Annotated in this window: 57 protein-coding genes, 2 pseudogenes and 2 riboswitches (2 of these 61 running past the window's edge); of the genes and pseudogenes, 24 read left to right on the top strand and 35 right to left on the bottom strand. The window is 65.8% G+C overall.

From position 1 onward, the window contains the following. Together A5651_RS22845 and A5651_RS22840 are read right to left on the bottom strand one after the other, a co-directional pair. A protein-coding gene (locus A5651_RS22845; protein ID WP_066986446.1) for an amidohydrolase family protein crosses the window boundary here: on the bottom strand, positions 1-1057 show its 5' portion. The gene continues 200 nt to the left of window position 1, outside the view; the window shows 1057 of its 1257 coding nt (coding positions 1-1057); it begins with the start codon at positions 1055-1057; its stop codon lies off the left edge, out of view. Further along, a complete protein-coding gene (locus A5651_RS22840; RefSeq protein ID WP_066986443.1) occupies positions 1054-2523 on the bottom strand; it encodes an aldehyde dehydrogenase family protein in 1470 nt (489 codons plus the stop codon). The genes A5651_RS22845 and A5651_RS22840 overlap by 4 nt, the downstream gene beginning before the upstream one ends. A gap of 164 nt (positions 2524-2687) precedes the next feature. Here A5651_RS22840 and A5651_RS22835 point away from each other — a divergent pair, with 164 nt between their 5' ends. The 6 genes from A5651_RS22835 to A5651_RS22810 are packed head-to-tail and all read left to right on the top strand — an operon-like array spanning position 2688 to position 10016. After that, positions 2688-3944, top strand: coding sequence for an MCE family protein (locus A5651_RS22835; protein ID WP_082943924.1), 1257 nt, complete (start codon positions 2688-2690; stop codon positions 3942-3944). Positions 3945-3955: 11 nt separating this feature from the next. Next, the gene (locus A5651_RS22830) at positions 3956-4969 is read left to right on the top strand and encodes an MCE family protein (RefSeq protein WP_369803989.1); all 1014 of its coding nucleotides are present in this window, start codon (positions 3956-3958) and stop codon (positions 4967-4969) included. Beyond that, positions 4962-6026 carry an MCE family protein gene (locus A5651_RS22825; protein WP_066986437.1) on the top strand — a complete coding sequence of 355 codons (1065 nt, stop codon included), beginning with the start codon at positions 4962-4964 and terminating at the stop codon, positions 6024-6026. Before A5651_RS22830 ends, A5651_RS22825 begins: the two co-directional genes overlap by 8 nt. 8 nt (positions 6027-6034) lie before the next feature. Beyond that, the gene (locus A5651_RS22820) at positions 6035-7363 is read left to right on the top strand and encodes an MCE family protein (protein ID WP_066986434.1); all 1329 of its coding nucleotides are present in this window, start codon (positions 6035-6037) and stop codon (positions 7361-7363) included. Beyond that, a complete protein-coding gene (locus A5651_RS22815; protein ID WP_369803988.1) occupies positions 7360-8580 on the top strand; it encodes an MCE family protein in 1221 nt (406 codons plus the stop codon). Before A5651_RS22820 ends, A5651_RS22815 begins: the two co-directional genes overlap by 4 nt. Beyond that, on the top strand, positions 8580-10016 hold the full coding sequence (locus A5651_RS22810) for an MCE family protein (protein ID WP_066986428.1): 1437 nt from the start codon (positions 8580-8582) through the stop codon (positions 10014-10016). Before A5651_RS22815 ends, A5651_RS22810 begins: the two co-directional genes overlap by 1 nt. 2 nt (positions 10017-10018) lie before the next feature. On the opposite strand, the gene A5651_RS22805 is transcribed toward A5651_RS22810, so the two are convergent. Genes A5651_RS22805 through A5651_RS22785 form a run of 5 tightly spaced genes read right to left on the bottom strand, consistent with a single transcriptional unit; the run spans position 10019 to position 15222 of the window. Next, a complete protein-coding gene (locus tag A5651_RS22805) occupies positions 10019-11200 on the bottom strand; it encodes a thiolase family protein (protein WP_231988796.1) in 1182 nt (393 codons plus the stop codon). After that, positions 11197-11613, bottom strand: a complete 417-nt coding sequence (locus A5651_RS22800; protein WP_066986422.1) for a Zn-ribbon domain-containing OB-fold protein — start codon at positions 11611-11613, stop codon at positions 11197-11199. The genes A5651_RS22805 and A5651_RS22800 overlap by 4 nt, the downstream gene beginning before the upstream one ends. Continuing rightward, positions 11610-12818 carry a CaiB/BaiF CoA-transferase family protein gene (locus A5651_RS22795; RefSeq protein ID WP_066986419.1) on the bottom strand — a complete coding sequence of 403 codons (1209 nt, stop codon included), beginning with the start codon at positions 12816-12818 and terminating at the stop codon, positions 11610-11612. The genes A5651_RS22800 and A5651_RS22795 overlap by 4 nt, the downstream gene beginning before the upstream one ends. Continuing rightward, positions 12815-13651 (bottom strand): mycofactocin-coupled SDR family oxidoreductase, encoded by an 837-nt coding sequence (locus A5651_RS22790; protein WP_066986416.1) that lies wholly within the window; start codon positions 13649-13651, stop codon positions 12815-12817. Before A5651_RS22790 ends, A5651_RS22795 begins: the two co-directional genes overlap by 4 nt. Positions 13652-13662: 11 nt before the next feature. Next, complete coding sequence (locus tag A5651_RS22785; protein ID WP_066986657.1) at positions 13663-15222, bottom strand: AMP-binding protein; 1560 nt, start codon at positions 15220-15222, stop codon at positions 13663-13665. A gap of 104 nt (positions 15223-15326) precedes the next feature. Between A5651_RS22785 and A5651_RS22780 the strand changes: the two genes are divergently transcribed. Then, on the top strand, positions 15327-16115 hold the full coding sequence (locus A5651_RS22780) for a methylase (protein ID WP_066986413.1): 789 nt from the start codon (positions 15327-15329) through the stop codon (positions 16113-16115). On the opposite strand, the gene A5651_RS22775 is transcribed toward A5651_RS22780, so the two are convergent. Beyond that, positions 16090-17628, bottom strand: coding sequence for a sodium:solute symporter family protein (locus A5651_RS22775; RefSeq protein WP_066986410.1), 1539 nt, complete (start codon positions 17626-17628; stop codon positions 16090-16092). The two genes, A5651_RS22780 and A5651_RS22775, sit on opposite strands and share 26 nt — an antisense overlap. A gap of 25 nt (positions 17629-17653) precedes the next feature. Continuing rightward, positions 17654-17758: riboswitch (guanidine-I (ykkC/yxkD leader) on the bottom strand. A gap of 118 nt (positions 17759-17876) precedes the next feature. Further along, a riboswitch (guanidine-III (ykkC-III) riboswitch) is annotated at positions 17877-17943 on the top strand. Positions 17944-17953: 10 nt separating this feature from the next. On the opposite strand from A5651_RS22775, the gene speB reads away from it, so the two are divergent. The 3 genes from speB to A5651_RS22760 are packed head-to-tail and all read left to right on the top strand — an operon-like array spanning position 17954 to position 20847. Continuing rightward, a complete protein-coding gene (gene speB / locus A5651_RS22770; RefSeq protein WP_066986407.1) occupies positions 17954-19099 on the top strand; it encodes an agmatinase in 1146 nt (381 codons plus the stop codon). Positions 19100-19117: 18 nt separating this feature from the next. Continuing rightward, positions 19118-19945 carry a carbon-nitrogen hydrolase family protein gene (locus tag A5651_RS22765; protein WP_066986404.1) on the top strand — a complete coding sequence of 276 codons (828 nt, stop codon included), beginning with the start codon at positions 19118-19120 and terminating at the stop codon, positions 19943-19945. Beyond that, a complete protein-coding gene (locus tag A5651_RS22760) occupies positions 19942-20847 on the top strand; it encodes a DUF2993 domain-containing protein (RefSeq protein WP_066986402.1) in 906 nt (301 codons plus the stop codon). Before A5651_RS22765 ends, A5651_RS22760 begins: the two co-directional genes overlap by 4 nt. A gap of 39 nt (positions 20848-20886) precedes the next feature. On the opposite strand, the gene deoC is transcribed toward A5651_RS22760, so the two are convergent. The 6 genes from deoC to A5651_RS22730 all read right to left on the bottom strand — a co-directional run bounded on the left by deoC (position 20887) and on the right by A5651_RS22730 (position 24878). Beyond that, the gene (gene deoC, locus A5651_RS22755; RefSeq protein WP_066986399.1) at positions 20887-21567 is read right to left on the bottom strand and encodes a deoxyribose-phosphate aldolase; all 681 of its coding nucleotides are present in this window, start codon (positions 21565-21567) and stop codon (positions 20887-20889) included. After that, positions 21567-21944, bottom strand: a complete 378-nt coding sequence (locus tag A5651_RS22750; protein WP_082943932.1) for a DUF2599 domain-containing protein — start codon at positions 21942-21944, stop codon at positions 21567-21569. Before A5651_RS22750 ends, deoC begins: the two co-directional genes overlap by 1 nt. 36 nt (positions 21945-21980) lie before the next feature. Further along, positions 21981-22265, bottom strand: coding sequence for a DUF2516 family protein (locus A5651_RS22745; RefSeq protein WP_066986394.1), 285 nt, complete (start codon positions 22263-22265; stop codon positions 21981-21983). Between the two features lie 38 nt (positions 22266-22303). Beyond that, on the bottom strand, positions 22304-22930 hold the full coding sequence (locus A5651_RS22740) for a heparin-binding hemagglutinin (RefSeq protein ID WP_066986391.1): 627 nt from the start codon (positions 22928-22930) through the stop codon (positions 22304-22306). Between the two features lie 82 nt (positions 22931-23012). Then, the gene (locus tag A5651_RS22735; RefSeq protein ID WP_066986388.1) at positions 23013-23438 is read right to left on the bottom strand and encodes a helix-turn-helix domain-containing protein; all 426 of its coding nucleotides are present in this window, start codon (positions 23436-23438) and stop codon (positions 23013-23015) included. A gap of 93 nt (positions 23439-23531) precedes the next feature. After that, entirely contained in the window at positions 23532-24878 is a 1347-nt protein-coding gene (locus A5651_RS22730; protein ID WP_082943923.1) for a DUF445 domain-containing protein, read from the bottom strand. 106 nt (positions 24879-24984) lie between these two features. Here A5651_RS22730 and A5651_RS22725 point away from each other — a divergent pair, with 106 nt between their 5' ends. Both A5651_RS22725 and A5651_RS22720 read left to right on the top strand, forming a co-directional pair. Beyond that, a complete protein-coding gene (locus A5651_RS22725) occupies positions 24985-25692 on the top strand; it encodes a TetR/AcrR family transcriptional regulator (RefSeq protein WP_066986385.1) in 708 nt (235 codons plus the stop codon). Continuing rightward, a complete protein-coding gene (locus A5651_RS22720; RefSeq protein ID WP_066986382.1) occupies positions 25689-26561 on the top strand; it encodes a PPK2 family polyphosphate kinase in 873 nt (290 codons plus the stop codon). Before A5651_RS22725 ends, A5651_RS22720 begins: the two co-directional genes overlap by 4 nt. A gap of 25 nt (positions 26562-26586) precedes the next feature. Here the strand turns inward: A5651_RS22720 and A5651_RS22715 are convergent, their stop codons facing one another. From A5651_RS22715 to A5651_RS22700, 4 genes are all read right to left on the bottom strand, one after another. Then, positions 26587-27459, bottom strand: coding sequence for a cyclopropane mycolic acid synthase family methyltransferase (locus A5651_RS22715; protein WP_066986652.1), 873 nt, complete (start codon positions 27457-27459; stop codon positions 26587-26589). 166 nt (positions 27460-27625) lie between these two features. Continuing rightward, the gene (locus A5651_RS22710) at positions 27626-28486 is read right to left on the bottom strand and encodes a 3-hydroxybutyryl-CoA dehydrogenase (protein ID WP_066986379.1); all 861 of its coding nucleotides are present in this window, start codon (positions 28484-28486) and stop codon (positions 27626-27628) included. Positions 28487-28575: 89 nt separating this feature from the next. Then, complete coding sequence (gene aceA, locus A5651_RS22705; RefSeq protein ID WP_066986376.1) at positions 28576-29862, bottom strand: isocitrate lyase; 1287 nt, start codon at positions 29860-29862, stop codon at positions 28576-28578. 271 nt (positions 29863-30133) lie between these two features. Continuing rightward, positions 30134-30907: an acyl-[acyl-carrier-protein] thioesterase gene (locus A5651_RS22700; RefSeq protein WP_082943931.1), complete on the bottom strand. Its 774-nt coding sequence runs from the start codon at positions 30905-30907 to the stop codon at positions 30134-30136. A gap of 145 nt (positions 30908-31052) precedes the next feature. Between A5651_RS22700 and ramB the strand changes: the two genes are divergently transcribed. Beyond that, the gene (ramB, locus tag A5651_RS22695; RefSeq protein ID WP_066986649.1) at positions 31053-32468 is read left to right on the top strand and encodes an acetate metabolism transcriptional regulator RamB; all 1416 of its coding nucleotides are present in this window, start codon (positions 31053-31055) and stop codon (positions 32466-32468) included. Next, a complete protein-coding gene (locus A5651_RS22690) occupies positions 32465-33010 on the top strand; it encodes a carboxymuconolactone decarboxylase family protein (protein WP_066986371.1) in 546 nt (181 codons plus the stop codon). Before ramB ends, A5651_RS22690 begins: the two co-directional genes overlap by 4 nt. A gap of 10 nt (positions 33011-33020) precedes the next feature. Here A5651_RS22690 and A5651_RS22685 read toward each other — a convergent pair whose 3' ends face one another. From A5651_RS22685 to adh, 6 genes are all read right to left on the bottom strand, one after another. Next, a complete protein-coding gene (locus A5651_RS22685; RefSeq protein WP_066986646.1) occupies positions 33021-33242 on the bottom strand; it encodes a hypothetical protein in 222 nt (73 codons plus the stop codon). 71 nt (positions 33243-33313) lie between these two features. Then, positions 33314-34717: a dihydrolipoyl dehydrogenase gene (gene lpdA, locus A5651_RS22680; protein WP_066986368.1), complete on the bottom strand. Its 1404-nt coding sequence runs from the start codon at positions 34715-34717 to the stop codon at positions 33314-33316. 10 nt (positions 34718-34727) lie between these two features. Further along, a complete protein-coding gene (locus tag A5651_RS22675) occupies positions 34728-35258 on the bottom strand; it encodes a hypothetical protein (RefSeq protein WP_231988795.1) in 531 nt (176 codons plus the stop codon). Then, positions 35251-35529 (bottom strand): putative holin, encoded by a 279-nt coding sequence (locus A5651_RS22670; RefSeq protein WP_066986365.1) that lies wholly within the window; start codon positions 35527-35529, stop codon positions 35251-35253. Before A5651_RS22670 ends, A5651_RS22675 begins: the two co-directional genes overlap by 8 nt. Positions 35530-35567: 38 nt before the next feature. Next, the gene (locus tag A5651_RS22665; protein ID WP_066986362.1) at positions 35568-36110 is read right to left on the bottom strand and encodes a DUF779 domain-containing protein; all 543 of its coding nucleotides are present in this window, start codon (positions 36108-36110) and stop codon (positions 35568-35570) included. Continuing rightward, the gene (adh, locus tag A5651_RS22660; protein ID WP_066986359.1) at positions 36110-37642 is read right to left on the bottom strand and encodes an aldehyde dehydrogenase; all 1533 of its coding nucleotides are present in this window, start codon (positions 37640-37642) and stop codon (positions 36110-36112) included. The genes A5651_RS22665 and adh overlap by 1 nt, the downstream gene beginning before the upstream one ends. Positions 37643-37763: 121 nt before the next feature. Between adh and A5651_RS22655 the strand changes: the two genes are divergently transcribed. The 5 genes from A5651_RS22655 to A5651_RS22635 all read left to right on the top strand — a co-directional run bounded on the left by A5651_RS22655 (position 37764) and on the right by A5651_RS22635 (position 42935). Next, a complete protein-coding gene (locus A5651_RS22655) occupies positions 37764-39773 on the top strand; it encodes a prolyl oligopeptidase family protein (protein ID WP_066986356.1) in 2010 nt (669 codons plus the stop codon). A 69-nt stretch (positions 39774-39842) separates the two neighbouring features. Then, entirely contained in the window at positions 39843-40148 is a 306-nt protein-coding gene (locus tag A5651_RS22650; protein ID WP_066986354.1) for a DUF2563 family protein, read from the top strand. After that, positions 40141-41664 (top strand): hypothetical protein, encoded by a 1524-nt coding sequence (locus A5651_RS22645; RefSeq protein ID WP_066986351.1) that lies wholly within the window; start codon positions 40141-40143, stop codon positions 41662-41664. The genes A5651_RS22650 and A5651_RS22645 overlap by 8 nt, the downstream gene beginning before the upstream one ends. Positions 41665-41674: 10 nt before the next feature. Further along, the gene (locus A5651_RS22640) at positions 41675-42022 is read left to right on the top strand and encodes a hypothetical protein (RefSeq protein ID WP_066986348.1); all 348 of its coding nucleotides are present in this window, start codon (positions 41675-41677) and stop codon (positions 42020-42022) included. Between the two features lie 16 nt (positions 42023-42038). Further along, positions 42039-42935, top strand: coding sequence for a crotonase/enoyl-CoA hydratase family protein (locus A5651_RS22635; protein ID WP_156663126.1), 897 nt, complete (start codon positions 42039-42041; stop codon positions 42933-42935). Here A5651_RS22635 and A5651_RS22630 read toward each other — a convergent pair. The 8 genes and pseudogenes from A5651_RS22630 to A5651_RS22600 form a co-directional block, all read right to left on the bottom strand. Further along, positions 42922-43383 (bottom strand): annotated as a pseudogene (locus tag A5651_RS22630) (ABC transporter permease); the annotation flags it as partial. The gene A5651_RS22635 and the pseudogene A5651_RS22630 overlap by 14 nt on opposite strands. Before the next feature lie 172 nt (positions 43384-43555). Continuing rightward, a complete protein-coding gene (locus tag A5651_RS22625; protein ID WP_066986340.1) occupies positions 43556-44545 on the bottom strand; it encodes a DUF2889 domain-containing protein in 990 nt (329 codons plus the stop codon). 9 nt (positions 44546-44554) lie between these two features. Then, positions 44555-45415, bottom strand: a complete 861-nt coding sequence (locus A5651_RS22620; RefSeq protein WP_066986640.1) for a hypothetical protein — start codon at positions 45413-45415, stop codon at positions 44555-44557. Between the two features lie 35 nt (positions 45416-45450). Beyond that, a pseudogene (locus tag A5651_RS26135) lies at positions 45451-45622 on the bottom strand (polyphosphate kinase 2); the annotation flags it as partial. Between the two features lie 66 nt (positions 45623-45688). Further along, the gene (locus tag A5651_RS22615) at positions 45689-47206 is read right to left on the bottom strand and encodes an aldehyde dehydrogenase family protein (RefSeq protein WP_066986337.1); all 1518 of its coding nucleotides are present in this window, start codon (positions 47204-47206) and stop codon (positions 45689-45691) included. A 9-nt stretch (positions 47207-47215) separates the two neighbouring features. Beyond that, positions 47216-47794, bottom strand: a complete 579-nt coding sequence (locus A5651_RS22610) for a PA-phosphatase (protein WP_231988793.1) — start codon at positions 47792-47794, stop codon at positions 47216-47218. 1 nt (position 47795) lies between these two features. Continuing rightward, positions 47796-48314 carry a mycothiol transferase gene (locus A5651_RS22605; protein ID WP_066986335.1) on the bottom strand — a complete coding sequence of 173 codons (519 nt, stop codon included), beginning with the start codon at positions 48312-48314 and terminating at the stop codon, positions 47796-47798. Positions 48315-48358: 44 nt separating this feature from the next. Then, the gene (locus tag A5651_RS22600; protein WP_066986331.1) at positions 48359-48745 is read right to left on the bottom strand and encodes a VOC family protein; all 387 of its coding nucleotides are present in this window, start codon (positions 48743-48745) and stop codon (positions 48359-48361) included. A 46-nt stretch (positions 48746-48791) separates the two neighbouring features. Here A5651_RS22600 and A5651_RS22595 point away from each other — a divergent pair, with 46 nt between their 5' ends. Together A5651_RS22595 and A5651_RS22590 are read left to right on the top strand one after the other, a co-directional pair. Then, positions 48792-50519 carry an amidohydrolase family protein gene (locus A5651_RS22595; protein WP_066986329.1) on the top strand — a complete coding sequence of 576 codons (1728 nt, stop codon included), beginning with the start codon at positions 48792-48794 and terminating at the stop codon, positions 50517-50519. Continuing rightward, on the top strand, positions 50516-51070 hold the full coding sequence (locus A5651_RS22590) for a carboxymuconolactone decarboxylase family protein (RefSeq protein ID WP_066986326.1): 555 nt from the start codon (positions 50516-50518) through the stop codon (positions 51068-51070). The genes A5651_RS22595 and A5651_RS22590 overlap by 4 nt, the downstream gene beginning before the upstream one ends. Before the next feature lie 13 nt (positions 51071-51083). Here A5651_RS22590 and A5651_RS22585 read toward each other — a convergent pair whose 3' ends face one another. Beyond that, the gene (locus A5651_RS22585) at positions 51084-51923 is read right to left on the bottom strand and encodes an SDR family oxidoreductase (RefSeq protein ID WP_066986324.1); all 840 of its coding nucleotides are present in this window, start codon (positions 51921-51923) and stop codon (positions 51084-51086) included. Between the two features lie 42 nt (positions 51924-51965). Between A5651_RS22585 and A5651_RS22580 the strand changes: the two genes are divergently transcribed. After that, on the top strand, positions 51966-52337 hold the full coding sequence (locus A5651_RS22580; protein WP_066986321.1) for a hypothetical protein: 372 nt from the start codon (positions 51966-51968) through the stop codon (positions 52335-52337). Positions 52338-52760: 423 nt separating this feature from the next. Beyond that, entirely contained in the window at positions 52761-53240 is a 480-nt protein-coding gene (locus tag A5651_RS26130) for an endonuclease domain-containing protein (protein WP_231988792.1), read from the top strand. Positions 53241-53368: 128 nt separating this feature from the next. On the opposite strand, the gene groL is transcribed toward A5651_RS26130, so the two are convergent. Both groL and A5651_RS22565 read right to left on the bottom strand, forming a co-directional pair. Beyond that, complete coding sequence (gene groL / locus A5651_RS22570) at positions 53369-54994, bottom strand: chaperonin GroEL (protein ID WP_066986316.1); 1626 nt, start codon at positions 54992-54994, stop codon at positions 53369-53371. 201 nt (positions 54995-55195) lie between these two features. Continuing rightward, a complete protein-coding gene (locus tag A5651_RS22565; protein ID WP_066986311.1) occupies positions 55196-55756 on the bottom strand; it encodes a TetR/AcrR family transcriptional regulator in 561 nt (186 codons plus the stop codon). Between the two features lie 94 nt (positions 55757-55850). On the opposite strand from A5651_RS22565, the gene A5651_RS22560 reads away from it, so the two are divergent. After that, on the top strand, positions 55851-56007 hold the 5' end (the start) of the coding sequence (locus A5651_RS22560; RefSeq protein WP_066986308.1) for an SDR family NAD(P)-dependent oxidoreductase. Its footprint extends 764 nt past the window's final position; 157 of the gene's 921 nt are visible here — the first part of the coding sequence; it begins with the start codon at positions 55851-55853; its stop codon lies beyond the right edge, outside the window.

The following is a 56007-nucleotide window of genomic DNA, read 5'->3' as shown; positions in this document are numbered from 1 at the left end:
CGTCCAGGCTCTTGACCGCGTGCCGATCCTCGATGATGCACCCGTAGATGTGGTTGCGGAACGTCTCCCGGATGTCGAGGGTGTCCAGGTCGATCGCCTGACCCGCCCCGGCGTGCGTGTCGAATTTCGCCCCGCGCATCACCCAGTAGCGCTGCTTGTCCAACACTTGCTCGGCCCGCTCCAGAAAGTAGGGCATCCAGCCGACCTCCCCCTCAGACAGGGCGATTTTGAGCTTCGGGTAGCGCTGGAACATTCCGCTGAACAACCACGACAGCATGGTTCCCGAGGTACGCGACGCCCCCCAGGTGAGGTTGGCCATGAAGGGCGCGTCCTTACAGATCTTCGGCAGCTGTGACGACGACCCCACGTGCATGCTGGCGACCATCTCCAGCTCGTTCGCCGCCGCCATCACCGGTTCCCAGTACCCGTCGGCATCGTGGATAGTGGGCAGCCCCAACGGCTCCGGATTCTCGGAGAACGCGAAGCTTGTCACACCCTTGGCCGCCATCCGCTCCATTTCCTTGGCGGCCAGTTTCGGGTCCCACATCGGGATCAGCATCAGTGGGATGTAGCGTCCCGGGGCGGCGCCGCACCATTCCTCGACGAGCCAGTCGTTGTAGTGCTGAAGGCATTCGAAGCCGAACTTGCGGTCGCTGGCCTCCATGAAGAGCTGGCCGCAGAACCGGGTGATGGTCGGAAAGCACAGGGAGGCAAGCACACCGGAGCGGTCCATGTCCTCGACGCGCGCCTTGGCGTCGTAACACCCCGGCCGCATTTCGGCATACGACAGCGGCTCCGGACTGAACTCCTCCTTGGACTTGCCCACGACCGCGGACAGGCCGGAGTTGGGGTAGCGCTTGCCGTCATACACCCACATATCGACACCGTCGTCGCCCTTCTCCATGTGCGGCGCTTTGTCCCGGTCCTTGCTCGCGACGCGGTCCACCCACAGATTCGGCGGTTCCAGGATGTGGTCATCGACAGAAATCAGCCAGTTCAAATCGATTCCAGCGCTGTCATTCTCGACGGTTTCGCTACGCGCTTCGGTGATGGTCATTGTGAAAGCTCCCCTATCGACATGTGCTTGACTTCCTGAAGTTCGCGGATCCCGTCGGGTCCGCGCTCGCGGCCCAGCCCGCTCTGCTTGTATCCCCCACTGGGGGCGTAAGCGGAGAACACGGTTGTGTTGACGTTGACGGCGCCCGTGCGCAGCCGACGCGCGACCCCGACGGCGGCAGACACGTCCGCGCCGTACACCTGGCCCGACAGGCCATAGATGCTGTCGTTGGCGATTTCGACCGCATGGTCGATGTCCCGGTAGCCGAGCACGGCTAGCACCGGGCCGAAGATCTCCTCTCGCGCCGCGGGATTCGAGTTGTCCGGCACGTCGAGGACAGTCGGTTCGAAGTAGTAGCCGCGATCGAGTCCGGCCGGTCGGCCGCCACCGCACACCACCTTGGCGCCGTTGTCCTCGGCCGCCTCGACCAGCCGCTCGCACTTCTCCCGCTGCGCTGCACTGATCACCGGGCCCATTGCGGCGTCGGCCTGGGTCGGCGGGCCGACCTTGATCGAGCTGTACACACCGCTGACCGCCTCGAGCACCTGCTCCCGCTGCTCCTCGGGCACCAGCATCCTGGTGGCGGCGACGCACGCTTGGCCAGCCGTGCTCATCACCACCATGGCCGCACCCATCGCGGCACGATGGGTGGCGTCGGGCAGATAGATCTGGGCCGACTTGCCACCGAGTTCGAGCGAGACGCGCTTCACCGTCGGTGCGGCCTGGGCGAGGATTCTGCGGCCGGCGACCGTGGAACCGGTGAACGACACCATGTCGACGGCGGGATGGCTGGTGAGCAATTCCGCACTCGCAGTGCCGGATTCGACGACCACGCTCAACACGCCCCGCGGCAGAGCGGCAGCGTCGGCGGCGTGCCCGAAGATCAGCGAAGAGATCGGGGTCAACGGACTCGGCCGCAGAATGACGGAGTTTCCCGCCATCAGGGCGGGTATCAGCTTCTGGAAGCCCATGATCAGCGCCGCGTTGTACGGGGTGATCGCCGCGACGACGCCCACCGGTTCATGGCGGCGGATGCTCAAGGCGACACGGCCGCGGACCAGGTCGTCGACGGGGACGGGGCTTGCCTCCTCGTGTTTCATCGCGAGGTAGAGGTCGAGGGTTTGGCGGGCGAGGGCGACGCCGGCCCTCAACTGCGTCATTTCGGCGAACCGCGTCGACTGGCCCGCCTCGGCGACGAGGGTCGGAATCAAGGTGTCGGCACTGCTCGCGATGTAGTCGATCAGCTCGCCCAGCACGCGTGCCCGGTCGGGGACCGACAGGTCTGCCCACGCACCTGTGTCGAAGCTTCGGCGGGCCTCTCGGATCGCCCTCTCGACCTCGGTGGGCGGAGTGGCCGATACGTCGGCGACATGGCTTTCGTCGGCCGGATTCTCGACGCCGACCATGTCGTCGCCGGTCACCCACTCACCCGCGACGTACGTCCGCTGTTCGGCGAGAATTGCCAACTCCGGCTCCTAACATGCTGATCGCGATAGAACCATATTCTCGTCTAAAGGAGATTGCAACAGCGATATTGCTTGTGTACTCTTCTCGTCGCGACAAATATGAGATTTCTGTCACAGTAGTGGGGAGGCCTGTTGACGGTCGGAGATTGGTCGATTCGCCGCATATGAGGAAGTGGAGTTCGAGCGCCGCCACGACCGCCGCTCCGGTCGCGCCGGAGCCCGGCCGCGATTTCGGCGCCCGAAGTTACCGCCGACCGATAACGGGGTTCGTCACCATCGTGGTGCTCACCGGCGTGGTGATAGCGGCCGCGGCGCAATTCCAGGGTGACTTCACCAGCAGCGAGACCGTCACCGTCGTCTCCGACCGCGCCGGGCTGCTCATGGCTCCCGGCGCGCGCGTGAAATTCAACGGCGCGCAGATCGGCACCGTGTCCGCGGTCAACGAGACCTCCGACGGTCGAGCGGCGCTGCAATTGGCCATCGATCCGGCTCGAGTGTCGATCGTGCCCTCCAACGCCCATGTCGAGGTCGGCTCGGCAACGGTGTTCGGCGCGAAGTCGGTGGAGATCTGGGCACCCGAGAATCCGTCACCGGCCCATCTGCGCGCCGGTCAGGTGATCGATTCGGACCACGTGACGGTCGAAGTCAACACCATCTTCCAGCAACTCAATGCCGTTCTATCCCATATCGATCCGGCCAAGCTCAATGAAACCCTCGGCGCCGTTTCTATGGCGTTCGGCGACCGGGGACAGAGTTTCGGACGCTCGCTGACCGACTTCAACTCGTTTCTGGCCACGATCGAACCGAGCTATCCGCAACTGGGCACCGAACTTCAGACCCTCCCCGACGTCACCACCGCATACGCCGATGCCGCGCCGGACTTGATGGCGCTCCTGCGCAACGTCACCGCCATCAGCCGCACCGTCGTCGACGAGAAGTCCAACCTGGACCGCTTCCTGGTGTCGACCACCGGCCTGGCCGACGTCGGCACCGACGTGCTGGGTACCAATTCGGGAGCGCTGGCCAACCTGACGCACCTTCTGGTGCCTACGACGGCGTTGACCAACGAATACCACGAGGCACTCAACTGTGCACTGACCGGAATGATCGACTTCGTCCGGAAGCCGCCCAACCCGGTTCCGGGTGTCTACGACCTCGGCGCCATCACGTTGGGCATCGAACGGTACCGATACCCGCAGGACCTCCCAAAGGTGGCGGCCTCGGGCGGACCGCAATGTACGGGCCAGCTCCCGATCCAGTACGACACCTATCCGGCCAAGGTCGTCGCTGATGTCGGGATGAACTCCGCCGGCTACGGAAACGCGGGAATACTGTTGAACTCCGACGGCCTCAAGCAATGGCTGTTCGGCCCGGTCGACGGCCCGCCGCGCAATACCGCCCAATGGGGACAACCCGGATGAGCATGCGCGGCATGGCTTTACGGTTCGGCGCCTTCGCTATTGTGACGGTGCTGCTGACCGGCTGCCTTTTTCTCATCTTCGGGGAGTTCCGCGGAGGTTCGACGCGCGGCTACTCCGCGGTGTTCACCGATGCCTCGAGCCTCAAGGCGGGTGATTCCGTGCGGGTGGCCGGCGTGCGGGTCGGCACCGTCGACTCAGTGACGCTTCGCGACGACAGCACCGTCGTGGTGTCCTTCGACGCCGACGACGACGTGGTGATGACGACGGGCTCGCGCGCCGCGGTGCGTTACCTCAACCTGGTCGGCGATCGCTACCTCGAACTCCTCGACGGCCCCGGGCCGGCCCAGACGCTACCTCGCGGTTCGCAGATCCCCGTCGACCGGACCCAGCCCGCGCTCGACCTCGACCTGTTGCTCGGTGGGCTGAAACCCGTCATCCGCGGTCTCGATCCGCGCGACGTCAACGCGCTCACCGAGGCGCTGCTGCAGATCTTCCAGGGCCAAGGCGACACCCTGCAGTCCCTGCTGAACCGCACTTCCTCGTTCTCGAACACGTTGGCCGACAACAATTCGGCGTTGCAGAGCCTCGTGGACAACCTCGACACGGTCCTGGCCACACTCGGCGAGCAGGGGCAGAAGTTCTCCGGCGCCCTCGACAAGTTCGAGCGGCTGACCACCGAACTGGCCGCAGACCGAGACACGATCGGCGCCGCGATCGATTCGCTGAGCGCCGGCACCGCATCGGTCGCCGACCTGCTGAGCAACGCCCGCTCGCCACTGGCTGGCACGGTCGACCAGCTGAACCGTGTTGCGCCGCTTCTGGACAAGGACAAGGACCTCATCGAGAAGTCGATACAGCGGGCCCCGGAGAACTACCGCAAGCTGGCCAGGGTCGGGTCCTACGGCAGCTTCGTCAACTACTACCTGTGCGGCGTCAGCGTTCGGGTGTCGGATCTGCAGGGACGCACCGCGGTGTTTCCCTTCATCAAGCAGCGGGACGGCAGGTGCGCCGAGCCCGATGAATAGGTACCGCAACAACCCGGCTCTGCGGCGGGCGGGCGTCATCGGGATCGTCCTCGCGCTCCTCGTGGTCGGGGTCGGACTGCAGCCCGAGCGGCTGGTCGACCTGGCGGCGGGTATCCGGTACCAGGCCGAATTCGCCGACGCGGGCGGACTCACCACCGGCAACGACGTCCAGTTAGCTGGCACTTCGGTCGGGTCCGTCACCGACGTCGCACTCGGCGAGCACGGCGCTCTCGTCACCTTCGTCATCAGGGCCACAGTGCGTCTCGGTGACCAGACCAAAGCCCATATCAGGACCGGCTCACTGCTAGGTGCGCGAATCGTGACCCTTGAATCCGCGGGCGGCGGACGGATGGGGGTCGGCGACATCATCCCGCTGTCGCGGACAGGGTCCCCGTACTCCCTCAACGAGGCCGTCAACGACCTCACGACCAACGTCGCGGCGAACGACACCGCCGCGCTGAACCAGTCCCTCGACACTCTTTCGGCTACCTTAGATCAGGTTGCGCCGCAACTGGGTCCGACGTTCGACGGCCTGACACGGTTGGCCAGGTCGCTCAATAGCCGCAGCGAGACGCTGACCGATCTGCTGCACAATGCGGCCTCGGTAATCGAGGTGCTCGGCGAACGCAGCCAGCAGGTCAACACGCTCATCCTCAACGCCAACGATCTGTTGGCCGTCCTCGTCGAGCGCCGCAACGCGATCAGCGCGCTGCTCGCCAACACCGCCGCAGTGGCCAAGAACCTGACGGGCCTGGTGCACGACAACGAGGCCGAACTCGCCCCGACGCTGGATCGACTCAACGCGGTGACGGCGATGCTGGAGCGCAACCACGACAACCTGGCCAAGGCTCTGCCCGGCCTCAAGAAATTCGAAATGACCACCAGCGAATCGGTTTCCAGCGGTGCGTACTACAACGCTTACGTTCCCAATCTCATACCGCCCCAATTGCTGCAGCCGTTCCTCGACTACGCATTCGGATTCAGGCGCGGCGACCCGAACATGCCGCGCGCACTGTTCCCCTGGCCCCACAACGGAATTCCAGGAGGGACACGGTGAGTCGGCGGATGCGCGGCGCGCTGCTGATAGCCTTGGCCCTCATCCTGATCGCGGGCAGCGCTGTGGTGGTGCGCCAGGAGTGGTTCCACCCGCAAACCATCACGGCGTACTTCTCGTCGGCGACCGGACTGTACCCCGGCGACGAGGTGCGCGTCGCGGGGGTGAAGGTCGGCACCATCGCCGCGGTCACACCCCAGCCCGACCACGCCGCAGTCACGTTGCAGGTCGACCACGGGGTAGCGGTGCCCGCCGACGCCCGAGCGGTGATCGTCGCGCAGAACCTGGTGGCAGCGCGGTACGTACAGCTGGCGCCGCTCTACCGTCCCGGCCAACCGCGGCTGGGCGACGGCGATGTCATTGCGGCCGACCGGACCGCCGTTCCGATCGAGTGGGATGAGGTCAAGACCCAATTATCCAGGCTGGCAACCGAACTCGGTCCCGACAGCACATTGTCGACCAGCTCGGCGGGCCGGTTCATCAACAGCGCCGCCAACGCGATGGCGGGCAACGGCGACAAACTGCGGCAAACCTTCGCCCAGCTCTCACAGCTCGCCCGCATCCTGTCCGAGGGGAGCGGCGACGTCGTCGCCACCATCAAGAACCTGCAGACCTTCGTCACCGCCCTGCGTGACAGCAGCGACGATCTCGTGTTGTTCTCCGACCGGCTGGCCACCTTCAGCGCCGTACTCGACGACAGCAGAAGCGATCTCGATGCCGCGATGACTGAGCTCGCCATCGCCGTCGGCGAGGTTCAGCGCTTCGTCGCCAACACCCGCGATAAGACCAGCGAACAGGTGCAGCGCCTGGCGAATTCGACTCAGGTCCTGGTGGACCATCGCACCGACTTGGAGAACATCCTTCACGTCGCGCCGACAGCGTTCGCCAACGCCTACAACATCCTCAACCCGAATGTGCCCGGCGGCCTCGGCACCTTCGTGTTCGCCAACTTCGCCAACCCGGTCGCGTTCATCTGTTCGGCTATCGGCGCCATCGAGAACGTCACGGCGTCCGAGACCGGGAAGCTGTGCGCGCAGTACCTGGGCCCCGCACTGCGGTTACTCAACTTCAATATCCTGCCGCAGCCGCCGTTGAATCCGTTCCTGATGCCCTCTGTCACCCCGGACAAGCTGTCCTACACCGACCCCTCGCTCGCCGAGGCCGGCCCCGCCGGCCCGCCCGATGCTCCCGAACCGCCGCCCGCGGTGTCGGCCTACACCGGCGCCGGTGACGTACCCCCGCCGCCGGGCTTCGGAGCGCCGCCTGCCGGCGCCGCAAGCTCGACGCCCGGCCCGACGCTGCCCGATCTGTTACTACCCGCCGAGGCGCCGCCGTCATGAGCATGCGAGCAATGCGGCGCGCCGCAGCCGCTGGCCTGGTTGCGATCACCGCCTCGTCGTGCGCATTCGGAGGTGTGAACTCGTTGCCGTTGCCCGGCGCGGTGGCCAGTGGTCCGGACAGCGACCTCTACCATGTTCTTATCACCAATGTCGGTACGCTGGAATCGAATTCGCCGGTGATGCTCGACGACGTCGTGGTGGGTAGCGTCGGCCGGTTGAAGACATCGAACTGGCACGCGGTCGTCGACGTTCGGGTCAAGCCCGACGTCGTCGTGCCGGCCAACGCAGTCGCCACCATCGGACAAACCAGCCTGCTCGGCTCGATGCACCTCGCCCTCGACCCGCCGCTAGGCGAGCCACCCAAGGGGCGTCTCGCTCCCGGCGCCACCATCGGCCTCAACCGGTCGTCGACGTATCCGTCGACCGAGCAGACGCTTTCGTCACTGTCAGTGGTGACCAATGCCGGTGGGCTGGGGCAGATCGGTGATTTCATCCACAGCACCGCCGTCGCGCTGTCGGGTCGCGAAGACGACATTCGTGACCTGCTCTCGCGGTTGAACACTCTCGTCGGGGTGGTCGACGAGCAGAGGCATCGATTCAGTGACACGATCACCGCGCTGGACCGGCTGACCACGACGTTGGCCGACCAGAAGAACGACATCACGGAGGCATTGCAGACCATCCCCGGTGCCCTCGACGTGCTGCTCGCCGAGCGCGCGAGGCTCGTCACGGCGATGCAGAAACTGGGTCAATTCTGCGACACCGCAACGCAATTGGTCAACAGCACGAAAGACGATCTCGTCGAGAATTTGACCAATTTGGAGCCGACGTTGAAAGCACTCGCCGATGTCGGCCCGCAACTCGGCACCGTGCTCGCCTACATCCCGACTTTCCCCTTTTCGCAGAACTTCGTCGACCGTGCCATCCGGGGCGACTACATCAACATCTTCGCGACCATGGACCTCACCTATCCCCGGCTGAAACGCTCGATCTTCTTGGGCACTCGGTGGGGCGATCCGACCGCCCGGATGGTCCCGGCGCCCGGTGATCCGAAGCCCTCGAACTACACCTACGCGCCGCTGAGCGCGGGTGCGGCGCCACCGCCGCAGGAGGGGACGCAGCCCGCTGCCCCTGCTCCGGTCGAGGCGGTGCTGCCAATCACACCTCCGCCGGTGCTCGCGACCCAGTCGGCAGCGATCTTCGCAGGGCCGTTCTGATGCTGACCCGGTTCGTGCGGACCCAGCTGATCGTGTTCACGATCGCCTCCGTAATCGGCACGGCGGTGATGGTATTCGGATATCTGCAGGTGCCGACGTTGCTGGGCATCGGGCACATCAAGGTCACTGTGCAACTTGCGAACACCGGTGGGCTGTACCGGTTCGCCAACGTGACCTATCGCGGCGTGCAGATCGGCAAGGTCACCAGCGTCGAACCCACCGCCACCGGCGCGACGGCCGTTCTCTCGCTTGACGATCCGCCGCAGATACCGCGCGATGTGCAAGCGAATGTGCGGAGCGTGTCGGCGGTCGGCGAGCAGTACGTCGACCTCATACCGCGAAGCGGTGGGCCGCCCTATCTCGCCGACGGCACGGTAATCCTGAAGGAGAACACCACCGTGCCGCAAAGAGTCGGTCCAGTGCTCGATCAGCTCAACGCACTCGTCGGCAGTGTGCCGAAGCAGAAGTTGTCCGGCCTGCTCGACGAGTCGTTCCACGCCTTCGACGGCGCCGGCTACGACGTCGGCTCGCTGCTCGACTCGGGCTCGCGAATCGCCGCCGACGCGGACGCAACGGCCGACCAGACGCGAGCCCTCATCGAAGACAGCGCGCCGCTGCTGGACTCGCAGGCCCGAAGCGTCGACCAGCTGCGGACCTGGGCGCGCAACCTCAACGGAGTCACCGGTCAGGTAGTGCGCAATGACGACGACCTACGCACGTTGCTAACGGCGGGATCGGGCGCAGCCGACGAGGTGTGGCGGCTGCTCGACCAGGTCAAGCCGACGCTGCCGGTGTTGTTGGCGAACCTGTCCTCCGTCGGCGAGGTGGGGGTGACGTACAACCCGGCGCTGCGCCAACTGCTGGTCCTGCTGCCGCCCTACATCGGTGGATTCGGCGCGCTCTCGCCGATCAACAATCCCACCGGCTTGTCGCTGGGCGGTTTCGCGCTGATGAACGGCGATCCGCCGCCGTGCACGGTGGGTTTCCTTCCACCGAACCAATGGCGTTCCCCCGCAGACGAATCCGTGATCGACACCCCTGACGATCTGTACTGTAAGCTGCCACAGGACTCCCCTATCGCGGTACGCGGCGTGCGCAACAACCCGTGCATGGATCAACCCGGCAAGCGCGCCCCGACGGTGGAGCTCTGCAAGAGCGACCGACCATACCAGCCGATCGCGATGCGCCAGCACGTGCTCGGGCCGTACCCTTTCGACCCCAATCTGATCGCGCAGGGCGTTCCGCCCGACAGCCGGATCGACGTGAACGCGAACACCACCGCGCCCGTCGAGGGCACACCGATGCCGCCGAAGACCGGTGTCGCCAACTACGACCCGAACACCGGCCGCTACGTCGGGCCCGACGGAAACCTTTATCAGCAGAGCGATCTCGGTGCACCACCGCCGCAGAATGTCGAGGACCTCCTGCCACACTAGGCCTAGAGCAGCGCAGCCGTGTAAGCCACCAGACCACCGAAGTGCGGTGCGGCCTGACAGGCAATGCCCACCGACGCGTCGCGCTGCCGGTCTCCGGCGCGGCCGGATAGTTGCAGATAGCATTCGAGCATCTGTGGGACACCGTGCATCCGGCCGTTGCCGAGCGCACCGCCACCGGAAAGCGCAGGCACTGATCCGGGCCGGTCGCTGTCGATACCGCCCGCGTCGATGAAGCGGTGCGCCTCGCCGATCGGGCAGATGCCCAGCGCCTCGAGCCAGAACCACGCCAGCGGAGAGAAGCCGTCGTAGACTTGGGGCAGGTCAACATCGTTGATGCTCAGACCCGTTCGCTGCCACAACCGACCGACGGTGTCGGCGCCACCGTCGATGATGTCGTCGAGTGGCCAGTGCAGCGGCAGCCGCCGTCGACCACCCGAACTCGCGGCGTAGCCGGCCACATAAACGGGCCGGTTCGGCAGATCCCGCGCACGTTCGGCGGAGGTGAAGACGAATGCGGCCACCCCGTCGACCGGTATGTCGCAATCCAATCGGCAGATCGGGTCGGCGATGGTGGGCTCGGCGAGGTAATCGTCAACTGACAGCCGCCGGTCACGCCAGTACGACCAGGGCAGCCGCGCACCGTTCTTGCGCGCCTCGGTGACGACGCTGGCCATCGACTCGCGCTGGGCGCCGTAGCGTTGCAGGTACTCGGTGTATGGCAGTGCGATCATCGCCAGCGGGCCGAAGAACCCTTGCGGCGCAGTCCACTGCTGCGCGCCTCGGGCCTCGCGCACGGCATTGGCGTGATAGCTACCGGCCGGGTTGTGCAGCGCGCGGTGCACCAGGACGTAGTCCGCAGCACCACTGACCACCGCGTTGACGGCCAAACCGACCGAACCGCTGATCTGGCCGATGCCGTCGAAGCCCGCGACGTATGCCGGGCTCGCGCCGAGGCTGCGCGCCAGCCAATTCGAGGTGACCATGCTGACGCCGTCGACGGCCTGGTGCCCGCCCGCGCTCGGCAACATGCTGGAGCTGACGAATCCGTCGAGGCGGTCCACCGTCAGCCCGGAGTCGGTGATCGCGGCGCGTGCCGTGTCGACCGCGATCGCGCCCAGTGGGCGCGGTGAGCGCCGCTCTACGGCGCTGTTTGCGTAGCCGACGATGGCCACTCCGGTGTTCACACGTCCACCAATACGAATGCCGGAACAGCCATTTCGGCAGTCAGGTCCTCAAACACCACCCGCACGGGTGCACCGATGCTCAGGTTCGCCTGGACGCCGTCGAGCAGCCTGCCGATCAGGCGGAGGTCGGCCTGTTCGGCGAGCTCCACGTCGACAAGCACGAACGGAACGTCGAAGCCGGGCAGGAACGACTGCCGGATCACCGTCCACGACCGGATGACGCCGCGCCCGCTCACCACCGTGAACTCGTAGTCGGGATCGGTGGAGCCGCACACCGTGCACACCACATCCGGCGGCAAGGTCAAAGTGGCGCACCGTCCGCACCGTGCCACGGTCAGGATGTGTTGCGCGGCAGCGGCCCAGAACGGCGCCGACGATTCGTCGGGCACCGGAGCGGGCCGCTGCGACGTCACGGGATCACACCTGCATCAACCAACGCGCCGATGCGGTCCCACTCGTAGCCGAGTTCGACCAGGACGGCCTCGGTATGTTCACCGTGTTCCGGAGCCCTGCGCAGCTCGGGCGGGCGGCCATCGAATTGCACTGGGACGGTGGGCAATCGATATGACGACCCGTGGCCAGTCTCCACTTCGCCCACGTAAGAGTTGGCCAGCACCTGCGGGTCGTCGACCACCTCGTGGATGGTCTGCATCGGCGACCACGGGGCATCGAGGGCCGCGAGGATCTGCTTCCATTCGTGGAGCGTGTGGCCTCTGAACACCGAGTCCAGTTCGGCGATACACGCCGCGGCGTTGGTTCGTCGCGCCGCCATGTCGGCGAACCGTTCGTCGTCACTCAGATCGGGCCGCCCGATCGTGCGGCAGAAGTCGGCCCAGTAGCGGTCGCCCTGAATGAACATCAGCTGGACATGGCGGCCGTCCTTGGTGCGGTAAGTGGCCGTGAGCGGATTGACCATCGCACCCCGACCCGAAACAGGTTGCGCCTCACCGCCGTTGAGCGCAGCAAGCAGATCTGAGGACAGCATCCACATGGCGGTGGCCAGCAGTGACACGTCGACGACAGATCCTTGGCCGGTACGTGTGCGCTTGAGTAACGCCGCCGAGATGCCGAACGCCAGTGCCATCGCACCGTTTCGGTCACCCATCGCCCCGCGCTGACTGATCGGATAGTCCCGCTCGGCCGGGGTGAGCATGTGCCCGACACCCCCGCGGGCCCAGAACGCCGAACTGTCGTAGCCGGGTTGGTTGGCGTCAGGCCCGTTCACCCCGAAGCCGTGGCCGCGCGCATACACCAGGTGCGGGTGGCGTTCCCGCACAATATCTGCGCCGAGGCCAAGGCGGTCGAGGGCGCCTGGGCGCAGACTGGTCAGCAGGACGTCCGCAGTCGCCAGCAGGTCGTGCAGCACCTCGAGGCCGCGCGGTTGGCGAAGGTCGAGAGCGACCGACCGTTTGCCCCGATTAGCAAGTGCCATCGAGAGATTCACGCCCCCGCGGTCGGCACCGATACCTTGGGTGGCGAGCCCGCGGTACGGGTCGCCGTCGAGTCGTTCGACACGAATGACGTCGGCGCCCCAGTCCGCCAGCAGGGCGCCGGCGACGGGCACAAAGACCCATTGCGCGAGCTCGACGACCCGAATTCCGTCGAACGCTCCGGTCATTTCAGGCAGCTACCCGCATCGATGGGCAGCGGCACACCGGTGATGTAGCGCGCCTCGTCGGATGCCAGGAACAACACCGCATTGCTGATGTCGGTCGCCTCCACCCACGGGATCGGCAACATATGGAACATCTTGCAGATCGGCTCGATGTCCTGCGGGCCTGGATTGTCCAGGTCCGGCCGAAACGAGCGGTACGTCGACTCGTTGAGCAGCATGTCGGTGCCGACGTGTGTCGGGTGCACAGAGTTCACCCGGATCGAGAACTGGCCCAGCTCGACCGCGAAGGTGCGCATCAAGCCGACGACACCGTGTTTGGCGGTCACGTAATGGCCGACATGCGGATAGGCTTTCAGCCCGCCCACCGAACTGGTCATGATGATCGAGCCGCCTCGGCCCCCGGCCTTGATGTGCGGCACGGCGGCCTTCACTGATTTCCACACGCCGCTGAGGTTGATATCGAGCATCTGCTGCCAGCGCGGCTCGTCCATGTCGTCGAGCATGGCACCCGGTGTGCCGATGCCCGCGTTGGCTACCGCGATGTCGAGCCTGCCCAGTTGCTCGACTCCGCTGACAAGGGCACTCTTCAGCCCATCGAAGTCGCGCACGTCAACCTCGGCGGTGACGACGCGGCGATCGAGCGCCTTGACCATGTCGGCGGTTTCGGCGAGATCGGCGGGAGTCGGCGCCGGTTCCGGCGTGTTCTCGATGTGACGGCATACGTCGATCGCGATGATGTCGGCGCCCTCCTCGGCCAGCCGCACCGCGTGGCTGCGACCCTGACCGCGCGCAGCACCTGTAACAAAGGCCACTTTGCCTTCCACCCGTCCAGCCACTTGCCCGCTCCTCACACTTCTGTCATCAGGGAATGTTGAACCTGTTGTCGGACAAGATATTTCTGTACCTTGCCACTCGCCGTGCGCGGATAATCCGCGACCTCGCGGAGTTCTTCCGGCCACTTCTGCCGTGCCAGCCCCGCGGCGCCGAAGTGCTGGCGAACCTCGTCCAGGGTCGGCATCTGTCGGCCCGGCCTGATCCGCAGCACCGCCACCACCCGCTCGCCGAATCGTGGGTCGGGTGCGGCCACCGCCACTGCCTCGGCCACCTCCGGCATGCCCAGCAACGTCTCCTCCACCTCCAGCGCGCTGACGTTCTCGCCGCCGCGAATGATGATGTCCGCCTTGCGATCGGTGATCGTCAGGTACCCCTCGTCGTCCATCACCGCGATGTCGCCGGTGTGATACCAGCCATCGGCGTCGAACGCCTTGGCTGTCATCTCCGGATCGAGGTAGCCGAGACACAGATCGGGTCCTCTGCTGAGGATTTCACCGTCTGGTGCAAGACGGATCTCCACCCCCGGCCGGGCGGTGCCGTCGGTGAGCAGTCTCTTCTCCAGCGGCGCATCGGGTTTCGCGCCGGTGATCGACGGATGCTCTGTGCTGCCGTAGGACCGGGTGACGACGAGGCCGAGGTCCGTCACCCGTCGCGTCACCGCAGGCGGAACGGCCGAGCCACCGAGCCCGAGATACGGCATATACCTTAGGTGGTCGTCGGTGAACTCGGGATGGTCGAGCAGACTCGTGATGAAATACGTCGGGCCGCCGCCGAATCCCACGCCGTCGCTCTTCATCAGCGCCAGCACGGTACTGGGATCCCACGCGTCGCACAGATGTATCGGCACGCCTTCCAGAACCGGACACAGCACGCCACCGAGCATTCCGATGAAATGCCCGACCGGAAGCGCCATCACGGTTCCGTTGGGGTTATGCGGGTGGTTCTGCGCAAGCTGACGGATCTCGAAGCCGAGCGTCTGGTGGCTGTGCACCACACCTTTCGGGTCACGTGTCGTGCCCGAGGTGAACGCGATCAGCGCCGGGCCTGCCGGGTCGGTCGGGACGATGCCGGCCATCGGCTCGTCGGCAAGTAACTTCTGAAAGTCCTGCCCGACCACGCCGACGATCGGCACGTCGGCGCACACGTCGCGTTCGTAGCGCATCCTGCCGAACTCCGCAGCGGTGATGAACACCGTCGGTTTGGCGGTGCGCAGGATGTGCCCCAGCTCTTTGCGCCCGTAGAAGTGCACGATCGGCACGACGACGGCACCCAGGTACGTCGCGGCCCAGAACGTCGCGGCGGCCTCCACCCAGTTCGGCAGTTGGAAGGCGATCACATCGCCCGCGCCGACCCCGCGGGCGCGCAGTCCGGCGGCGAGACGGCGGGCAAGCAGTTCGACGTCACCGAACGTGCCGCTGAACGGCCGGACAGCCGAGTGCACCTGGAAAGCTGTCTCTCGACGCGCCTGCACCGCCCCCGAGAGCAGGTCACCGAGGGTCTGCGATGTCCACCAGCCTTCGGTTTCGTAGCGCTTTCGCAACGCCGTCGGCACGTGCCGCTCAACCTCAAACACCTGATCACAGTAGAACGACACTCTCGTTCGGACAAGCTTAGAATTATGGCCGTCCGGACGGCGTGGATCGCGGGAAACCGCGGGGCCAGCCCTAAAATCGAGTGATGGGCGCCCCTGTCGGACAACTGACGCGGGGTACCACCGGCCACAATCGGCTCCGCCGCTGCGACCGCTGGCTCGTGCATTCGCCGCGGGTCCGCACCGCGCTGCAGTCCGCCGCCGACCCGCTGGTCGTCGATCTCGGCTACGGCGCGCTTCCGGTCACCACCCTGGAGCTCGCAAGCCGGCTGCGGATGGTGCGCTCGGACGTGCGGGTGCTGGGCCTGGAGATCGACCCGGCACGGGTCAGTGCGGCCCTGGCCGCGCAAAATGACACAGTCGAGTTCGGCCTCGGCGGCTTCGAGCTGGCCGGTCGCCGGCCTGTGCTGGTGCGGGCGTTCAACGTGTTGAGGCAGTACCCGGAGGACGCCGTAGATGAGGCCTGGTCACTGATGAGGTCACAGTTGGCGCCCGGCGGTCTGATCGTCGAGGGCACCTGCGATGAGCTTGGTAGGCGCTGTTGCTGGGTGCTGCTCGACGGTGATGGGCCGGTCAGCCTGACGCTGGCGTGCGACCCGTTCGCCGTCGACAGGCCCTCCGACCTCGCCGAGCGGCTGCCCAAAGCGCTTATCCACCAGAATGTTTCGGGTCAGCCGATCAACACGCTATTGGCCGCCGCCGACCACGCGTGGGCCAGCGTGGCCGGTCACGGCGTGTTCGGGCCACGGGAGCGTTGGCGCGCCATGCTGAACATGTTGCGCGACAACGCCTGGCCCGTGGAGCCGCCTCGCCGCCGCATGCGCGACGGTGTTCTGACCGTGCCCTGGTCTACTGTTGCCCCGCCTCCATCCTGACCGCCGGCTCAGCCGTCTCGGCCACCTCGACCGACTCCTCCAGCGCGTCATCGACATCCTCGGCCACCCGGATGTCGAGTCCACGCACGGCTGACCGCGGCGTGACTAAAGCGATTGCCAAATAAGTGATCAGCGACGCGCCGAACGCGATGAATGTCGGCCAGCCGTCGAACGACGCGTCGATGACGTTGTTGGGAACGTAGAAGATCGTGTTGTCGAGGCCGTACATCGTGGGCGTCATCGCGAACAACACCAACCGCACCGAGAGCCCCACGACGATCGACGCCAGCGCCGCTGCAGCCGTGCCCTTACGCCACACCAGCCCGAGGATGAAAGGGACTACGAGACACGCCAGCAGAAGGTCGAAGGCCAGCGTCAGCAAGATGCCGGTCTGCTTGACGTAGATCGCAACGAGGATCGCCAAGACAGTCACGGGAACCATGGCGATGCGGGTCGACCACAGCAACGGGTCACGTTGACCGGGAACGTGCACGCGCCTGACCCCACCGAGGTTGCGCACCGACACGTTGGAGATCGCGAGGATGGCGCCGTTGGCGGTGCTCATCGATGCGCCGACGAGACCGCACAGCACGATGATCGTCAGAACGACCGGGGCGTAGTGGTCCAGCAGCACGAAAAGAATTGGCCCGTCGAGCTGTTCGGGAAGAAACGCCTTGGCCGACAGCACGACCAGACCGAACGGGATGCATATCGCCACTACCCCTGCCGCGGCGCCGAAGCAGGCCCGACGCGCCGTCTCAGGGGATTTGGCGGCGAACACGCGCTGCATGAAGTCGATCGCGACGATGTCACCGATGCCCAGCGCGATCAACGTCGCCCAGTTGACGGTCGCGCCCTGGGCCGGATCGGTCATCTGCCCCAGGTCGAGCGGACCAGTGCCGTCGGCTATGGCGATGCCGTGGGTGACCGCCATCCAGATCAAGAGACCCACCGCGCCGCACAAGACCATGCCCATCTGGATGATCGCGGTGTAGGCATCGGCGATCAGGCCGCCGGTGCCGGTGTAGGCGACCGCAAGGACGGCGACGAGCACGGCGCCCAGCCAGTACGGGATGCCGACGAAGTAGTTGAACAGAAATCCGCCGGCAACCAGATTGCCCGCCACCAGCAGGCAGAAGCCGATGATGAGCATCAACGACGCCACCGCTTCCACCGCACGCCCGAAGCGCAGCCGGTAATAGTCGGGGAACGACGTCAACCCCATCCGGTTCATCGGCTTGGCGAAGAACACGCCGGTCAGTAACAGGCACAACGCAAGCCCGAACGGCAGGCATGCGCCCGCCCAGAAACCGAATTGCGCTGCCAGGTCCGTGTTTCCGAGCGTGGCGTTGGTGTCGACGGCCGAGCCCATCAGCGCGCCGCCTACCAACATGAGCGGCAACGTGCGGCCGCCGACGAGGAAGTTGGCGCTGTCGCCGGCGATGCGTTTCGACACCAGGAAACCGACGAACACGACGACCGCGATGCTGATGCCGACGCCGAGAAGAATCATGGGGAGCCTCCTTACGAGCTGGGGAGCCTCCCGGGTTTTTGTCCCGCCGTGGAACGGTCTGCCGCGTAGCGGACCGCCTGCGTCTCTCGGACCAGACCCGGCGACCGGCGGAACCCTAGACGCGCCTCACATCTGCATGTGAGTCGACCGTCAGACAAACCCCATACCGTTACGCCCGATCGCGGGCTGTGTTAACGCCTCGTTGCAATTTCGAGTGGCGAGTTCACCGATTTGGGTGAAGATAGGAATCAGAAGCCCATTCCCGGCTCCCCGGACGAGGTGCGTCGTACCCGGCCTGCGACAAGACGGCGCTCGAGGAGTCAGCATGTCCGACGAGCCTTTTGAACCTCTCAACAAGGAGGGCGCGTGGGCGCAGCAGGCCGAGGCCGAGCTGCCAGACCGTCGCGAGCGCGAAGAGATCGAGCGCTGCCTCACCTTCGGGCTCGAGGCCGCGCCGACGATCAACGATCGGCGGATCTCCACCTTTGTGCGCGGCGAACTGCCACATTTCGCCGGCGAGCGCGGAACGTTTTTGAAGTGTCCGTTTGTCGAGGACGTCAACCAGGTCGACGATGCCGAGGTGGCGATCTTCGGTGTCCCACTCGACGCCGGAGCCACGTACCGGCCCGGCACGCGGTTCGGGCCGCAGGGAATCAGACGCTCCACCAACCTTTTTGGGACTTACAACTATGAGATGGGCGTCGACCTGCGCGAGCAGCTCAACGTGGTCGACATCGGTGACGTGTTCACCATCCCGGGCAATCTGGAAAAGTCCTTCGATCAGATCAGCCAGGCGATGGCGCACGTGGTGCGCAAGGGCGTGGTGCCCGTGGTCCTCGGCGGGGACCACTCCATCGGATTCCCCACCATCCGCGGCATGGCGCCGTATCTGGACGGCAACGTCGGCATCATTCACTTCGACCGGCACGTCGACACCCAAGAGTCCGACCTCGACGAGCGGATGCACACCACGCCGTGGTTTCACGCCACCAACATCAAGAACGCTCCGGCGACCAACCTCGTGCAGATCGGCATCGGCGGCTGGCAGGCGCCGCGGGCGGGGGTGAAGGTCGGCCGCGAACGCAACTCGACTGTCATCACGGTCGGCGACGTCGAGCGCGTCGGCGTGGAGAAGATCGCCGAGATGGCCCTCGAGGTCGCATGGAAAGACGCCAAGGCGGTGTATCTGTCCTTCGACATCGACGTGATCGACGCCGGGTTCGTGCCCGGCACCGGATGGCCGGAACCCGGTGGACTGTTGCCGCGTGAAGCGCTCAACCTGGTGCGCATGGTGTCCGAACCGGGGCTGGCGGGCATCGAAGTGGTGGAGTGCTCGCCGCCCTATGACTGGGCCGAGCAGACCGCGCTGTTGAGCTCGCGCGTGATCCTGGACAGCCTGGCCAGCCAGATCCGCTCCGGCAAACTGGGGAACAAGAAAGCGTCGCTCGACCGGCACGCCTGGGGGCCGTGACTCTCTAGGCTTGACCGTATGCGAATCGCGCTCGCACAGATTCAGAGCAGCACCGATCCCGCGGCCAACCTGAAGCTGGTCGAGGAGTACACCCGCCGCGCGGCCGACGCCGGCGCGGGCCTGGTGCTGTTCCCCGAAGCGACCATGTGCCGGTTCGGGGTGCCGCTGGCCGAGGTGGCCGAGCCGCTGGACGGCCCGTGGGCCGACGGGGTGCGCCGAATCGCGGCGGGTGCCGGCGTCACCGTCGTAGCCGGGATGTTCCGGCCCGCCGACGCCAAAGACGGCCGCACCCGCGTCACCAACACGTTGATCGCGGCCGGCCCCGCGGTCGACGCTCACTACGACAAGATCTATCTCTACGACGCGTTCGGGTTCACCGAGTCCCGCACCGTCGCTGCAGGTCGCGAGCCGGTGGTGATCACCGTCGACGGCGTAGGCGTGGGTCTCAGCCTCTGCTACGACATCCGCTTCCCCGAGCTCTACGTCGAGCTGGCCCGACGCGGAGCGCAGCTCATCACCGTGCATGCTTCGTGGGGCAGCGGCCCCGGCAAACTCGAGCAATGGACATTGCTGGCCCGGGCCAGGGCACTCGACACCGGGAGCTTCGTCGCCGCCGTCGGGCAGGCCTACCCGGGTGACGAGATCGCCAAGGTGGGGCCGACGGGCGTGGGTGGCAGCGTGGTGGCCTCACCGCTCGGGGACGTGATCGAGGCGGCGGGGGCCGATCCGACGCTGCTCGTCGTCGAGGTCGAGCCGGAGACCGTGCAGTCGGTGCGGGACACGATCGCGGTGCTTCGCAACCGCACAGACCTTCACCAGCCGGATAGGGCAGAATCGCGGGCGTGACTGATCCCTGGGCACGACCGGCCAACCAGCCCCAGCCTGGCCAAGTACCGCCGGAGGCTGCCCCGCAGCGGCCGCCGAATGCACCGGGTCAGGCGGGTCCCCCGCCTAATGCGCCGGGCGGCCATACAGGTCCCGCGCAGCCGGCTTCGTCGCCACTGGGCAAGGTCAGGAACCTGTTCCGCGATCCGCTGTCCATCGTGCTGGTAGTCGTCATCGTGGTCGCGCTGATCGCCGCCGGGGTGATCGGCGCGGAGCTTTACGCGCGCAGCCGCGCCGACGACAGGGTGGCCGCGGCCACCGAGTGTGTGGTGCAGGATGACGTCACGGTCTCCTTCGGCGCCAAGCCGTTTCTGATCCAGCACATGATGGGGCATTACGGCAACATCTCGATCGAGACCGCGGGCAACCAGATCCGTGACGCCAAGGGCATGAAAGCCCAGATCAACATCGACGACGTCCGGCTGCAGAGCAACGGCAACTCCAAGGGAACCATCGGCTCGCTGGACGCCACGATCAATTGGACCTCCGAAGGCATCAAGGAGACCGTGCAGAACGCCATCCCGGTGTTCGGCGGCTTCGTCACCGATGTGAAGACCAACCCGTCGGACGGCACCATCGAACTTCAGGCCGCGCTCGGCAGCAGCGTGACCACTAAGCCCGTGGTACAAGACGGTGGGATCGCTTTGCAGATGGTCCAGTTGAACGGCCTCGGGTTCACGCTGCCACGCGAGATGGTGCAGCCCGCGCTCGATGCGTTCTCGGCGCAGCTGACCAAGGGCTACCCGTTGGGCATCAAGGCCGACAAGGTGACCGTCGGCGAAACCGGTGTGACCGCGCACTTCTCGACCCGCAACGCGTCGATCCCCGCCGAAAACACCGATCCCTGCTTCGCCGACCTCTGACCCCCCGACGCCCGTTCGTCGATCTCGGCGAACGCGGCGTTACGCCAGCCCGTCGAGCACTGCCCGAGTTCCCGAGAGCCCGAGGCGCGTCGCGCCTGCGGAAAGCATCGCGAGGGCATCGGCGGCGGTGCGGATGCCGCCGCTGGCCTTGACGCCGACGCTCCCCCCGACCGCCGCAGCCATCGCCGAGACCGCGTGCACCGAAGCGCCGCCGCTGGGATGGAATCCGGTGGAGGTCTTGACAAAATCGGCGCCCGCATCGACAGCTGCCCGGCACGTCGCCGTCAGGACGTCGTCACCGGCGAGGCCCACAAGCGCCGCCGATTCAACGATCACCTTGAGCACGGCACTGGGCGCGGCGGCGCGAACCGCGGCGACATCGGCTGCCACGACCAAGAATTCGCCCGACACGGCCGCCCCGACGTCGATCACCATGTCGAGCTCCTCCGCTCCGGCGGCCACCGCGTCGGCGGCTTCGGCGGCCTTGATCGACGAAAGATGTTTGCCCGACGGGAATCCCACCACCGAGGCGATGTGCAGACCGGCTGGCGCCGCCGATGCGGCGGTGGCCACCATCGACGGTGACACGCACACCGCGTACACGCCGAGGTCGGCGGCCTCGGCCACCAGTGCGGCCACATCCGCTTGTGTCGCTTCGGGTTTCAGCAACGTGTGGTCGACGACGGCGGCAACCTCGCGGCGCCAGTCCGGCACGGGCATCAGAACGGTTCTTCGGTGCCGCCGGGATTGCAGTGCGCGGCGACCATCTCCTCGCCCGATACTTGCGGGCGCCACGGCTCGAGGTTCCAGCTGGTTTTGCCAGGGTAGGCGACCTCGGCGTACTGCCAGTGACACATGAATTGCTCGCGCATGCCGGGAATGTCGGCATCCGGCGTCGACGTCAGCACCTCCGCCCACGCCTCGTCGGCTGCGGCTTGGGTGCCGATCTGGGTGGAGAGGCGGCGCGCGGAATCGGTGGGATAGACCCGCAGGCTCGACAAGTCGCCCCAGTGGACCCATTCGGTGGAGGCCACGTACGGCGGGCCGGGTGCCGGATCGGCTGAAGCGGCCGCGGGCAGAACGAGGGCAGCGGTCATGGCTGCCGCGAGCGCGGCAAGGAGACGGCGCACTCGCTACCGCGACTTTCCTTGAATGTCGAGGAGCTTCGGCCGCACGTCGACCAAATAGATGCCCGATGCCACCGCGGCGATCGCCGCGCCGAAGGGATCGCGGAACACCAGCAGCAGAAGGACACTGCACCCGATGATCAGCAGCCAGACCGGCTTGGTGAGCTTGCCTGCCGCGGTGTACGCGTCGGGGCGCTGCATAGCTGCATGGACGAAGGCGTAAGCGGCCACGGCGAATGCAGCAACGACGAGGACCAAAACAATGACGCCCGCTAGGTCGGCAAGTATCACCTCACCAGCCTAAGCGGGCGCCACCGTCGGCGTCGAATTTACTTCTGCGTGACCTTCTTGGCCGGAGCCTTCTTGGCCGGTGCCTTCTTAGCCGGGGTCTTCTTGGCCGGCGTCTTCTTGGCGGTGGACTTCACCGGGGCCGCGCCCTTCTGCGCCTTCTTGGGCAGCTCAACGCCGACCAGCTTGGCGGCGCGCTCGCCGACCGCACGGGTCTGCGACGCAACGTTGCCCAGCGCTTCCTGGGTCAGCTCGACGGCCTGGTCGGTGTAGCTCTCCACCCGGCCGGCAGCCCCTTCGATGGCGGGCTGGCTGCGCAGCCGCTCGAGGGCGGCCTCGCCGCGCTCCACCAGCTTGTTGTAGGTCGACTGGGCCGCATCGGCATAATTCTCGGCGAACTTGCGCAGCTCCTCGGAGCTCAGCCGGTCGCGGAGGTCACCGAACTGAGTGGGCAGATCCTCCTGCAGCCTGGTCAGCCGGGCACGGCTCCCCTCGACGCGCGCGTTGGCGTCGGTGCGAGCCTCGCCCGCGCGCTCACGCAGGGCAGCGACGATCTCGTTGACCCGCTCGAGGGCCAGATCGGCAGCACCCACGGCGGCGAGCAGCGGAGCCTTCAGGTCGTCGACGGCCGGCTGGTTAGCGGCGGTCTTGGCGGTCTTCTTCGCCATGTCGATACTTTCCTTTCACTTTCATTCTGGTCGTTCGGTATCTGTAAACAGCGATGTGTCTTGTTCAGTCAGTCTTGTTCAGTCAGTCTCGTTCGGTCATCGCCGGCTCCCCAATCGTCTGCTTTGCCTCCTGAACAAGAACGGCCTCGTTCTGTTCGCAAAACGACGTGTAAATGTCGAGCAGCACCTGCTTCTGCCGCTCGGTGATCGCCAAATCGGTGATGATGGCGTCACGGACCTCGTTGGTCTCGCTGGGCTCTAGGATTCCTGCCCGGATATAGAGCACTTCCGCAGAGACCCGCAGCGCCTTGGCAATCTGGCTCAGCACGTCGGCTGACGGTTTCCGCAATCCCCGTTCGATTTGGCTCAGGTACGGATTGCTGACGCCAGCCTTCTCGGCCAACTGCCGCACCGACACCTGCGCCGCCTCGCGCTGCGCCCGGATGAAACTGCCGATGTCCTGCGCAGCGTTGGAGACCACGTCGACGAGCTTGTCGTCCTGCGACATATGGGTACCCCCTTCGATGCGTTGGGTATGCGGTTGCGACGCATCCCACGGTACGACGGGGTGCTAGCTATTGCAAGCATTAGTTAGCGCAGGTCAGAAGAGTAGCTGGGCTATCGAATAGATGATCAGGCCGGCGAGAGAGCCAACCACGGTGCCGTTGATCCGGATGAACTGCAGGTCGCGCCCGACATGAAGTTCGATGCGCCTGCTGGCCTCGTCGGCATCCCAACGTTCGATCGTGTCGGTGATGATCGTTGTGATCTCCGCCCCATATTGGGACACTAGGTGCCGGGCCGCCCTGATGATCCAGTCGTCGACTTTGTCGCGTAGGTCCCCGTCGTCGCGCAGCGATTCGCCGATGTGCACGACGGAGTCGGCGATTCGGGTGCGCAGGGCCGACGACGGGTCATCGACCGATTCCAGGATGAGGCGCTTGAGGGTGTTCCACGCCGTCTCTGCGGCGCGGGCGACCTCGTCGCGGCCCATCAGCTGATCCTTGACCTTCTCGGCCCGGGCAATCGTCGCCTCATCGTGTTGAAGGTCGTCGGCGAACTCGAACAAGAAGCGGGTGGCCGACCGACGCAGCTCGTGGTCCGGGTTGCGGCGCACCTTATCGGTGAAATCCATCAATTCGCGGTGGATGCGGTCACCGACCAGATGGTCCACCCAGCGCGGCGACCATGACGGCGAGTCGCGTTCCACCACACGCTCGATGATCTCGCCCGCGTTCAGCGACCACTGGAACGCGCGGTCGGCAAGCAACTGGATAAGGGCTTCCTGCCGATGCTCGGCCAACAGCGTGGCGAGCACCCGTCCCACCGGTGGCCCCCACAGCGGTTCGGCGAGCCGTTTGACGATCATCCGGTCCAGCACGTGCTGGACGTCCTCGTCGCGCAGCATCTCCACGCCCACCCGCAGCACCGTCGACGCCTCGGCGGCCACCCGCTCGGCGTGGACCGGCTCCGAGAGCCACTTGCCTAACCGGCCGGCGACCTCGGCGTCGCGCAACTTCGTCTCGATGACGTCGGGAGACATGAAGTTCTCCCTGACGAACGCGCCCAGACTCTCCCCCAGCTGGTCCTTCTTGCGCTTGATGATCGCGGTGTGCGGGATCGGGATGCCCAACGGATGTTTGAACAGCGCGGTCACCGCGAACCAGTCCGCCAGCGCACCGACCATGCCCGCTTCGGAGGCGGCGGCGACATAGCCGGCCCACGCCCCGGCTCCCCTGGATTCGGCCCATCGACAGAACAGGAACAACACTGTGGCGCCCACCAGGAAGCCGAGCGCGACCAGCTTCATCCGCCGCAGGCCGCGGCGACGTTGCGCATCGGCGATGGTGTCGGCGCCCGCCAGGGCTTCGGCGAAGCTGGCCCGCTGCGGTGTCGACGCAGGCAGCGACCGCAAACCGCGGCCTCGGGCGTCTGGTCTGTGTGCCACCCCTCCATCATCCGCTACCGCGCGGTGTGTCGACCGTCCCGACCGGCCCGAACGTGATGATTCGCCGTACTATCGATTAGATCTAGACGAACGGACTTGCGCGGAAGTGGCAGAGCAGACCCCGCCGGGGGCGGTGAAAACCGACGGACGTAAACGGCGCTGGCACCAACACAAGGTGGAGCGCCGTAATGAGCTGGTAGACGGCACCCTGGTCGCGATCCGGCGGCGTGGCAGCAACGTCAGCATGGACGAGATCGCGGCCGAAATCGGTGTATCGAAGACGGTTCTCTACCGCTATTTCGTCGACAAGAACGACCTGACCACCGCGGTGATGATGCGGTTCGCGCAGACCACCCTGATCCCCAACATGGCGGCTGCGCTGTCGGCGAACCTCGAGGGTTACGAGCTGACCCGCGAGATCATCAAGGTCTACGTCGAGACCGTGGCAGCCGAACCGGAGCCGTACCGCTTTGTGATGGCGAACAACTCGGCAAGCAAGAACAAGGTGATCGCCAACAGCGAGGAAATCATCGCCCGCATGCTGGCGGTCATGCTGCGGCGGCGGATGGCCGCGGCGGGGATGGACACCCGTGGTGTCGAGCCGTGGGCTTTCCACACCGTCGGCGGGGTGCAGCTGGCGACACACTCGTGGATGTCGAATCCCCGGATGAGCGCCGACGACCTCATCGATTACCTGACGATGCTGTCGTGGAATGCGTTGTGCGGCATCGTCGAGGTAGGTGGGTCCCTGGAGAAGTTTCGGCAAGAACCACACCCCTCGCCGATCCTTCCTCCACAATTGCTCCAACGATGAGCAAATCAACCGACGATCTTCCGTCGCTGTGGACGCGCCACCCGCACGATCATCTGGTCTTTCACCAAGGCGACAATGTTGCCGACATCGACACCAGCGCCACGCCCGGTTTCAAGGGCGAAAAATCCGACGCCGCCGATGTGCAGGACGAGCGCAACGCGCGGTTCGCCGAGTTACAGGAGATGCTCTACGCCAACAGTAAAGGCGCCGGCGTCAACCGGTCGGTGCTGCTGGTGCTCCAGGGTATGGATACCGCCGGCAAGGGCGGAATCGTAAAACATGTTGTGGGCGCGGCTAATCCGCAGGGGCTGCGTTACCGGGCCTTCGGTGTGCCCACCGAGGAAGAACGCAAGCACCACTACCTGTGGCGGGTCCGACGGGCCCTTCCGCCGCCCGGGAGCATCGGGGTGTTCGATCGGTCGCACTACGAGGACGTGTTGGTGGTCCGTGTTCACGACCTGGTTCCGCCCCAGGTGTGGAGCAAGCGCTACGACGAGATCAATCGATTCGAGAAGACCCTCGTCGACGCCGGCACCACAGTCATCAAAGTCGCGATGTTCGTCTCGCTGGACGAGCAGCGCAAGCGGCTGGCCAAACGGCTGGCTCGGCCCGACAAATACTGGAAGTACAACCCGGGCGACGTCGACGAGCGACTGCTGTGGCCGAAGTACCAAGAGGCCTATCAGGCCATGCTCGAACAGACGTCGACCGTCTACGCCCCCTGGCACGTGGTGCCGTCGGACAAGAAGTGGTACAGCCGGCTGGCGATCCTCGAACTGTTGATCGAGGAACTCGAAGCGCTCGACTTGTCCTGGCCGCCACCCGATTTCGACGTCGAGGCCGAGAAGAAGCGGCTGGCCGAGGCCTAGAGCCAGGCCTAGTTGAAGCCTAGCTCTACTTGACGAGCGTGAACTGCCCTACGTTGGTGATGCCGCGGCGGAAGAAGTCTGCGCACCCGGTCAAGTAGCGCATGTAGCGGTCGTAGACCTCGTCGGACGTGATCGCGATCGCCTTTTCTTTGTTGGCCGCGAGGTTGGCCGCCCAGATGTCGAGCGTCTTGGCGTAGTGCGGCTGCAGCAGATGCGTGCGCTCGAGGGTGAAGCCCGACCGTGCCGCGAGTTGCTCGATGTCCTCGACCGCGGGCAGCTGCCCGCCGGGGAAGATCTCGGTGCCGATGAACCGCATGAACTTCAGGTCCGAGATTGTCAGCTTGATGCCGTTCTCGCGGAAGAACTTCTGCGTGTGCGCCAAGATTGTGTGCAGCAGCATCCGGCCGCCGTCGGGCAGGATGTCATACGCCCGCTCGAAGAACAGCGGGTAGCGTTCCGCCTTGAACGCCTCGAACGCGCCGATCGACACGATCCGGTCGACGGGCTCGTTGAATTCCTCCCAGCCCTGCAGTCTCACCTCGGCGGTACGCTCCGTCGGGATCGACTCCATCAGCACCTTGCTGTACTCATACTGGTTGCGGCTCAACGTGATACCGATCACGTTGACGTCGTAGAGCTCGATGGCGCGCTTCAGTGCGCCGCCCCAGCCGCAGCCGACGTCGAGCAGCGTCATGCCCGGTTCGAGGTTCAGCTTGCCCAGCGCGAGGTCGAATTTGGCGATCTGGGCCTCGTCCAGCGTCATGTCGTCGCGTTCGAAGTACGAACACGTGTAACCCATCGTCGGACCGAGGAACAGCGCAAAGAATTCGTTGGACACGTCGTAAATCGACTGGGATTCCTCGTAGTACGGTTCCAGGTCCGTTACCACATCCGACATGAAAGTCTCGACTCCGCTCTTGATCGTCTGTTCGTCGCCCGAATCAGCGGGCGACGGACATGCAGAGCGGCGGCTAACGCCAGTGCACATATCCGGCTCCCTCTGAACCGGCAGTCACATTACGAAGACAACCTAGCCAAGATTCTGCGCGAACCCAAGTCGACGCTCAGTATGAATAAAACCCTTTTCCCGACTTCTTGCCGAGCTGTCCGGCCTCGACCATCCGGAGCAGCAGCGGAGGCGGTGCGAAGTGGGGGTCCTTGTACTCGTCATACATCGAATCGGCGATGAGCTTCATCGTGTCGAGCCCGATCAGGTCGGACAGCCGCAGCGGTCCCATCGGGTGCGACAAGCCGGCAACGACCGCCGTGTCGATGTCCTCGACGGTCGCCACACCGGCCTCTGCCATCCTGATCGCCGACAGCAAGTACGGCACCAGCAGAGCGTTGACGATGAAGCCCGAGCGGTCGCCGCAGCGCACCACCTTCTTGCCTAACGTGTCGCTGGCGAACTGCTCGACCCGCGACAGCGCCTCGGGGGAGGTGACCAGCGTGCTGATCAACTCGACCAAGGGCAGCACGGGCACCGGGTTGAAAAAATGCAAGCCGAGCACGCGGCTCGGATTCTTCGTCGCCGCAGCGATTTTCATGATGGGAATGCTGGAGGTGTTCGACGCGAGCACGGCATCGGGATCGGTGACGATCGCGTCGAGTTCGGCGAAGATCTTGGCCTTGATGGCCTCGTCCTCGATGACTGCCTCAATCACCAGCTGGCGGTCGGACAGGTCGACGAGGTCGGTGGTGAACGTCAGCCGCCCCAGAGCCGCATCACGGTCGGCCTCGCTGAGCTTGCCCTTGCTCGTCGCGCGCTCCAACGAGCTGGTGACGCGATCGCGGCCTGCGTTGATCAGCGCGTCGGTCGGCTCGTAGACCACTACGTTCGCGCCTGCCTTCGCCGACACCTCGACGATGCCCGAGCCCATCTGCCCCGCGCCGACGACGCCTACCCGTTCGATTCCTTCACCCATAACGTCGAATTCTGCACCAGGGCTGTCAATCGCTCGCAATCGCAGCCCTGGTGCAGAAGTCGGCAAACCAGTCTTCAGTTACTGAGGGATCAGTGGAACTGGCCCTCTTCGGTCGAGCCCGTCAGCGCCGTCGTCGACGAGGTCGGGTCCACCGTGGTGGCGATCCGGTCGAAGTAGCCGGCGCCGACCTCACGCTGGTGCTTGGTGGCGGTGTAACCCCGCTCCTCGGCGGCGAATTCGCGCTCCTGCAGCTCGACGTAGGCCGTCATCTGGTTGCGGGCGTAGCCGTAGGCCAGATCGAACATCGAGTAGTTCAGGGCGTGGAAGCCGGCCAGCGTGATGAACTGGAACTTGAAGCCCATCGACGCCAGCTCCTTCTGGAACTTTGCGATGGTCGCGTCGTCGAGGTGCTTGCGCCAGTTGAACGACGGCGAGCAGTTGTAGGCCAACATCTGGTCGGGGAACTCAGCCTTCACACCCTCGGCGAACTTCGCCGCTAGCTCGAGGTCCGGCGTGCCGGTCTCCATCCAGATCAGGTCGGAGTACGGGGCGTAGGCCTTGGCCCGGGCGATGCAGGGCTCCAGGCCGTTCTTGACCCGGTAGAACCCTTCCTTGGTGCGCTCACCGGTGATGAACGGCTGGTCGCGCTCGTCGACATCGGAGGTGATCAGCGTGGCCGCCTCGGCGTCGGTGCGGGCGATCACGACGGTCGGCACGTCGGCGACGTCGGCCGCCAGCCGGGCTGAGGTCAGGGTCCGGATGTGCTGCTGGGTCGGGATGAGGACCTTGCCACCGAGGTGACCGCACTTCTTCTCCGACGCCAACTGGTCCTCCCAGTGCGAACCGGCGACACCCGCGGCGATCATGGCCTTCTGCAGCTCGTAGACGTTGAGCGCGCCACCGAAGCCGGCCTCACCGTCGGCGACGATCGGCACCAGCCAGTTGTCGACGGAGGTGTCGCCCTCGACCTTGGCGATCTCATCGGCACGCAGCAGTGCGTTGTTGATTCGGCGCACCACCTGCGGCACCGAGTTGGCCGGGTACAGGCTCTGGTCGGGGTAGGTGTGCCCGGACAGGTTCGCGTCACCGGCGACCTGCCAGCCGGACAGGTAGATGGCCTTCAGCCCGGCCCGCACCTGCTGAACGGCCATGTTGCCGGTCAGCGCACCGAGCGCGTTGACGAACTCCAGGTCGTGCAGTTGGTTCCACAACACCTCGGCGCCCCGGCGGGCCAGCGTGGCTTCCTCGACGACCGTGCCCTGCAGCGCCACGACGTCCTCGGCGGTGTAGGTGCGCTCGACACCCTTCCACCGCGGGTTGGTGTCCCAGTCCTTCTGGATCTCTTCGGCTGATTTCGGCGTGCCAACGGTCGACATCCGGCTACTCCTATTCGTGTTCATATCATCGCTGCGGCGCCGCCAGAGTTCCCAGCTTGTTAACGCCCAAACAACTTCGCTGTTGCGCTAATCCGATAATGCACCCGGGTATAAGAGCAGGTCCAGCGCCACCGATTGCCAATTTTCGTTAACGCCTCCGGTGATCCTGCAAAGTTTGCGAAGGGACCGTTCGGCTGTACCGGTTCAGTAGTTACCCATCAGTAGCCAATTTCCGCAGGTCAGTACGCCCGTACTGTTAAACGGAGAGGGTCTACAACGCGAAGATCGCAGCGACGGCTTTGGTCTCGTCACCGACGGTATATGTGAGCGTTGTAACAGTCCGATCGGTGAGGTCGGCGCCGAATCGGTCGGTCGAACCCGGCGGGTGGACGTGCGCGATGATCTCGAGTTTGTCGCCGAGCGCCACCGGCGCGTCGTGCTCGATGGTGACCCGCAGCGGCTGCTCCATCATTTCCGGGCGGGACAGCAGGTAGTCCTCGACCACCGTCCAGTAAACCGAGTTGTTCATGTGGTCGAACAGGTCGATGTCGGTGACACGGACCGGATATTCGCGGATCTCGGCGGCATCCTCGCGGCTACCCGGCTTCAGGTAGGCCTTCCACCGCAGCCTGCCCTCGCTGGTGGTGCGCTTGAGCCCCTCGATGAAGTCGTCAGCGATGCGCGCCGGCCCCTGCGTCTCGCGGGAGATGTTGATCCAGAACGCCTCGGACTCCATCAGGCCGCCGCGGCGGCCGTCGAGCCGCACCCGCATCTCACACCACCGGTTCGACGTGCCCGAACACCAGCGGCGCAGCCGCAGGATGTCCTGGAACTCGATCGGTTTGATCAGATCGATCATCGTGCGCCGCACGATCCACAGCGGGTGCGTTTCCTCGAAGCCGAGTTCGCGCAGATGGTCCTGGCCGATGTCCTGGATGTGTCGGCACGCGGCGTCGAAGCGCAGCCTGCCCAGCCGGTCGATGTCGGCGACCCGCAGCGGCCACTCCCGATCGAAGACGTCGGGATGCGGGTCGGGCACCGGCATCAGTACCTTCGACAGACCGGTGCTACCTGCGGTTTCTGCCACGAGTTGTTCTCCCCTGCTCACCCCGACGGTTCCCGATACTGCCACAGCGGGGCCGCTGCCAATTATGCGAAGACCGTCTTCGCAGGCGGTTATGCTCGGTGACGTGGCCAAAACGTTCGTCGGCTCCCGGGTCCGGCAGCTGCGCAACGAGCGTGGCTTCAGCCAGGCCGCGCTGGCGCAGATGCTCGGCATCTCGCCGAGCTACCTGAACCAGATCGAGCACGACGTGCGCCCGCTGACCGTGGCAGTCCTGCTGCGGATCACCGAGGTGTTCGGTGTCGATGCGACGTTCTTCGCCTCGCAGGACGACACCCGGCTGGTCGCCGAACTGCGCGAGGTCATGATGGACCGCGACCTCGACATCGATGTGGACCCGGCCGAAATCGCCGATATCGTCAACGCCCACCCGACGCTGGCCCGCGCGATGGTCAACCTGCACCGGCGCTACCAGCTGACCACGATGCAGCTGGCGGCCGCGACCGAGGACCGCTACTCCGACGGCAGCGGTAGCGGGTCCATCACGATGCCGCACGAGGAAGTCCGCGACTACTTCTACCAGCGGCAGAACTACCTGCACGAGCTCGACACCGCGGCCGAAGACCTGACCATCGACCTGCGTATGCACCGAGGTGACCTCGCCCGCGACCTCGCCGACCGGCTTCGTGCGGTGCACGGCGTGCAGATCCTGCGGCGCACCGATTTCGGTGACAACGTGTTGCACCGCTACGACCCCGTCACCCGCAGGCTCGAGATGGCCAGCCATCTTTCGTCGGGCCAGCAGGTGTTCAAGATGGCGGCCGAGTTGGCCTACCTGGAGTTCGGTGACCTGATCGACAAGCTGGTCGCCGACGGCAAGTTCACCAGCGACGAGTCGACGACACTGGCCCGGCTGGGGCTGGCCAATTACTTCGCGGCGGCCACGGTGTTGCCCTACGGCCAGTTCCACGAGGTCGCCGAGAAATTCCGCTACGACGTCGAGCGGCTGTCGGCGTTCTACCGAGTCAGCTACGAGACGATCGCGCACCGGCTTTCGACGCTGCAGCGGCCGTCGATGCGCGGCGTGCCGTTCTCGTTCGTCCGCGTCGACAAAGCTGGCAACATGTCAAAACGCCAGTCGGCCACGGGTTTTCACTTTTCCTCCAGCGGCGGCACCTGTCCGCTGTGGAACGTCTACGAGACGTTCGCCAATCCGGGGAAGATCCTGGTGCAGATCGCGCAGATGCCCGACGGCCGCAGCTACATGTGGGTGGCGCGCACGGTCGAGCGTCGCGCCTCGCGCTATGGTCAGCCGGGCAAAACGTTCGCGATCGGGCTCGGCTGCGAGATTCGGCATGCACACCGGCTCGTCTACTCGGAGGGACTGGATTTGGCCGGCGATATCGCGACACCGATCGGGGCCGGCTGCCGGGTGTGTGAACGCGACAACTGCCCGCAGCGGGCTTTCCCCGCCCTTGGCCGCGCCCTTGACCTCGACGAGCACCGCAGCACGGTGTCGCCGTATCTGGTGAAGCAGTCATGAGCGTCCCTGCCCGCATCGAACCCGGCGGGTTGCGGGAGCTCGGACCCATCAACTGGGTGATCGCGAAGCTCGGCGCACGGACGATCCGGGCGCCGCGGTTCAGCCTGATGAACGTGCTGGGTCAGCACAAGCTGCTGTTCTTGGCGTGGCTGCCCTACAGCGCAATGTTGCTCGGCCTGCTGAGCAAGCTGCCGGTCCGCGACGCCGAGGTCGTCATCCTTCGCGTCGGCCATCTGCGCGACTGCGAATACGAACTGCAACAGCACCGCAGGCTGGCCCGCAGCCGCGGCATCGGACCGGAGTTGCAGGCCAAGATCTTCTCCGGCCCCGACGCCGAGGGGCTCACCGACCGGCAGCGAGCGCTGATCACCGCCACCGACGAGTTCGTTGTCACCCGCGGTGTGTCCGCCGAGACGTGGGCGTGGTTGGCCGGTCACCTGACGAAGGCGCAGCTGATCGAATTCTGCTTGCTGGCAGCGCAATACGATGGGCTGGCGGCCACCATTACCACGCTGAAGGTGCCGCTGGACTTCTCGGACTAGGGTCGCCCAGCTACAGGTAGGTGACTCCCAGCACCACCAGCGACAGCAGCACCGGCGAGATCGGCAGCGCGGCCAGAAACGCCGCTCGCACCTCGGCCTTGCCTTGATAGTCGCGCCACGCCAGCCAGCCGGCGACCCCACCGAGCACAAACGACAAGCCCGCAACGACGAGCACCCAATGGCTGATTGTGCGCGTCGCAATGGCCGCGGAGATACCGGCGAGCCACAGCATGTGCCCGATGATCAGGCCGCCGATGCCCGCGACCCAGATGGCTCTCGCTGAGCCGGCTGTCTGGGCCACGCTCAGAAATTGATCATGTGGCCGACGAGCCCGTGGAAGCACTCCTGCAGCGCCTCCGACATCGTCGGGTGGGTGTGGACGTTGCGGGCGAGCTCGGTGGCGGTCAGGTCCCACTTCTGCGCAAGCGTCAGCTCAGGCAGCAGCTCCGAAACGTCGTGGCCGATGAGGTGGCCGCCGATCAGTTCGCCATACTTCCCGTCCGCGATCAGCTTGACGAACCCGCTGGGATCTCCGACGCCGTGCGCCTTGGCGTTGGCGGTGAACGGGAACTTCGCGACCTTGACGTCATAGCCCTCGTCGCGCGCCTGCTCCTCGGTCAGGCCGAAGCTGGCAACCTGCGGCTGGCAGAACGTGGCACGCGGCAGCATCCGGTAGTCGCCGAGCGGCAAAGTGTCTGCGCCGCCGATGGTTTCGGCCGCGACCACGCCTTGGGCCTCGGCCACGTGCGCGAGTTGCAACTTGCCGGTGACGTCGCCGATCGCGTAGATGTGGCCCACGTTGGTACGCATATAGTCGTCGATGCCGATCGCCTTGCGCTCGGTGATCTGCACGCCGGCTTTATCCAGACCGTAGCCCTCGATGTTGGGCGCGAAACCGATTGCCTGCAATACCTTTTCGGCCTTGAGCTCTTCCGACTTGCCGTCTTTACTGATCGTGACCGTGACGTCGCCGCCGTTGTCGGAGATCGATTCGACCTTGGTGCCGGTGAGCACCTTCACGCCGAGCTTCTTGAACTGTTTCTCGATTTCCTTACTCACCTCGGCGTCCTCGTTGGGCAGCGCCCGCGGCAGGAACTCGACGATGGTGACGTCAACGCCGTAGTTCTTCAGCACGTAGCCGAACTCCATGCCGATCGCGCCCGCCCCGGCGATCACGATGGACTTGGGCAGCTCGCGCGTCATGATCAGCTTTTCGTAGGTGACGACGTTGTCCGACAGCGAGGTGCCGGGCACCAGGCGCGTGCTGCTGCCGGTGGCGATGATGATGTTGTCGAACGTCACCGTCACAGCGTCTTTCTGGTCGTCCCCGGTCGGTTCGACCTCCAGCGTGTGGTCGTCTTTGAATTTGCCGTAGCCGTGGATCTCGGTGATCTTGTTCTTCTTCATCAGGAAGTGCACACCGGCCACCCGGCCTTCGGCGACCTTGCGGCTGCGGTCGAAGGCGACCCCGTAGTCGAAGGTCGCCTCCCCGCTGATGCCGAACTGCTTGGCCTCTTTGGTGAAGATGTGGGCGAGTTCGGCGTTGCGCAGCAACGCTTTCGACGGGATACACCCGACGTTGAGGCACACCCCGCCCCAGTATTTGGGTTCGACGACTGCGGTGCTCAGCCCCAGCTGCGCGGCGCGGATCGCTGCGACGTATCCGCCTGGGCCTGCTCCGAGAACAACGACGTCATAGTGGCTCACCCCGCCAACACTAGTAGGGCAGCACTCCTACCAGACAGCGGCTTGCGTGTTCGCAGAAGTAGTAGCCGTACAGCACCGCAGCCGAGGCCGTCGACGCAAACGGCGCCGACATCAGCGCGATGGCCAGCGCCGACAGCACCGGTCTGTCCGGAACGGTCGCCGCGATCACGGCCGCGACGGTGCACACGACCAGGTAGACCAGCACGGCGAATACCGCGGGCGTCTTGTTGATCGAATGGAACCACCAGTAGAACAGGCCCAGCCCGATGACCGCGGACACCGCCCATACGGCCGCGACGACGAGGACGAAGGTCCAGCGCTTCAGCGGGGATGCCTCGGCCGGGTGCTTCGCGACCGGTGCCGGCGTGGGCTCGGGCTGGATCTCCTCGGCTACGGCGGGCAGTGCACCGGTGAACGTCGGCGTGAACGGCGCCGTGGGCTCCAGGTCCGCATCGGTGTTTGTCTCGGGCTTGATGCGCGGGGGATGCCACCCGATCGGTGCGCGATGGCGGCGGGTTCCCCGGTAGGTCTGCTCAGCCACCGTGCACCACCTGAACTGTGGCGAGTGCAACGAACCATCCGGGCGCGACGGCCAGGACGAACGCGCCCAGAGCCGTCATCCAGCGTCGGTGCGACAGCAGGATCATCACCATGCCGAACAGGCTGGGCACGCCGACGATCAGCGCAATGACGACATCGGGCCGGACCGGTGTGCTGACGAGCTTCGTCGCCGCGATTCCCGCCACCAGACCGACCGCGGTGCCCACAAGCATTGCGCTGGCTAAAAACCAGGCTCGTGGAACGGGTATCACGTCTGTAGACGATAACGCCGAGTGCCCGGAAGGCCGCCCTAGACGCGCGGCGCGCCAGGTAACGGACAGGCATCAATTGCTTGTGCGACAACGTGTGTGCCGCCGGGTGCGGGCCGTTCCCCCCGGTCGTAGTCGGCTCCCGTCAGCGGCGGACTTTGGGCGAGCAGCCGGTTCTCGTCCTCGGTGAACGCCCGGCCGCGGGACAGGAATCGCACGCCCTCCGGCGCCTCCAGGCTGAACCCGCCGCCGCGGCCCGCCACCACGTCGATCACCAGCTGCGTGTGCTTCCACGCCTCGAACTGCGGGCCGGAAATCCAGACCGGGACGCCTGTGCCGACATCGAGGACGCCCAGCAGCACGTCGCGATCGCCCACGATGAATTCGCCGGCGGGGTAACACATCGGCGACGAGCCGTCACAGCAGCCGCCGGACTGGTGGAACATCACCGGCCCGTGCCGCTCTTGGAGTTTGACCAGCAGGTCCGCGGCCGCCCGCGTGATCAGCGCCCTCAATGGCCGAGCGTGAGCTTGTGCACCACTTTCGGGTGGATTTTCGCGCACAAGCTCATGTTCGACATCCATCAGAAGAAGCCTTGCGCCTTGTTGCTGTAGGACACCAGCAGGTTCTTCGTCTGCTGGTAGTGGTCGAGCATCATCTTGTGGGTCTCGCGGCCGATGCCGGACTGCTTGTACCCGCCGAACGCCGCGTGAGCAGGATAGGCGTGATAGCAGTTGGTCCACACCCGGCCGGCCTTGATGTCGCGGCCGGCGCGGTAGGCGACATTGCCGTCGCGGCTCCACACGCCGGCGCCCAACCCGTACAGCGTGTCGTTGGCGATCGCGATCGCGTCGTCGTAATCCTTAAACGACGTCACCGCCACCACCGGCCCGAAGATCTCCTCCTGGAAGATCCGCATCTTGTTGTTGCCTTCGAAAATCGTCGGCTGCACGTAGTAGCCGCCGTTGAGGTCGCCGCCCAGTTGTGCACGCTCGCCGCCGGTGACCACGCGGGCGCCTTCCTCCCTGCCAATCTCGATGTAGGACAACACCTTTTCCAGCTGGTCGTTGGACGCCTGGCTGCCGATCATCGTCTCGGTGTCCAGCGGGTCGCCCTGCCGCACGGCCTTGGTGCGGATGGCCGCCAGTTCCAGGAATTCGTCGTAGATGTCGGCCTGGATCAGCGACCGCGACGGGCAGGTGCACACCTCGCCCTGGTTGAGGGCGAACATCGTGAACCCTTCCAGGGCCTTGTCCTGGAAGTCTTGACCTTCTGGGCCGGCGGCCATCACGTCGGAGAAGAAGATGTTGGGGCTCTTGCCGCCGAGCTCGAGTGTGACGGGAATCAGGTTCTGGCTGGCGTACTGCATGATCAGGCGCCCGGTCGTGGTTTCCCCGGTGAACGCGATCTTGGCGATGCGGTTGCTCGACGCCAGCGGTTTACCCGCCTCGAACCCGAATCCGTTGACCACGTTGAGCACGCCGGCGGGCAGCAGATCGCCGATCAACGACAACAGGTAGAGGATCGACGCCGGTGTCTGCTCGGCGGGTTTGAGTACGACGGCGTTGCCTGCCGCCAGCGCCGGCGCCAGCTTCCAGGTGGCCATCAGGATCGGGAAGTTCCACGGAATGATCTGGCCGACGACCCCGAGCGGCTCGTGGAAGTGGTAGGCGACGGTGTCGTCGTCGATCTGGCTCAGCGAGCCTTCCTGCGCGCGAATGGCGCCTGCGAAATAGCGGAAGTGGTCGACGGCCAGCGGCAGGTCGGCGTTGAGCGTCTCGCGGATGGGCTTGCCGTTGTCCCACGCCTCGGCCAGCGCCAGCGATTCGAGGTGCTCCTCGATACGGTCGGCGATCTTGTTCAGGATGTTGGCGCGCTCGGCGGGCGCGGTCTTGCCCCAGGCCGTGGCCGCTCCGTGGGCCGCGTCGAGCGCCGTGTCGATGTCGGCCTCGGTAGACCTGGGGATCTCGCAGAACGGCTGGCCAGTCACCGGGGTCGGGTTCTCGAAGTACTCGCCACCGGCGGGCGGCACCCATTCGCCGCCAATGAAATTGCCGTAGCGCGACTCATAGGACATCAGTGCGTCGGATGAACCCGGACGTGCATAAGCGGTCATGACTGACTCCTTCTCGCCGATTGGTTCCGATTGTGCTCCCCCTCACAACGCGATGCCAGCGAGACCCCCTGCACTCGCATTTCTTCGCCCACGCGTCGGTTCCAGCGAAGGGCACACCAGAATGGACGCCGTGAGCGACGACCCCTACCTCTGGCTCGAGGACATCACCGGCGAGGATGCGCTGGACTGGGTCCGCCGCCACAACGAGCCGACACTCGCCGAGCTCTGCAACGAACAATTCGAGCAGATGCGTAGCGAGGCCCTCGAAGTGCTCGACACCGACGCCCGAATTCCGTACGTCCGCCGCCGCGGCGACCTGCTGTACAACTTCTGGCGCGACGCGGCGAATCCCCGCGGCCTGTGGCGCCGCACCACTTTGGACAGTTACCGCACCGATGCGCCCGACTGGGAAGTGGTGATCGATCTCGACGCGTTGGCCGCCGATGAGGACGAGACTTGGGTGTGGGCCGGGGCGCGGGTCATCGAGCCCGACCATTCGCTGGCGCTGATCAGCCTGTCGCGCGGCGGCTCGGACGCCGCAGTGGTTCGCGAGTTCGACATGCGCACAGGTGAATTCGTCGCCGAGGGTTTCCAGGTGCCCGAAGCCAAGACCCAAATCAGCTGGGAGGACCAGAACGCCGTGCTGATCGGCACGGACTGGGGCGAGGACTCGCTGACCGAGTCCGGATACCCTCGGCTGGTCAAACGCTGGCGGCGCGGAACACCGCTCGACGAGGCCGAGACGCTGTTCAGCGGCGCGCATACCGACGTGCTGGTGGCAGCATCACGCGACCGCACACCAGGTTTCGAGCGGACCCTGCTCAGCCGTGCGATCGATTTCTTCAACGACGAGGTCTACGAGCTGCGGGGCGACGAATTCATTCGCATCGACGCCCCTACCGACGCCACCGTGTCAGCGCACCGCAACTGGCTTCTCGTCGAGCTGCGCTCCGACTGGTACACCGCAGCAGGCGCCTACCCTGCGGGTTCGCTGATCGCCGCCGACTACGACGACTTCCTTTCCGGCACAGCTGAATTACATGTCGTGTTCGAACCTGACGAGCACACGAGCCTCAACCACTACGCGTGGACCAGGGACAAGTTGGTCATCGTCACTCTCTCCGACGTCGTGAGCAGAGTCCACACGGTGACCCCCGGCACCTGGGCCATCGAGTCGGTACCCGGCATTCCGGACAACACGAACGCGGTCATTGTCGACACGGACGATCTGGCCGACGAGATCTTTTTGGACTTCAGCGGCTTCACCACGCCGTCGCGGCTTCTACACGGACCCGTCGAGGGCCCACTCGAGCAGATCAAAGCGGCGCCATCCTTCTTCGACGCCGAGAATATCGTCGTTGCACAGTATTTCGCGGCATCCAAGGACGGCACATCGATTCCGTACTTCGTCGTCACCCATCGCGACAACACCGGCCCCCGCCCCACGCTGCTCGGTGGCTACGGCGGATTCGAGGTATCGCGGACCCCTGGCTACGATGGTGTGCTGGGCCGGCTGTGGCTCGCCCGAGGCGGCACGTATGTGATGGCCAACATTCGCGGCGGCGGCGAGTACGGGCCCGGCTGGCATACACAGGCGATGCGAGAGGGCCGCCATCTGGTGGCCGAGGACTTCGCCGCTGTCGCAGAGGATTTGGTACGCCGCGGCATCACCACCGTCGAACAGTTGGGCGCGCAGGGCGGCAGTAACGGCGGGCTGCTGATGGGCGTCATGCTGACGCAGTATCCGGAGTTGTTCGGCGCGTTGGTGTGCAGCGTGCCGTTGCTGGACATGAAGCGCTTCCATCTGCTGCTGGCCGGCGCGTCGTGGGTGGCCGAGTATGGCAATCCCGACGATCCGGATGATTGGGCGTTCATCTCCGAATACTCGCCCTACCAGAACATCTCGGCGGATCGCCGCTACCCACCATTGCTGATGACCACCTCCACCCGCGACGACCGGGTGCATCCGGGCCACGCACGCAAGATGACCGCAGCGCTGGAGGCGGCCGGACATCAGGTGCACTACTACGAAAACACCGAAGGCGGTCACGCTGGTGCCGCCGACAACAAGCAGACCGCATTCCGGTCGGCGCTGATCATGGAGTTCCTGCACCGCACGCTGGGCACTTAGTGCGCGGAGCAGGCCACCAGTCGCGGTAGGCTTACAGCAAACGACTGTCGGCGAATCTCGGAGTATCTGATGCGGGTGGAACCCAACGTTCTCAAAGACGGGGCGGACGTCGCGCGCAACGCCGGCGAAATGGCACTGAGCGGGGCGGACGCGCTGGCACAGGCCGCGATTCCGGCCGGGATTTTCGGCGATTTCGACCAGGCCCATGTCTTCCACAGCACGTTGACCGCGGGCCATCAATCACACGTGCGAGCGATGCGGGGCAACCATCGCACGCTCATCGACATCGGTGATAAGGCGACCCACGCAGCGACCTCGTTCGAGACGACGGAATCGGAGAATAAGGCCGCCATCGACGCAGTACCGGATGCCTGACTACCCGCAGCTGGTCTACCTGAGTGTCGGCGAGCTGATCGGTGCGGCGGGCGGCGATCCATGGGAAGTCGACAGCACCATCCAGGCAGGCTCTCCCGGCGAGATCGGGGAACTGGCCACGTCGTTCCACAATGCCGGCGTGTGTATGACCGAGACCGATGAGGAGTTCAACGCGGCCAAGAAGCGGTTCGACGCGGCCTGGGACCGCGACGATCCCGAATTCCAGATCAACGACGCCGAAGAGATCCGTCGCGCGACGCAGTGGTTGAAGCTCAACAAAAAGCAGATGTCCAAAGTCGCCGCCGACCTCCAGAACATCGCAGCCACCCTCGCCGAAGCCCAACGCAGCGGCCATGTCTCGATCGGCAACCTCAACGCCCGCCTGGTTCAGCTCGACAACACCATCGCAGCCGAGATTGCCCGAGCGCAGGCCGACGGCGTACAGCTTGATTGGTCCGCGCTGAAGGCCGCCGCCGTCGATGCCACCAAGCAATCGCTCGCCGAGGTGACCGCCGTACGAGACGCCTACGGCGCCAAGCTCGATGAAGCACAGCTCGACATGGCCGCCGACGGCTACGACATAGATGCGATTGCAGCCGCCGAAGGCCAGGGCGAACCGTCCGCGCAGGACCAGGCGAAGAGCGCGGCACAGAAGTACGACGCCACCCAGCGTGCCGCAGATGAGCAGTTGGTCAACAGCGGCGGCCCGATGACGACGGATAAAGAGGCCGCAGCCGCACGGCTACGCGACTTCGCCACGGTCAACGACCCGGCCGCCAATCCGTACGCCAAGCAGTACGCCGGCGAGCGCCTCGACGACTACAACATGTCCCGGTTCGTCGGCCCCCTGCCCCTGGATCCGGTTCTGGGCAAGGACGCGCGTCAACTGGCTCAGACGCGGCTGGAGTTTCAGCGACAGCTGGAGGCAGGTCTCCTGGGTTCCGCTCCGATGTCGCCCGATGCGGCAACCGCGTTTCTGGACAGCTCTGATACACAGGCTCGTGCCATGGTCATCAATCGCGCCGAGCAAAGGCTTGCCAACCTCGGTTTCTCCAGCGACGGCATCAAGAAATTGATGCAGGGCGTGGGTTCGCTTTCCGACAGCGTCGGCACCGGTGTCAAACAGTACGGCGATTCGGTCGAGACGGGCAGGCACGCGCTCAACGGTCTGTCCAAAGCGGACGCGGAACTCTTCGCGAAGTGGGGCGGACGAGTCGGCTGGGCGGGCAACGGCATTCAGCTCGCTGTGGCGATCTCCGATTGGCTGGACGGTGGCGCCGAACGCAATCAAGAACTCGGCGAAGCCGTCGGCGGCGTGGGCGGCAGCATGCTGGGCGGAATGGGCGCGGGCGCCGCCGTCGGCTCTTTCGGCGGACCCCTCACCGCCGCGGGCGCCGCGGTCATCGGCGGGTTGCTCGGCGGTTTCGCGGGATCGGACATCGGTGGCGAGATCGGAGGCCTCTTCGATCCGCAGCTGCCCATCGGGGCGGGTCCCGGCGGCGGCGGAACCTGGTAGGGATGGCGGGATGGATCACCTGACCACGGGCAAGGCACTGGGTTATGTCGGCCTGGCGTTGATCGTCGTCGGCGGCGTCGCGGCAATGATGCCTTGGAAATCGCGGCGCGTGTCAACAGCATCGATTCAGCGGCGGGTCTACTGGACAGGCGCTGTCACAGGAGCGATGTTGCTGTTCGTTTCCCAACTTCCCGACTGGCGGTCAGGGCTGTTCGTCGCTGTGGCAGTTGCGCTCGTCCTCGTTCTGATGGCGTACCGGTTCACGTCGCACATCAAAATCGGCGGCAAGGTCTACGAGTTCATGCGCGATCCAAGACAGCCGGACCCACCACCGGCCCTCGGTGACCACGATGACTGAGCGCGATACTGCAGGCATGCCCGACTTCGAAACCCTGCTGTACAAGACGGACCCGCCCGTCGCCACCGTCACCCTGAACCGACCCGAGCATCTCAACACGATCGTGCCGCCGATGCCGGACGAGATCGAGGCCGCCATCGGCCTGGCCGAACGCGACCCTGCCATCAAGGTGATCGTGCTGCGCGGCGCCGGTCGCGCGTTCTCCGGCGGCTACGACTTCGGCGGCGGCTTTCAGCACTGGCGCGAAGCGATGACGACCGACGGCCGCTGGGACCCCGGCAAGGATTTCGCGATGGTCAGCTCCCGCGAGACCGGCCCGACGCAGAAGTTCATGTCGATCTGGCGCGCATCGAAACCCGTCATCGCCCAGGTGCACGGTTGGTGTGTCGGTGGCGCAAGCGATTACGCGCTGTGCGCCGACATCGTGATCGCCAGCGACGACGCCGTAATCGGCACCCCGTACGCCCGCATGTGGGGCGCCTACCTGACAGGAATGTGGCTCTACCGGCTGAGCCTGGCCAAGGTGAAATGGCACTCGTTGACCGGCGAACCACTCACCGGAGCAGAGGCCGCCGACGTCGAACTGATCAACGAGGCCGTCCCCTTCGAGCGCCTCGAAGAACGCGTCGCCGAAGTGGCGGCGATGCTGTGCCGAATCCCGTTGTCTCAGTTGCAGGCTCAGAAACTGATTGTCAATCAGGCCTACGAGAACATGGGCCTGGCGTCCACTCAGACGCTCGGCGGCATCCTCGACGGGTTGATGCGCAACACCCCGGACGCGCTGCAGTTCATCGACACAGCCGCGACCCAGGGTGTCCGCGCGGCAATCGAGCGCCGCGACGGCCCGTGGGGCGACTACAGCCAGGCGCCACCCGAGCGGCGGCCCGACCCGTCACACATCATCGAGCCCTGATTGGAGACAGCAGCACACGGGCCGCGACGTTTAGCAAGTAACCCAGCACGCCGATGACAGCGATCACAGCGACGACCTGGTCGTAGGCGAGCTGATCGCGCGTTGAGAATCTGATACCCCAAACCCGAACGCAAACCGAGCATCTCGGCCGGTACCAAAACCACCCAACCGACGCCCAGCGCCAGCCGCAGGCCGTTCTGAATGTAGCCCCGCACAGCCGGAAGCACCACGGCGGTGAGTTGTTCGAGACGCGTTGCATGCCGGCAACCGTGTTGAGCAGCACCGGCCACACCGCGGCGGCGGCGACCAGAAAGATCACGGGCTGACTGCCGATGCCGAAGAGCGCCACGGCGATCGGCGTCCACGACAGCGGTGAGATCATCCGCAGAAAGGCCACCAGCGGTCCGGCTCCGCGTTCGGCTGTCCGGCTCAGCCCGATGAGCAGGCCGCGACCGAATCCTGCTCTTCTTTGACCTGGCGGCGACGGCTGCGAAGAAGCGCCGATTCCGCTGCGCTGGCCCGCGACATCCAATTGCTATACGACGGCGGACTACTCGGCTCCAAGATTCACCGGTCGACCAACCCGATCAGTCAGGCCCGCCGGCTGGCCAGCGATCTGATCAACCGCGCGCGGCGATAAGCGCATCCAAGTCGGCGATCGCGCGCAGGGTGTCGTTGAGATGCGTGCAGGTGCTGGTGCCGACGAACTCGCTGCGCACGCGGTTCCGCAACTCGGACAACGACATTCCCTCGATGCGACTGGCGCTTCCAATCGCCCGTGGGCATTCCTGCCACGGCAGCACCCGCACGGTCGCCGCGGCGGAGGTGACCGCTCTGGCCGACGCGTCGACCGTGCCGGTGACGGTGTACTCGTGCACGATGGTCTCCACACCGTGGCCATCGACGTGGGAGTCGCGGAAGTGTGCATCGAACTCGCCGTCCGGCGTCAGGTCCAGCCGGCGGAATCGGCGCATGCCGTGCGCGCGCAACGGCTCGACGGCGTGCATGCCCTCGGTATCCAGCGGCGGCGCCACGGGCCCGTGCACCGATGGGATCGTGCCGTTGCGCCTGGCGTACGGGACGAGCGACGCATCCTCGGCGAAGCCGGCACAGATGCCGGCCATATGGTCCGCGGTCCCGGCGGGCAGTTTCTCCTCGAGCCCGTTCGTGATCGCGATGTGCTGCACCGCATACCCGGAGACCAATGCCGCGCCGACCCAGTCGTCGAGCAGCAGATGCAGCAGGGTGGCACGCGCCGCCTCGTCGGGGAGCAGTCTGCCGATCGTCGAGCGGAATCCCGCGCCGACGCTGCTGCCGATCAGCTCCGAGACCCGAGGGTCGTCGGCGTCGATGTGGTCGATGACCCGGCCCGTCAGGTGCGCGCGTAGCCCCACCTGCCCGAGTACGTCGGCGGTGCCGTCGCGTCGGCCGACGGCGTCCCGGCCGCGAAGGTCTACGGAAGAATTTTCCCCTCCTCGCGTGCGGGGAGACATACCGGTTCCGTCCGGATGCGTGTCGATGGTGCTGGTGCGGCGCAGCACGCCATCGGCGAGCGGCCGCCAGGCCCGGACGGGCCGCGCAGGCCCCTGAATGTCCGTGACGAACGGCATGGTCAGATTCTATTCGCTGCGGCTCAGGCCACTGAGCAGCGAGACGACAACGCCGATAACGACCAGCCCGACGCCGACGATCAGCGTGACGTTGAGCCACTGATGCAGGCTGCCCTCAGCCGTATGGACCATCACGTCAGCCACTTGGCGGATATTGCCGGTGGTGCGGTTGAGTGCGTCGTCGATATAGCGTCTGCCCACCTCGAGCCCGGCCCATCCCGCCGCGCCCACGAGCAGCGCCGAAACCCCAAGGGCTGCAAGCGCTTTACCACGTGTGCGAGCAACAGCCAGCGTCAGCAGGGCGAACACCCCGGTGAGGACGCAGACGCCGATGCTTGCCCACGGCCCCCACGTCGCCAGCGGCTTGAGCTGCCCCGGCCGCAATGACGAGGAGTCGGGCACGGTGATGGGCACCATCACCGTGTCGGGCACGTCCAGGTTGAGGTTGCCGAGTGTGCCGCGCAGCGAGGCATCCCGCAGCATCGGGGCGATGTCGACGAGCCACCGGTCACCCTCACCGGAGCTGTCATCGTGCCGGACCGAATCGGTGAACATCCACCGGTGCGCGATGCGGTTGGCTTGGGCGAACTGGCCGGGGAACCCGGGGTTCGAGGTGTAGGCAGCGGTCACCGCATGCACCAGTTCACGGTTGGCCAGCCGATATCCCTTATCGGCGGCCAGTTCGGTGATCTGCGTCGTCAGCTCCGAGGCCATCGCCTCCCGCAGGCGGGGGTCCTTCGCCGCGTTCGCGGCCAGACCCGCGTAGCCGCCCTCGCTGACCACCTTCGTCTGCGCCCAGGTCGCGGGGACCGCGACCGCCAGCAGAACCGTCGTCAGGAGCCAGAACAGCAGCGCCGCCAGAAACCGCACGCTGTCCTCCTCCAAAACAGGGGGACGCGGCGCCAGTCGGCCAGAGCGCGTCCCACGATGAGGGGGTCCGGTCGACCGACCACCTCATGGCCCATGTTGCCGTAGTCGAACTTACTAAGAACATGGCGCATGGCGTTGACGCGGGCGCGCCGTTTTGTCGGTGCTCTTGACGACGGCCCACGGCGCGATCTCGATGTCCGTCCAGGCCGGATCGTGAAACGTGTGCTTGGGCGTGCAGAAGCCAACACGCGTTCCACGTGAACGAGAAGTGACCTACTTCGCGGTGCGGCGCGGGCGCAGCAGCGCCAACCGGGTCATCAACTTGTTCATCCGGTTCAGCGCCTTATGCGAGTTGTTGTAGTAGTTACCGCCGGCGCCGACGTTCGTGCGCGGTGAGACCACGGTCTCGATATGGCAGTATTTGCGCAAGCCCTCGACGCCGCCGAAGCGGGCACCGATGCCTGAGGTCTTCCACCCGCCCATGGGGGCGGTGGTGCACATCAGGTTGGAGATCACGTCGTTGACGTTGACGCATCCGCAGTCGAGGTGCAGCGCAATCTCATTCGCCCGCTCGATGTTCTTGGAGAACACCGCCGCTGAAAGACCGTACTGGCTGTCGTTGGCCAGCCGGATCGCCTCTTCCACCGACGACACCTTCATGATCGGCAGAGTCGGGCCGAACGTCTCCTCGGTCATGCAGGCCATCGAGTGGTCGACGTCGACGAGCACCGTCGGGGGATAGAAGCTGCCGGGGCCGTCGGGACGCTTGCCGCCGGTGAGGGCCTTCGCACCCGCCGCCAGCGCCTCACGAACGTGCCGGTCGGTGACTTCAACCTGGTCGTCGTCGATCATCGAGCCGACGTGATAGCCCTCCCCCGCACCGACTTTCAGCTTCTGTACGTCGCGGACGACGGCGTCGACGAACTGGTCGTAGACCGACTCGAGCACGTACACCCGCTCGACCGACACGCACGTCTGGCCCGCATTGAACATCGCCCCCCACACCGCGGCGTGCGCGGCCAAGTCGATGTCGGCGTCGTCCAGCACGATCATCGGGTCCTTGCCGCCGAGTTCGAGACTGACCGGGATGAGACGGCGCGCGGCGCGTTCCATCACCTTGGCGCCCGTTGCGCAGGAACCGGTGAACTGGATGTAGTCGGAATTGTCGATGATGGCTTCGCTCACCTCGCGGGCACCCTGAGCCAGCGCCAGCACCTCGGGCGCGCCCGAGTCGTGCCAGCCCCGCAGCAGCACCTCGGCGGTCAGCGGCGTCCGCTCGGAGGGCTTCAGCAGCACCGAGCAGCCGGCCGCCAACGCGCCGATGGCATCCATGAGCGCATTGGCCACGGGGTAGTTCCACGGCGCGATGATGCCGACGACCGGCCGCGGCCGGTAGTGCACGGTGACCTTCTTGATGGCCAGGAACGGCAGTGATGCGGGCCTGGTCTCGGGCGCGAGCGCCTTATCCATCGTCTTGATGTAGTAGGACAGGATCATGATCAGCAGCGGCACCTCTTGTGCCGCGTCGACGGCCGACTTGCCGGTCTCCTTGATCAGCAACGACTCGATCTCGTCGCGGTGCTCACCGAGCCATACCGCGTACCGGGCAAGCACTTTGGCGCGCCCCTTGGTGCCGCGCGCCTCCCATTCCTTCTGCGCCTCGCGAAGACCGGCCGCGATGCGCGGCACGTCGGCGGGGTCGGTCCAGCGCACCTGCCCGGCGATGTCGCCGGTCGCGGGGTTGAGGATGGTCGCCGACGAGGGCGAGTCAACTTCTGGCGTCGCGGTCATAGGGCCATGTTAACCGGCGGTGTGATCTGCGTCGCAGTCGGGTTGACGGGTGTCAAGTCTGATGGCCGCGGCGGCGGCGCAGACCACGGCGCTGCCCAACAGCACCGCACCTACGGTGTCGGTGAAGTAGTGGTAGGTGACGCCCTGGCCGATCATCGCGAACAGCGACGCGGCCGCCGCCGCAAGTACCGCCCACCAGGCCGCACCGGCCAGCAGCACGAGCATGCCGAGCACTACGACGGCCGTGGTGGTGTGGCCGCTCGGGTATGCGTACTCTCCGCCGCTGCGCCGGTCGATCAGCCGCTTGCACAGTTGGGCGAGCGCGACCCCGACAAGGGGGGAGATCACCATGGCCACCGCGAGTCGGTTGCGGTGCAGATGGACCGCGACGGCGACGCCGAACAGTGTCGCCAAGGTCAGGACCCACGGGTCGGTGAAGAACAGCAGATAGCGGGCCGGGCTGTCGTCGAACCTACGAAACCAGTTGTCGAGCGGGGTCGACCCGTTGCGCACGGCGAGGCCGAGCACGGTCATACCGGCGACGGCGATCCCCGACCACAGCAGCGGTGTGCGGCCAGTCTGTGTCACGTCAGGACGCGATGCCGCGAACGTAGGCCGCCTGTCCGAGGTGCTGGGCGCAGTCGTCGATGATGCTGACCAGTCGCGCGCTGGCGGTCACGGGCGGGTTCCAGTTGGTGTCGACGACGCGGCTGAGTTCGTCGGCGGTCACCGACGCGATGTATTCGAGCGTCACCTTGTGCACTGCGTGGTAATAACCGGCCAGGAGATCCGCGGGAACCTTCACCCGGCCGACGTCGTCGGCCGAGTGACCGTAGCCGAAGTCGTTGCCTTCCAGGTCGAGGTTGAACCGGTCCTTCCAGCCGTCGCGAGTCCACACCTGCTCGATGTCGGCGATGTCGCACAGTTGCAGGTCCTGTACGCGCGCGCTGTGCCAGATCAGCCAGGCGATGCTGTTGGCTTGCGCGGTCGGACGAAAGAACGCGACCTCGTCGGTCAGTTCGTCGGTGAGGTCGTCGACGTGTTCGATCAATCGCGTGAAGGAGTCGCGGAGCAGTTCGCGCACCGCTTGCACATCGGAGTCAGCCATGCGTCCGACGCTACCCGCGGCCTCCCCCATGGCCTCGGGCCCGGTTACTCCGGTGGCGCGTCGTGGAAGACCGCTTCCACGTTGTTGCCGTCGGGATCGCGTACGAACGCGCCGTAGTAGCCGGGGTGGTACTCAGGCCACAGCCGCGGGGAGTGCAGTGACTCGGCACCGAGCTTGAGCGCGGTGTCGTAGAAGGCGTGCACCGCGTCGCGGTCTTTGGCGTGGAACGCGATGTGCACCTCGCGGTTCGGCCCGCTCGCGTCGCCGACATTCATATCGCCGATCCAGAAGGTGGGTTTGCCGTCCCGGCCGTAGCCAATGGCCACGTGGAAGTCCTTCTGCCGGGTGTAGCCCAGCACGCCGAGGACTTCGTCGTAGAACGCTTTCGATTTCTCCCAGTCGGCACAGTTGATTCCCAGGTGATCGATCACCGCCCCATCCTGGCATGACGCCGCTGAACAGTCGTACATTCAGCAGATGGCGTATGAGCTGATAATTCGCAACGGCACGATCGTCGACGGCCTGGGCGGTGAGCCGTTCGTCGGGGACGTGGCGATCGCCGACGGCGTGATAGCGCACGTCGGCTCGGTCGACGGAGAGGCGGCGCGGGAGATTGATGCGACCGGTCTTCTCGTCACGCCCGGATTCGTCGACCTGCACACCCATTACGACGGCCAGGCCATCTGGTCGGACCGGATGACGCCGTCGTCGGCGCACGGTGTCACCACTGCGGTGATGGGTAATTGCGGTGTTGGGTTCGCGCCGTGCCGCGCCGAGGACCACGAGGTGCTCGTCGACGTGATGGCCGGTGTCGAGGACATACCGGGTGTTGTGATGGTCGACGGCTTGCCGTGGACGTGGGAGACGTTCCCTGAATTCCTCGACGCGTTGGATGCGGGTCGACGCGATATCGATGTGGCCGCGTTTCTGCCCCATTCGCCGCTGCGGGTCTACGTGATGGGCCGCCGCGGGGTCGATCGGGAGCCTGCCACGACCGAAGACCTCGCGCTTATGCGTAAGCTGGCCGCCGAAGCGATCGACGTTGGTGCCCTTGGCTTTGCGTCGTCTCGGCTGACGATTCACAAGACCGAGAGCGGACATCCGATCCCGAGCTATGACGCCGGCCACGACGAGATCGAGGCGATCGCCCGCGGGGTGGCCGATGCCGGCGGCGGCCTGATCCAATTCGTGCCCGACCTCGTCGCCGGTGACTACGAACCCGCGCTGCAGACAGTGTTCGACGTCGCCTCCGACGTCGGGCTGCCGGTGACGTTCACGTTGGCGATCGGCAATGCCGGGCCGGCCTTCTTCGAGGACGCGCTGCGAATGGTCGAGAAGGCCAATGAAAATGGCGGCGATATCACCGCGCAGATCTTCCCGCGTCCTATCGGGCTGGTGATCGGCCTCGAGCTGTCGGGCAACCCGTTCGTGATGTATCCCAGCTATCGCGAGATTGCCGGCCTACCCCTGGCGGAGCGGGTCGCCGAGATGCGCAAACCCGAAGTGCGCGAACGCATTCTGAATGACAAGCCGACGTCCGACGGGCACCCGCTGATGTTTGCGGTGCAGGCGTTCAACTGGATCTTCCCGCTTGGCGATCCGCCGAACTACGAGCCCTCCCCGTCGGACAGCATCGCCGCGCGGGCCGCGGCCCGCGGCGTCAGCCCGCTCGAGGAGGCCTACGACCGACTGCTCGACGATGACGGGCACGCCATGCTCCTGGTCACCCTGGCCAACTTCCGCGACGCGTCACTGGACACCGTCGCCGAACTCGTGCGCCGCGAGGACGTCGTTCTTGGCCTCGGCGACGGCGGCGCCCACTACGGAATGATCTGTGACGCAAGCTTTCCCACCTACATGCTCACGCACTGGGTGCGTGATCGGGCATCAGGCCGGTTGAGCGTCGCCGAGGCAGTCCGCGAGCTGACATCGGTACCCGCGCGGGTGGCGGGCCTGGCCGACCGAGGCCGAATTGCGGTGGGCTACAAGGCGGATCTGAACATCATCGACCAGGATGCGTTGCGGCTGCACAAGCCGACAGTCGCCTACGACCTGCCCGCCGGTGGGCGCCGCCTCGACCAGACCGCCGACGGCTACGTCGCGACGATCGTCTCGGGCGAGATCATCACCGAGAACGGGGTGCCCACCGACGCCCGCCCCGGCAGGCTGGTGCGCGGCCGCCAGGCCGCACCGGCGTCGGCATGACGCGCATCGCGCCGCTGGCGCCGCCGTGGAGTGAGCGCGACGCCGAGGAGATCAACAGCTGGGGTCACCCCGACCGCACGTACGAACCATTGCTGCTGGTGCGCTGCCTGCAACGTCATCCGGCGCTCGCCGCTCGGCTGCGCAAGCTGGGCGAGGCGCTCTACGTCGAGGCGCGGCTGCCCGCGCGGACCCGGACGATCGCGATCCTGCGCATGTGCGCGCTGATTTGCTGCGAGTACGAGTGGGGTGGGCAGGCGGCGTTTTGGGGGCCGATCGCCGGGGTCAGCGACGACGAGTGCGACGCGCTGGTCACCGGGAAGGACATCGGCTGGACCGCGAGCGAGCGGGTATTGATCGACGCCGTCGACGAGTTGGAAGCCACCGGCTCGTGGTCGGAGCCGACCTGGCGTGCGCTCGGCGAGCACCTCGACGACGAGCAGCGGATGGAACTGCTGATCGCAGTCGGCTGGTATCGGACGATCTGCACGCTGTGCAACGCGCTGGCGCTGCCCGTCGAGGGGTGGATGCGGCGCTGGCCAGTGCGCACGTGAGGAGCGAGTGAAGTCAGCGGGCTGAGCGGAGGTCGCGGCGCAGGCCGGGATGCTGCTTGCGCAGCGTGTTGAGCAGTAGCGGCCGCGGAAGTGCCTGCATGAAGCGGGTACTCACCACATTGCGCTTGCCCGCGATCACGATGCCGCGATCGTGTTCGAGCGCTTCGACACCGATGCGTGCGACGTCGCGCGACGGCATCCACAGGAACTTCGGGAACGCCGCGGCGAACTTCTCCTCGTCCATGCCCGCGGCTTGCAGGAACTCGGTTCGCACCGGACCAGGCGCGAGCATGGCGACGGTGACACCGGTGCCCGCCAGCTCTCCGCGAACGCCTTCGGTGTAGGTCTTCACGAACGCCTTGGTGGCCGCATAGCCGCTCTGCCCGGGAAACGGGTGATAGCCCGCGGTGGACCCGACGTTGAGGATGGCGCCGCGGCCGCGCGGCACCATCTGTTGCACGGCGCGGGTAGTCAGGTCGATGACGGCCTCGACGTTGACGCGCACCTGGGCGATCTCGTCGGCGACCTCGGTCTTCGTGATCGAGCCGATGGTGCCGACGCCGGCGTTGTTGACGAGGATCTCGACGGTCAGCCCGCGGTCGGCGACGGCGTCGAGCAGATGCCCACGCGCGTCGGCGTCGGCGACGTCGCACGCGATCACCTCGACCCGCACCGATGTGCCGAGTTCATCTGCGAGCGCGCGCAGTTTGTCCTCGCGGCGGGCGACCAGCGTCACGCCGTGGCCGCGGACCGCCAACTCCCTTGCGATGTCGGCGCCGATACCGGATGAGGCCCCGGTGACGACGGCAGTGGAGGTCGGCGACGGCGGTGGCAATGACGTGGCGGGGGGCATAACAGACGCTAACGCATCGCCGCGGAGGATTATTCTTCCAGCATGAGCGTGAAGGTTGATCTCGATCGGCTGGCCGACGTGTTGCGCGACTTCACCTTCGGATACCTGATCACAGTCGGCGACGACTTCCGCGCGCACACCGTCGCGGTCGAACCCGTGCTGACCGACGGACACTTCGAGATCGGCACGGTCGGCAAGCACACTCGCGAGAACGCGGCGAGCCACCGCGACGTGTCGATCCTCTGGCCACCACGCGATCCTGACGGCTACTCGCTGATCGTCGACGGCCGCGCGCACTCATCCGATGACACGTTGACGGTCGACCCTACGCGGGCGGTGCTGCACCGCAAGGCGAAGTCCGACTCCGCCACGAGCCCCGACGGGCTGCACGACTGCGTGCCGCTCAAGGAGTAGCCGCGTTATCCACAGCTTGACCGCGGCGCCCTTTCAACCGTCGTGGTCATGGGCTGCGATGGATCAGTGGACATCGATCGCGTGCGGGCAGCTAATGGCGGAGTTGTGTCCGCGGCGCAGATGTGCGCGGCGGGGTGGCCGCGTTCGCAGATCAGGAAAATGCCTGCGCAGGGCTGGCTTTCGCTGCGGCGGAATTGGTACGCCAGTCCGTCTGCAAACCCTCATGTCGTCCGCGCCGTCTCGGCGGGCGGTGTGCTGAGTTGCGTGTCAGCTTTGCGTCTCCGCCGGGTCTGGGTTCCCGATTCCGGATTGCACGTCCGCTACTCCGCTAGGGCACGCCGGTCGAACCCGGGAGTTCGATCGTGCCACCCGTACCGTCTTGACCCACCCATCCTCAGCGCGATCGACCCGATGGAAATCGCCGTGACGGCAGCAGCGAACTGTCTCGAACCGGAGGGACTGATCGTCGTGCTGGACTCGATGCTGAACAAACGGATCATCGACATGGCCGACGCGAGATCGGTTGTGGCAGCGTCGCGCTTTGCACACCTGAATCTTGCCGAGCGGTGCGACCCGACGAGCGAGTCGGGTACGGAGACGATGATCCGATTGCGACTGCGGGCCGCGGGAATTCAGCTGCGGACTCAAGTGGTGATTGCGGGAGTGGGGCGCGTCGACCTTCTGGTCGGCGATCGTCTGATCATCGAAGCCGACAGCCGTGAGCACCACCTGTCCACATACCAGACGGACAGGACACGGGACAGAGTCGCGACCGGGCGGGGGTATCTGGTGATGCGGCTGACCTATGAGGATGTGGTTCACCGCTGGGGCATGGTGTTCTCCGACATTCTCACCGTTATCCGCCGCCGCGCGCATCGGGGGCCAACCACAACGTCAGCCTGAGAGCGTCACCATGCATATATAGCCGCGACGGCGTTCTCAGGGTGACATTGTGTCGGGCACAGTGTCGACCACACGAAAAAACCCGACCCCTTCTGGGGGCCGGGCCTTTTCGTTGAACGAAGGACTGGTTAGAAGTCCATGCCGCCCATACCACCGGTGGGGTCGCCGACGGGTGCGGCGGCCTTTTCCGGCTTGTCTGCGACGACCGCCTCGGTCGTCAGGAACAGCGCCGCGATGGACGCGGCATTCTGCAGCGCTGAACGGGTCACCTTGACCGGGTCGGCGACGCCCGCCTTGAGCAGGTCCTCGTACTCGCCGGTGGCGGCGTTGAGGCCGGTGCCCGCATCGGAGTTGCGGACCTTCTCGGCGACGACGCCGGGCTCCAGACCCGAGTTGAAGGCGATCTGCTTCAGCGGGGCCTCCAGCGCAACCTTGACGATGTTGGCGCCGGTGGCCTCGTCACCGGTGAGCTTCAGGTCGTCCAGCGTGGGCGAGGCCTGCAGCAGGGCCACGCCACCGCCGGCGACGATGCCCTCCTCGACGGCCGCCTTCGCGTTGCGCACGGCGTCCTCGATGCGGTGCTTGCGCTCCTTGAGCTCCACCTCGGTGGCGGCGCCGGCCTTGATCACCGCAACACCGCCGGCCAGCTTGGCCAGGCGCTCCTGCAGCTTCTCGCGATCGTAGTCGGAGTCGCTGTTCTCGATCTCGCTGCGGATCTGCGCCACGCGACCGGCGATGGCATCGCCGTCGCCGGCGCCCTCGACGATCGTGGTCTCGTCCTTGGTGACGACGACCTTGCGGGCGCGGCCGAGCAGCTCGATGCCTGCGGTCTCCAGGGAGAGGCCGACCTCTTCGCTGATGACCTGGCCACCGGTGAGGATCGCCATGTCCTGCAGCATCGCCTTACGACGGTCACCGAAACCGGGCGCCTTGACCGCGACGGACTTGAAGGTGCCGCGGATCTTGTTGACGACGAGCGTGGACAGGGCCTCGCCCTCGACGTCCTCGGCGATGATCAGCAACGGCTTGCCGGACTGGATGACCTTCTCCAGCAGCGGAAGCAGATCCTTGACCGTCGACACCTTCGAGCTGACGAGCAGGATGTAGGGATCCTCGAGGACGGCTTCCTGACGCTCGGCGTCGGTCACGAAGTAACCCGAGATGTAGCCCTTATCGAAGCGCATACCCTCGGTGAGCTCCAGCTGCAGGCCGAAGGTGTTGGACTCCTCGACGGTGATGACGCCCTCGTTACCGACCTTGTCCATGGCCTCGGCGATCAATTCACCGATGGACGCGTCGCCGGCCGAGATGCCCGCGGTCGCAGCGATCTGCTCCTTGGTCTCGACCTCCTTGGCCGACTTCAGCAGTGTTTCGGTGACCTTCTCGACGGCCTTCTCGATGCCGCGCTTCAGGCCGAGCGGGTTGGCGCCCGCCGCCACGTTGCGCAGACCCTCGCGCACAAGCGCCTGGGCCAAAACCGTTGCCGTCGTCGTTCCATCTCCGGCGACGTCGTCGGTCTTCTTGGCGACCTCTTTGACCAGCTCAGCGCCGATCTTCTCGTAGGGGTCCTCCAGCTCGATCTCCTTGGCGATGGACACACCGTCGTTGGTGATCGTGGGGGCGCCCCACTTCTTCTCCAGAACGACGTTGCGACCCTTGGGACCCAACGTCACCTTTACCGCGTCGGCGAGGCTGTTGAGGCCCCGCTCGAGGCCGCGACGGGCCTCTTCGTCATACGCAATTGTCTTGGCCATTGCGAAGTGTTCCTCCGGATTGGGGATGGCACGTCTATGGCCGGGAGCAGTGCCCGCGACGGACGGCTGGGGATGTGCCCCGCGTCCGCGGCCCCGGCCTCACCGTCCCGACCTAGCACTCACCGGTCGCGAGTGCCAACTGCATTCTTAGCACTCGACCAGGGAGAGTGCAAGGTCGATCGAATACCGGTTACCGCCTGTTCACCGCGAGCGAAGACCATCGAGAATCACCTCGGTGAGCCGGCTCGCCGCGTCGGGCTGACTTGCCTGCATCGCCAGGCCGCCGTTGAGAATCGCTTTGACGTCTCGACCGCTCACGTCGGAACGGACAGTGCCCGCTTTCTGCCCGTGTTCCACCAAGTCGTCGAGGAGTTGAAGGAACCTCTCTTCGGCCTCGGGCATGGCCGTTTTGATGTCGATGCCCACCCCGGCGAGTGCCTCGGCCAGGCCGCGGTCCGTGGCGCCCCACCGCAGCACGAGCGACCGCAGCAGGATGAACAGTGCTTCCGGGTCGCCGCCGTCCAGCAAGTGGCGACCCTCGTCGACGATCCGGTTGATCCGGTCCTCGACCACGGCCCGGTAGAGCTCTTCCTTGGTCGGGAAGTGGCGGTACACAGTGCCCGCGCCGACACCGGCTCGCCGGGCGATCTCGTCGATGGGCACCGACAGCCCGTCGGCGGCGAAGGTGTCGTAGGCGACCTGCAGTACGCGGGCGCGGTTACGCGCCGCGTCCGCACGCAGCGGCCGGTCCGGATCGGTCACTGATCACCTCTGGGAATAATCAAACGGGGCGCGCGTTCCGAATAGTCGTAACAAGCGGAGCCCTCGCCCCGTTTCACCGATTGTAGGAGACGCCATGACCCGCTGGACCACTACCGATATTCCCGACCAGACCGGGCGGACCGCCGTCATCACCGGTGCCAACACCGGCCTCGGCTATGAGACCGCCAAAGCCCTCGCGGCCAGGGGCGCCCACGTGGTGCTGGCCGTGCGCAACCTCGACAAAGGTCGGG

The organism is Mycobacterium sp. 1274761.0 (genome assembly GCF_001668615.1).
GTDB lineage: Bacteria > Actinomycetota > Actinomycetes > Mycobacteriales > Mycobacteriaceae > Mycobacterium.
Note: the sequence above shows the minus strand (reverse complement) of the source record. Positions and strands in the feature narration are given on the sequence as shown.

What these genes read in the sequence shown, in the direction of transcription:
- A5651_RS22715 (WP_066986652.1), bottom strand. Translation starts at nt 27,459, where the DNA reads ATGTCGGATGTGGTAACGGACCTGGAACCGTACTACGAGGAATCCCAG.
- aceA (WP_066986376.1), bottom strand. Translation starts at nt 29,862, where the DNA reads ATGTCGACCGTTGGCACGCCGAAATCAGCCGAAGAGATCCAGAAGGAC.
- A5651_RS22830 (WP_369803989.1), top strand. Translation starts at nt 3,956, where the DNA reads ATGGCTTTACGGTTCGGCGCCTTCGCTATTGTGACGGTGCTGCTGACC.
- groL (WP_066986316.1), bottom strand. Translation starts at nt 54,994, where the DNA reads ATGGCCAAGACAATTGCGTATGACGAAGAGGCCCGTCGCGGCCTCGAG.
- A5651_RS22810 (WP_066986428.1), top strand. Translation starts at nt 8,580, where the DNA reads ATGCTGACCCGGTTCGTGCGGACCCAGCTGATCGTGTTCACGATCGCC.
- A5651_RS22765 (WP_066986404.1), top strand. Translation starts at nt 19,118, where the DNA reads ATGCGAATCGCGCTCGCACAGATTCAGAGCAGCACCGATCCCGCGGCC.
- A5651_RS22655 (WP_066986356.1), top strand. Translation starts at nt 37,764, where the DNA reads ATGGACGCCGTGAGCGACGACCCCTACCTCTGGCTCGAGGACATCACC.
- A5651_RS22825 (WP_066986437.1), top strand. Translation starts at nt 4,962, where the DNA reads ATGAATAGGTACCGCAACAACCCGGCTCTGCGGCGGGCGGGCGTCATC.
- A5651_RS22585 (WP_066986324.1), bottom strand. Translation starts at nt 51,923, where the DNA reads ATGCCCCCCGCCACGTCATTGCCACCGCCGTCGCCGACCTCCACTGCC.
- A5651_RS22710 (WP_066986379.1), bottom strand. Translation starts at nt 28,486, where the DNA reads ATGGGTGAAGGAATCGAACGGGTAGGCGTCGTCGGCGCGGGGCAGATG.
- A5651_RS22595 (WP_066986329.1), top strand. Translation starts at nt 48,792, where the DNA reads ATGGCGTATGAGCTGATAATTCGCAACGGCACGATCGTCGACGGCCTG.
- A5651_RS22640 (WP_066986348.1), top strand. Translation starts at nt 41,675, where the DNA reads ATGGATCACCTGACCACGGGCAAGGCACTGGGTTATGTCGGCCTGGCG.
- A5651_RS22740 (WP_066986391.1), bottom strand. Translation starts at nt 22,930, where the DNA reads ATGGCGAAGAAGACCGCCAAGACCGCCGCTAACCAGCCGGCCGTCGAC.
- A5651_RS22685 (WP_066986646.1), bottom strand. Translation starts at nt 33,242, where the DNA reads ATGCTGTGGCTCGCCGGTATCTCCGCGGCCATTGCGACGCGCACAATC.
- A5651_RS22820 (WP_066986434.1), top strand. Translation starts at nt 6,035, where the DNA reads ATGCGCGGCGCGCTGCTGATAGCCTTGGCCCTCATCCTGATCGCGGGC.
- A5651_RS22605 (WP_066986335.1), bottom strand. Translation starts at nt 48,314, where the DNA reads ATGGCTGACTCCGATGTGCAAGCGGTGCGCGAACTGCTCCGCGACTCC.
- A5651_RS22735 (WP_066986388.1), bottom strand. Translation starts at nt 23,438, where the DNA reads ATGTCGCAGGACGACAAGCTCGTCGACGTGGTCTCCAACGCTGCGCAG.
- speB (WP_066986407.1), top strand. Translation starts at nt 17,954, where the DNA reads ATGTCCGACGAGCCTTTTGAACCTCTCAACAAGGAGGGCGCGTGGGCG.
- adh (WP_066986359.1), bottom strand. Translation starts at nt 37,642, where the DNA reads ATGACCGCTTATGCACGTCCGGGTTCATCCGACGCACTGATGTCCTAT.
- A5651_RS22795 (WP_066986419.1), bottom strand. Translation starts at nt 12,818, where the DNA reads ATGACCGGAGCGTTCGACGGAATTCGGGTCGTCGAGCTCGCGCAATGG.
- A5651_RS22835 (WP_082943924.1), top strand. Translation starts at nt 2,688, where the DNA reads ATGAGGAAGTGGAGTTCGAGCGCCGCCACGACCGCCGCTCCGGTCGCG.
- A5651_RS22635 (WP_156663126.1), top strand. Translation starts at nt 42,039, where the DNA reads ATGCCCGACTTCGAAACCCTGCTGTACAAGACGGACCCGCCCGTCGCC.
- A5651_RS22645 (WP_066986351.1), top strand. Translation starts at nt 40,141, where the DNA reads ATGCCTGACTACCCGCAGCTGGTCTACCTGAGTGTCGGCGAGCTGATC.
- A5651_RS22750 (WP_082943932.1), bottom strand. Translation starts at nt 21,944, where the DNA reads ATGACCGCTGCCCTCGTTCTGCCCGCGGCCGCTTCAGCCGATCCGGCA.
- A5651_RS22720 (WP_066986382.1), top strand. Translation starts at nt 25,689, where the DNA reads ATGAGCAAATCAACCGACGATCTTCCGTCGCTGTGGACGCGCCACCCG.
- A5651_RS22650 (WP_066986354.1), top strand. Translation starts at nt 39,843, where the DNA reads ATGCGGGTGGAACCCAACGTTCTCAAAGACGGGGCGGACGTCGCGCGC.
- A5651_RS22690 (WP_066986371.1), top strand. Translation starts at nt 32,465, where the DNA reads ATGAGCGTCCCTGCCCGCATCGAACCCGGCGGGTTGCGGGAGCTCGGA.
- A5651_RS22780 (WP_066986413.1), top strand. Translation starts at nt 15,327, where the DNA reads ATGGGCGCCCCTGTCGGACAACTGACGCGGGGTACCACCGGCCACAAT.
- A5651_RS22590 (WP_066986326.1), top strand. Translation starts at nt 50,516, where the DNA reads ATGACGCGCATCGCGCCGCTGGCGCCGCCGTGGAGTGAGCGCGACGCC.
- A5651_RS22665 (WP_066986362.1), bottom strand. Translation starts at nt 36,110, where the DNA reads ATGGATGTCGAACATGAGCTTGTGCGCGAAAATCCACCCGAAAGTGGT.
- A5651_RS22625 (WP_066986340.1), bottom strand. Translation starts at nt 44,545, where the DNA reads ATGCCGTTCGTCACGGACATTCAGGGGCCTGCGCGGCCCGTCCGGGCC.
- A5651_RS22775 (WP_066986410.1), bottom strand. Translation starts at nt 17,628, where the DNA reads ATGATTCTTCTCGGCGTCGGCATCAGCATCGCGGTCGTCGTGTTCGTC.
- A5651_RS22615 (WP_066986337.1), bottom strand. Translation starts at nt 47,206, where the DNA reads ATGACCGCGACGCCAGAAGTTGACTCGCCCTCGTCGGCGACCATCCTC.
- deoC (WP_066986399.1), bottom strand. Translation starts at nt 21,567, where the DNA reads ATGCCCGTGCCGGACTGGCGCCGCGAGGTTGCCGCCGTCGTCGACCAC.
- A5651_RS22580 (WP_066986321.1), top strand. Translation starts at nt 51,966, where the DNA reads ATGAGCGTGAAGGTTGATCTCGATCGGCTGGCCGACGTGTTGCGCGAC.
- A5651_RS22700 (WP_082943931.1), bottom strand. Translation starts at nt 30,907, where the DNA reads ATGCCGGTGCCCGACCCGCATCCCGACGTCTTCGATCGGGAGTGGCCG.
- A5651_RS22815 (WP_369803988.1), top strand. Translation starts at nt 7,360, where the DNA reads ATGAGCATGCGAGCAATGCGGCGCGCCGCAGCCGCTGGCCTGGTTGCG.